Origin of the sequence: Micromonospora sp. NPDC049900 (assembly GCF_044461025.1) — a bacterium.
Lineage (GTDB): Bacteria > Actinomycetota > Actinomycetes > Mycobacteriales > Micromonosporaceae > Micromonospora.
Window position 1 is genome coordinate 1 of record NZ_JBITKM010000007.1, and the last position, 55,406, is coordinate 55,406.

Consider the following 55,406-nt stretch of genomic DNA (forward strand, 5'->3'; position numbering starts at 1 on the left):
CGTCCAGCGGTTGGGGCACGGTCGAACAGATCACCGACCCCGAATACGCCACCCTCGCCTTCCTCAAGGGCCTCAAGCAGGTCGACGGCTGGCAGGACATGCCGCTGACCGTCGCCGCGCAGACCGTGCAGGTGTCGGCGTTCCCCGACCACTACGCCCAGTGGGAACAGCAAGCCGCCGACCTCGTCGCCGCACACTGGAACAGCTGACCCCCACCCGAACACGAACACGACGGCCGGCACCCCCAGCCCGGGGGTGCCGGCCGTCAACGACTCCACCGCGTTAGGAAGGGCCCCTGCCATACACCACGCGACAGCAGGGGACCCCTCCTTCCATCAACTCAGGTGGCGCTGATGGTGCCGGTGAGCAGGAGGGCGAACACCAGGGTGCCGACCGCCACCCGGTAGAGCACGAAGACGTACAGGGTGTGGTGCGCGACGAAGCGCAGCAGCCAGGCGATGGCCGCGTACCCGACGGCGAAGGCGATCAGCGTGGCGACCACCATCTGCGCCACGGTCGGCGCCGAGGTGCCCGGGGCCGCTGGCTCGAAGACGTCCCCGAGGCTGAAGATCCCGGACATCACCACGGCCGGGATGGCCAGCAGGAACGAGTAGCGGGCCGCCGTCTCCCGGGTCAGGTTGAGGAAGAGACCGAAGGTCAACGTCGCACCCGACCGGGACACGCCGGGGATCAGCGCCATCGCCTGGGCGAAGCCCATCACCACGCCGTCGCGCATCCGGAAGTCCTTCAACGTCCGGGTCTGCCGACCCCAGTACTCGGCGAAGGCGAGCACGAAGGCGAACACGATCAGGGTGGTGGCCACCACCCACAGGTTCCGGGCGGTTTCCCGGATCTGGTCCTTGAACAGGAAACCGAGCGCCCCGATCGGGATCGAGCCGACGATCACGTACCAGCCCATCCGGTAGTCGAGGCTGGAGCGTACGGAGGAGTCCCAGATGCCGACCGTCCAGGTGCGGCCGATGCGCCAGATGTCCTTGGCGAAGTAGAGCAGCACGGCCGCTTCGGTGCCGAGCTGGGTGACCGCGGTGAACGACGCCCCGGCGTCACGGTCGAAGAAGATCGCCGAGGTGATTCGCAGGTGCCCCGACGAGCTGACCGGGAGGAACTCGGTCAGACCCTGGACGATGCCCAGGACGATGGCTTCGATCCAGGTCACTCCCCGACTCCCGAGAGTTCCAGTGCCTCGGCCACGGTACGCAGGGTCTGCACCCCGGTGTCCCGGTCGCCGGCGAAGAGGGTGACCGACAGGGTGGTGACGCCGGACTCGGCGTACTGGCGCATCCGCTCGGCGATCCGTTCCTTGGGACCGAGCAGCGAGGTCCGGTCGATGAACTCCAGCGGCACCGCCGCCGCCGCGTCGCGCTGCCGCTTGGCAAGGTAGAGGTCCTGCACCTCGCGGGCGGCGTCGCCGTATCCCATCCGGGTCGCCAACTGGTTGTAGAAGTTCTGCTGCCGGCTGCCCATCCCACCCACGTAGAGGGCGGCGTACCAGCGCACCAACTGCGCGCACGAGTCGACGTCGTCGCCGACCACGACCGGCACGGACGGCACCACGTCGAAGCCGGCCAGTTCCTTGCCGACCTTGGCCCGGCCGGCGCCTACCGCCGCGAGCTGTTCCTGCGCGAACTCGGGGGCGTAGAAGACGGCCAACCAGCCGTCGGCGATCTCGCCGGCCAGCTCCAGGTTCTTGGGACCGACCGCGGCGAGGTAGATCGGGATGTGCTCACGCGGCGGGTGGAAACCCAGCCGCAGCGCCTTGCCGGGACCGTCGGGCAGCGGCAACCGGTAGAACTCGCCGTCGTAGGCGACCTCCTTGCGGGCCACCGCCAGCTTCACGATGTCCACGTACTCCCGTGTGCGGGCCAGCGGCTTGCCGAACCGTACGCCGTGCCAGCCCTCGGAGACCTGTGGGCCGGAGACGCCCAGGCCGAGCCGGAACCGGCCGCCGGAGAGCGCGTCGAGGGTCGCCGCGGTCATCGCGGTCATCGCGGGCGTACGGGCCGGGATCTGCATCACCGCGCTGCCGATGTCGATCCGCTCGGTCTGCCCGGCCATCCAGGAGAGCATGCTGGGTGAGTCGGAGCCGTATGCCTCCGCCGCCCACACCACCGAGTAGCCGAGTCGGTCCGCCTCCTGAGCCATGGCCAGATGATCCGCCGGCGTGCTCCAGGCTGTCTGGTATCCGAGGTTTAGCCCGAGTCGCACAGAGTCCTCCCCCATCCGCAGTCGCATCAGGTTACGCAATGCCGCCGAGAGCGAGGATCACCGGCTCACCCGAACCGCCGTGCGTCTGGGCAGACTCGACGGGAGCGAGGATATCGGTTCGGCCCTCGTTCGAAATAAGGTTCACCCATGCAACAGCGACCGCTCGGCCGAAGCGGGCTGGCGGTTTCCCGGCTCGCGCTCGGCACCATGACCTGGGGCCGGGACACCGACGCCGACGACGCCGCTGCGCAACTGAAGAGCTACCTGGACGCGGGTGGCAACCTGATCGACACCGCCGACGTGTACGGCGACGGTGACGCCGAGTCGGTGATCGGCTCGCTGCTGGGCACGCTGGTGCCCCGCGACGACCTGCTCATCGCCACGAAGGCGGGGTTGCGCCCGGGTGGCCCCCGCCGCCGTGACGGCTCTCGGGGACACCTGCTGCGTACGCTCGACGCCTCGCTGCGACGCCTGGGAACCGACCATGTCGACCTGTTCCAGGTACACGGCTACGATCCGGTCACGCCGCTGGAGGAGACCCTGGCCGCGCTGGACCACGCGGTGGCCAGTGGGCGGGTCCGCTACGTCGGCGTGTCGAACTTCTCCGGCTGGCAGACCGCCCGGGCGGCGGCCTGGCAGGCGGCCTGGCCCGGACGCGCCCCGGTGGTCGCCGCCCAGGTGGAGTACTCCCTGCTGGAACGGGGTGTCGAACGTGAGGTGCTGCCGGCCTGCGAGGCGCTCGGGCTGGGCGTGCTGCCCTGGTCGCCGCTGGGTCGGGGGGTACTCACCGGCAAGTACCGGCACGGGCGCCCGGCGGACTCCCGGGCGGTGTCGCCCCATTTCGAACGCTTCGTCGCCACCTACCTGGAGCCGCGCTGCTCCAGCATCGTGGAGGCGGTCGCCACCGCCGCCGGTGGCCTCGGGGTCTCCCCGCTGGAGGTGGCGCTGGCCTGGATCCGGGACCGGCCCGGCGTGACCGCGCCGATCCTCGGCGCGCGGACCTCCGGGCAACTGCTCGGCGCCCTACAGGTGGAGCGGATGACGCTGCCGGAGGAGATCACCACGGCGCTGGACGACGTCTCGGCCCTGGAGGTCGGATACCCCGAACGCGACGGGTGAGGTGCCCGACTTCCGCCGAGGGTGGCGCGCGGCGGCTCCGAATGGGCAGCATAGGGCTCATGGACTACGAGTACGCGCCGCTGCGGTTACCGCCGAACGTCGACCGGTTGACCGCCGCCGCGCAACTGGCGATCCAGGCCGAGTTCAGCGGGTGGGAGTTGGCCCGGGTACGGCTGTTCCGTGACGGCACCCGTCAGGTGGTGCTGCGCCGCCGCCTGGCCAACGGCTCCCCGCAGCCCGGCCTGTCCTACTGACGGGACGCGGCCAGGCCCACCCGGCGGTGGGTAGATCTGTCGCTGCTCCGGCGACGACAGACGTACCCACCACCGAAGGACACGTGGGGTCAGTGCACGTGGTCGTGCTCGTCGTCGAGCTCCATGAACGGGTGCTCGTCGAGTCGGCCGACCAGCCGGTCGTCCGCCGCCGGCTGGAACGGGCCCACCGGGTCGTCGTCGTCGAACGACTCCAGGTCGACCGGGGTGCCGACCTCGCTGACCATCACCACGCCGTCGAGCGGCTCCAGCTCCGGCACGTCGAGCGCGCCGAGCGAACCGTCGCCGCTCTGCAGCAACTCCAGCACCGCCTCGCCGACGCCCTCCACCGGCGGCACCTGGTCCTCGCCGGGGGCGCCCTCGCGGCGGGCCGCCTCGGCGACGCGGATCAGCGCGGAGACGCTGGGTACGCGGTAGTCGCGGCGCTGGCGTACCGAGATCACCTGCGGGTGCGGGTCGGTCGGCTCCACGCCCTCGGCGCCGCCGAAACGCTGGTCGGCCTCGTTCGGGTCGATCGACTCGACGTCCCACGGAGTCACCTCACCGAAGGCGTCCATGAGTTGCTCGTCGTAGGCGAACGACGCGTTGTTCAACGCGACGTACGCCTGCCAGACGTCGTCGTCGTCGATCCGGCCCTCGGCGGCGCGGACGGCGGCCAGGTGGTGGCGGGCCGCTTCGATCACGCGCTCGAGTGCGGCTTCCAGCTCACCGTGCTGGTCGGTCATGAGGTGTCCCTCTCACTTACTAACAGGTGCGCAGGAACCGGTCGAGAACCCGCACGCCGAACTGTAGTCCGTCCACCGGTACCCGCTCGTCGATGCCATGGAACAGCGCGGAGAAGTTCAGGTCGGCCGGCAGCCGCAGCGGCGCGAAGCCGAAACACCGTACGCCGATGTGGGCGAACGCCTTCGCGTCGGTGCCGCCGGAGAGCATGTACGGCACCGGCCGGGCGCCCGGATCCTCGGCGACCAGCGCGGCGGACATCGCCGCGACCAGATCGCCGTCGAAGGTGGTCTCCAGGGCGGGCTGGCGCTGGACGTACTCGATGGCGATGTCCGGGCCGACCAGCTCGCGTAACTGCCGTTCCAGCAGCTCGGACTGGCCGGGCAGGCTGCGGCAGTCGATGGTGGCGCTGGCCCGGCCGGGGATCACGTTGTCCTTGTAGCCGGCGGCGAGCCGGGTGGGGTTGGCGGTGTTGCGGATGGTGGCGCCGATGATGTTGGCGATCGGGCCGAGCTTGGCGATGGCGGTCTCCGGGTCCTCCGGGTCCAGCTCGATGCCGAGCACCTCGGAGACCTCCTCCAGGAAGGCCCGTACGGTGTCGGTGACCACCACCGGGAAGCGGTGCCGGCCGATCCGGGCCACCGCCTCGGCCAGCGCGGTGACCGCGTTGTCGTCGTGCACCATCGAGCCGTGCCCGGGCCGACCCTTGGCGTGCAGCCGCAGCCAGTCGATGCCCTTCTGCGCGGTCTCGATCAGGTAGAGCCGCCGCGACTCGTCCACCGTGTACGAGAAGCCGCCGACCTCGCCGATGCCCTCGGTGCACCCGTCGAACAGCTCCCGGTGCCGGGTGACCAGGTAGTGCGCACCGTACTCGCTGCCGGCCTCCTCGTCGGCGGTGTACGCGAGCACGATGTCGCGCGGCGGACGGACGCCGGTGCGCTGCCAGTGGCGCACCACGGCGAGCACCATCGCGTCGAAGTCCTTCATGTCGATGGCGCCCCGGCCCCACAGGTAGCCGTCGCGCAACTCGCCGGAGAACGGGTGCACCGACCACTCGTCGGCGTCGGCGGGCACCACGTCCAGGTGGCCGTGCACCAGCAGCGCGCCCCGGCTCGGGTCGGCGCCGGGGATCCGGGCGATCACGTTGGCCCGCCCGGGGGCGGACTCGTGGATCTGCGGGGTGATGCCGACCTCGGCCAGCTTCTCGGCGACGTACTCGGCGGCGAGGCGCTCGCCGACGCTGGTGGCGTTGTCGCCGGTGTTGGTGGTGTCGATGCGCAGCAGGTCCCGGCAGAGGTCGACGACCTCGTCGGTCGGCGCGGGGAAGGCGGGGTGCGCGTCGCTCGTCATCGCCCCTTCATACCAGCCTGCCGTTTCGGCCCGGGTGAGTGCGGGTACTGCGCGCGCGTCCGAATGCCATATCATCGTCGCTCCGCCCGCCCAGCCGAGGAGGGACCGTGTCCGTCCACCTGCCGCCGCTGCCACCGTCGACCGGCGACGGTTATCAGCCCGCCGGGCAGAGCATCGCCGCCACCATCGCCGAGGAGCACCAGCAGTTGCTGAGCCTGACCCGGCGGCTGGTCGAGCCCGGCCCGGATCCGGCGCACGGTCGGGAGATCCTGGTCGCGGCGCTGTCCCGACACCTGGCGGCCGAGGAGCAGTGCCTGCTGCCCGCCATCCGGCAGGCACTGGAGGATGCCGACCAGCCGGTCGCCGACGTCCTGGCCGGCGACGCCGCGCTGCTGATGGCGCTGCACGGGCTCGACGACGACCGGCTGCCCATGGTCGCCAACCTGCTCGACGCGCACGTGGTGGCCGTGGACGCCCTGGTCGAGCGGCTCTGCGCGGCGGCCACCGAGGAGGAGCTGATCCGGCTCGGCAACCGGTTGGAGATCGCCGAGGAGGCCGCGCCGACCCGGCCGCACCCGGGGATCCCGCACACTCCGCCGTGGAACCGGATCGTCGAGCCGGCGGTGGCGCTGGTCGACAAGTTCCGGGACGCGGTCACCGGCCGGCACACCCAACTGAGCGAGGTCGCGGAGCCGCCGCAACGCTGAGTCACCGCCGACATGTTCATGGTCGTTGATCCGTCCGGGCCCTTCCGCCGGATGCTCCGTGGCCCTACCGTCACGCTATGAATCTGGAGTTGCGGCACCTGCGGGTGGTCTGCGCCATCGCCGAGACGGGCAGCGTGACGAAGGCGGCCTCCACGCTCGGCCTGGCGCAGCCGGCGCTGACCGCCCAGCTCCAGCGCATCGAACGAACCCTGGGCGGTCCGCTGTTCGAACGGGACCGGCGCGGCGCCCGGCCGACCGCTCTGGGCGAGCTGGTGCTCGCCCGGGCGCGGGTGCTGCTGCCGGCGATGAAGGGACTCCAGGACGAGGCGGCCCGGCTGGCCGGGGCCGGCGACGCCCCCCGCCGCTACCGCTTCGGCGGGGTGAACAGCCCGATCCTGGGTCGGCTGGTGCACCGGCTGGCCGCCGAGCAACCCCAGGCGCAGATCACCACGTACGCGTCCTGGTCGGTCGACGAGTTGGCGCAACTGGTCGCCGGTGGGCGGCTGGACTACGCGTTGACCGGGGTGTGCGGGGACTCCACCCCGTCGGCGGACTACGGGTTGAGCTGGCGGGAGGTGGCCGTCGACCCGGTGATGGTGCTGCTGCCGGAGACCCATCCGCTGGCCGGGCGCAGCGAGGTGGCGTTGGCCGAGCTGCGGCACGAGCAGTGGGTGGCGGCCCCGGGAGACGGCTGCTTCGGTGACTGTTTCGCCGCCGCCTGCGCCCGGGCCGGCTTCACCCCGCGCAAGCTGTACGAGGCCGACGTGCGCGGCTGCATCGACCTGGTGGACGCCGGGGAGGCGGTGGCGTTGTGCCAGGCCACCTTCCGGCCGGTGGCGGGCCTGGTGACCCGGCGGCTGGCCGGCAGCCCGCTGCGCTGGCGGCTGATGCTGGGCTGGCACCCGGAATCCCCTGCCGCCCGAATGGCCGATCTGGTGCTGGACACGGCGCTGGTGGCGTACACCGACGCGTTGGCGCCGCATCCGGCGTACCTGGCCTGGCTGCTCGGCAATCCGGCCTTCGGGGTGCGCCGGCCGGCGGCGACGGCGGACCGGGGGCTGCGAAGCGCCTGACGGGTGCGAACCGGCCGACGGCGGGTATGCGGCGCGACATGACCGACCTCTATCCCGCCGCCGACGACCGTGAGGTGCTGCGCCGGGCCGCCGCCGCGCACACCGCCGCCGTCCGGGAGGTGGAAGCGTTCCTGCGCCGGGTGCCGGAGGTGCCCGACCCGGCGGACCTGGCCGAGTACGCCAACCTGATCACCAGGGAGGAGCAGACCCGCGCCGAGCGGCAGGCCGCCGGGGAGGCCGTCGGCCTGACCATCGGCAGCCTGGAGAGCGAGTAGCGCCCGGCCGCGCAGGTGTGAAAGGAGGGATCCCCTGCTAACGCCTCCGGTATAGCATGGGACCCCTCCTTTTCACCACGCGCACCCCGCGCGAACCGGCGTCAGCGTTCGACGAGGACGTCGTGTCCGAGGTCGAGCAGTGCGTGCCGCCACTCGTCGTCGGCGTTGCCCCGGCGCGGCTTGTCCGCGGCCAGCGACCGGATCCGCTCCACCGCCTCCCGCATCACCTCGACGTCGTCGGGTGTCAGGTCCACCTTGCGTTTGCGCAGCACGGCGAGGATCTGCCGACCGGGCTCGGGCAGGTTCAGATCCGGGTCCGGGCCGAACGCCTCCTCGCCGGACCCCCGGGTCAGCAGCCACTGCCGTAGCTGTTCGGAGGGCACGTTGACCTCGGCGTGGAAGTCCTCCCAGAGCACCTCCACCTCCGGGTCGAGCCGCTGCTCGCGTGCCATCACGCCTCCTCTCCGGGTGGCGACCCGGCGTCGTCCGGGTGCCCCTCGTCGGTCTGCCCGCCCAGCCCCTCCGCCGGCACCTGCACGCGGGCCGGGTTGGCGGTCGGCGGCGCCAGGATCGGGTCGCTGCGTTCGTCGTCCCGGGCCTCGTCCGGTTCCGTCATCGCCTAGCCCCTCCGATCGTCGGTTCCCGGCCGGTCAGCGGGGGTGGGTGGTGCCGGCCGTGGCGTGCCCGCGCGCGCCGGCCGCCACGTCGAAGGCGAGCCGGCCGTCCCGGGCGTCCACGGTGACCTTCTGACCGGGCGAGAGCTGCTGCTCCAACAGCATCCGGGACAGGTGGTTGTCCACCTCCCGCTGGATCACCCGGCGCAGCGGCCGGGCACCGAACTCCGGCTGGTAGCCGTGTTCGGCCAGCCAGTCCACCCCGGCGGTGGTGAAGTCCACCTCGATGTCCTGGGCGTGCAACCGACGTCGGGTCTCCTCCAGCAGCAGTCCGGTGATCTGCCGCAACTGCTCGGCCTCCAGCCGACGGAAGATGATCACCTCGTCGATGCGGTTGAGGAACTCCGGCCGGAAGTTCTCCTGGAGCCGACGCATCAGCCGCTCCCGCAGCTCGTCGCTCTCCTGTTCGCTACCGGGCTCGCCGGTGCCGAAGCCGACCGCGCGTTGACTGCCGGTGATCAGCTCCGACCCCAGGTTGCTCGTCATGATCAGTACGGTGTTCTTGAAGTTGACCGTCCGCCCCTGGCTGTCGGTGAGCCGCCCGTCGTCGAGCACCTGCAACAGGATGTTGAAGACGTCGGGGTGGGCCTTCTCGATCTCGTCCAGCAGCACCACCGCGTACGGGCGGCGGCGCACCGCCTCGGTGAGCTGACCGGCCTCCTCGTACCCGACGTAGCCGGGCGGGGCGCCGACCAGCCGACTGACGGTGTGCCGTTCCTGGAACTCGCTCATGTCCACCCGGACCATCCGGTCGGCCTCACCGAACAACGCCTCGGCCAGGGCCCGGCCCAGTTCGGTCTTGCCCACCCCGGTGGGGCCGAGGAACAGGAAGCTGCCCATCGGCCGGTTCGGGTCGGCCAGGCCGGTCCGGGAACGGCGGACCGCCTCGGCGACCGCCTCGACCGCGTCGTCCTGCCCGACGACCTTCTCGTGCAGGTGCCCCTCCAGGCGCAGCAGCCGGTCCCGTTCCTCCTCGGTGAGCTGGCTGGCCGGGATGCCGGTGGCCCGGGAGACCACCTCGGCGATCTCGTCCGGCCCCACCTCGGGCACCTGGCTGTCGTTGCCGTCCTCACCCCGGGCGCGCTGCACCTGCCGTTCCAGCTCGGAGACCCGGTCGCGCAGCGTGGAGGCGCGCTCGTACTGCTCGTCGGCGACCGCCTGTTCCTTGTCCCGGCGTACCTCCTCAAGCTGCTGCTCCAGGTCGCGTACGTCGGCGGCGGGCGTCCGTGTCCGCAGCCGGACCCGCGCGCCGGCCTGGTCGATCAGGTCGATCGCCTTGTCTGGCAGGAAGCGGTCGGTGACGTACCGGTCGGACAGCTCGGCGGCGGTGACCAACGCCTCGTCGGTGAACCGCACCTGATGGTGGGCCTCGTAGCGGTCGCGCAGGCCGCGCAGGATGGAGACGGTGTCCTCGACGGTGGGCTCCGGCACGAAGACCGGCTGGAACCGTCGGGCCAGCGCGGCGTCCTTCTCGATGCTGCGGCGGTACTCGTCCAGCGTGGTCGCACCGATCACCCGCAACTCGCCCCGCGCGAGCGCGGGCTTGAGCATGTTGGACGCGTCCATCCCACCCTCGCTGCCGGCGCCGCCCGCGCCGACCAGGGTGTGGATCTCGTCCAGGAAGATGATCAGCTCGTCGCGGTGCGCGCGGATCTCGTCGATCACCTTCTTCAGGCGTTCCTCGAAGTCGCCCCGGTAGCGGGTGCCGGCGACCAGCCCGGCCAGGTCGAGCTGGACGACCCGCTTGCCGAGCAGGGTCTGCGGCACGTCGCCGTCGCAGATCCGCTCGGCCAGTCCCTCCACGATCGCGGTCTTGCCGACGCCCGCCTCGCCGATCAGGACCGGGTTGTTCTTCGTCCGTCGGGACAGGATCTCCACCGCCTGCTCGATCTCGTCCGCGCGCCCGATCACCGGGTCGATCTGGTCGTTGCGGGCCAGGTCGGTGAGGTCCTGGCCGTACTGGTCCAGGGTGGGCGTGCCCCGGTCCGGGCGCGGGTTGGTCATCGGGCCGCGTTCGGCGTTGGCGGCCTGCAACGACTCCGGCTGGATCCGGCCGGCGGCGAGCATCCGACCGGCCGGCGACTCCGGGTTGAGCGGCAACGCCATCAGGATGTGCTCGGGACCGATGTAGTTCGCCCCCATCGCCCGGGAGAGCTGGTGGGCGTCGAGCAGCGCCCGCTTGGCCGCCGGGGTGAGCGACAGGTTGGGCGGCACGTCGCCCTGCGGGGCGCCGTCGGCCCGCCCGCCCAACGCGTTGAGCAGCGTGTCCGGGTCGGCACCGGCCCGGCGTACCAGGTCACGCAGCGGCTCGCGTTGCAACGCCGCCCACAGCAGGTGGTCGGTGTCCAGGTCGCTGCTCTGCTTCTGGGCGGCCCGGCGTGCCGCGTCGGCCAGCATCTCCCGGGCGTCGGCGGTCATCAACCGGGTGATGTCGACCCGGTGCGCGGGGCGTCGCCCACCCTCGCCCCGGCCGAAGTACCGCGCCAGGAACTCGTCCCACGGGTCGGAGCCGAAGTCGCCGGGTCCCATCATCTCTGTCCTCCGCGGTCGGCGCGAGACGGTCGGCACGGGCTACCCGGCCCCAGGCCGGACAAACGCCACCGGCGGGCACCGGCGGGACGGCCACGGGTGGCGGCACGGGACGTCGCCGGGCGGCGGGACCACGCGAAACGCCGACCGGGCGTGCCGGCGGGCGGGGCGACCGCCCGAATGGCAGGGTGAGCGGATGGAGACGACGACCCCGCTGCTGATCGTGGACGCCGCCAACGTCGTCGGGTCCCGCCCGGACGGCTGGTGGCGGGACCGGGCCGGGGCCACCGCCCGACTACGGGACACGCTGACCCCGGTGGGCGGGCGCGGCGTACCGCCGGAGCTGTCCCCGCCGGTCGAGGTGGTGCTGGTGGTGGAGGGCGCCGCGCGGGGCGTACCCGGCGTCGACGGGGTCCGGGTGGTCGCGGCCGACGCCTCCGGTGACGACGCCGTGGTCGAGCTGGTCGCCGAGGCCGGCGACCGACGGCGCCTGGTGGTCACCGCCGACCGGGCGCTGCGGGAGCGGGTCACCGCGCTCGGCGCGGAGGTGTACGGGCCCCGCTGGCTGCGCGGCTGACCGGGCGGGCACGGCCCGGGACGATCGCCCTGCGTGATCGTCCGACCCCGGGTCCCACGAATCGGACTCGCCGCGCCTGCGGTCGACAACCGGTCAGTAGGGCAGCAACACTGACAGGGTATGTTCGTCCCCCGACCGGCATAGGCTCTAATGGAGTCCTCCCCGCCCCCAGGAGGTTCCGCGTGGCGAGCGTCGCCGAGCTCAAGGCAGCCATCGATGTCGCGCTCCAGCAGATCGGTGACGGCCAGAGCGCCGTGCAGGCCGCCGGCGAGAAACTGGCCGAGGCGCAACAGACGCTGGCGGGCGCGCTGGAGGGCAGCGGACACACCACCGTCGAGGCGGCTCAGGCGTCGTTGACGCAGGCCAGCCAGGAGTTGGAGGAGTGCCTCGCCGCGACGCTCGTCGCGGTCGAGCAGGCCCAGCAGTACGTCGCGACGCTGTAGGGGCGGGCGTGTCCATCGTCGAGGACGTCGGCGCGCAGGTCCGGGCCGCCGCCGAGGATCTTCCGCTCGGCCTGCTGGGGCAGGCGCTGGAGAAGTTCGGGCTGGCCTCCGAGCGGCTGCGCTGGGTACGCCAGGAGTCGGCCAACCCGATGGGCGTACCGGAGTTGTCCGCCGCCACCGAGCACGCCGAGACCGCCGGGTACGCGCTGCGCGTCGCCCAGGAGCAGCTCACCGCGTACCTGGCCGCGATCGGGCTGGCTCCCGACGGGGCCGCGCCGCCGCCGGTCGGTGACCAGGAGCGGCGCCCGGCGCACGACGCCCCCCGGAGCGCCGAGCCGGTGGCCGACGCGCCGGAGGCGCCCGGTGAGGTCCGGCTGCGCCGCTGGTGGTCGGTGCGGGTGGCGGAGCTGACCGGCGGGCGGGAGGGCCCGGCCGAGGGTCCCGACGAACGCATCTCCGACTCCCAGGAGCTGCTGCGCCGGGTGGTCCGCGGAGTCCGGTCCGGTGACCGCGACGGGCTGCACCGCGACCTGCGCGGCGCGCACGCCGACGTCGGACTGGGGTTGGCCGCGGTGGCTCCGCCGCTGCTGCGTGACCTCGCCGCCGAACTGCTCGGCCATCCGCCGCGCAGCGACGATCTGTCCCGGCTGCGCCGCGAGCTGGACGGCCGGGTCCGGGACCTGCTCCCCGGCCTGCCCACCCCGGTGCTGGACACGCTGCTGACCCGGGTCTGCCGGATGCCTCCGCCGCGTCGGGGCGAGGACGAGCAGCCGCACGCCGCCGACCCGGCGGTCACCGCCGGGGTGCTCACCGGCGTCCTGCTCGACCGCCTCGGGCGCGACCTGCCCGCCGACGATGGTGAAAGGAAGGGCCCCCTGCTAACGCCTGAGGTAGTAAAGGGGTCCCCTCCTCACACCGGCAGCACAACCCGCACGAGCGCGCCCCGCACGAGCGCGCACGGCGGTTCGGGCGCGGACACACCCGGCGCACGGCCGTTCGGCGGGCCCCCTCCGGGTCGACCGGGACGCGGTGTAGATGGCTGACCGGCGCAGCCAGCTGGTCGCCCGGGTCCGGGAACTGCTCGCCGAGGCCCTCGGCGCGTCCCGCACCCGGTCCGCCACGGCCCAGACGACGCTGGCCACCGCCCGGGACCGCGCGGTGCGGATCCGTCGCGCGGCGGCCGGCGTACCGGAGCGGGTGGGTGCCGAACGGGACAAGCGGCTCGCCGAGATCGACGCCCGGCACGCCTCGCGGCTGGCCACCCTGGCCCGACGGGCCGCCGAGGCGGCGACCCGGGAGGCACCGGGCGCCGGGTCGGCGGACTGGCCGGGTTGGCAACCCACCCCGGCGACCCGTGGCGAGCCACCGGGCGCCACCCGGGTGGGCACCATCCGGCTGCCCGACGCCGAACCGGTGCCGGCGCTGGTGTCGCTGCTCGACGGTGGGCACGTGGCACTCGACGGCGACCCGGACGGCTGTGCCGCCGTGGTGTCGGCCCTGCTGCTGCGCAGCCTCGGTCGGGCCGCGCCCGGCAACGTCCGGGTGGTCGGCTACGACCCGGACCAGCTCGGCGGCGGGCTCGCCGGGTTCGCCCCGCTGGGCACCGCCGGGCTGCTCACCTTCGTCGGCCCGGGTGGCCTGGGCCGCCTGCTGGACGATCTGGTGGAGCAGATCCGCCGGATCAACGAGACGGTGCTCGCCGGTGAGCACGCCTCGCTGCGCGAGCTGGCCGCCGCGACCGGCCGCCGGCCGGAGCCGTGGCGGGTGGCGGTGCTGCTCGGCGGCGACGAGTTGTCCCGGCACGAACGCGGCCAGCTCGACCGGGTGGTCCGCGCCGGGGTGGCGTGCGGCGTCCATCTGATCGTGCGCGGCGTGCCGCTGCCCGACGACGCGGCGCTGACCCGGATCGCGGTCACCGCCGACGGCGCCCGGGTCGGCACCCTGCCGGTACGCCTCGACCCGCAGCCACCGGCCACCCTGGTCACCGAGACCTGCCGGCAGATCGCCTCGGTGGTCAGCGCCGGTCCGGCCCCCACCCCCTTCACCGACCTGCTGCCGTCACCGGAGCAGATGTGGCAGGAGGACTCGGCGACCGGGTTGACCGCCCCGATCGGCGAGGGCCCACAGGGTCGGCCGGTGCTGCTGACCCTCGGCGACTATCCGCCGCACGCGTTGATCGGTGGCCCGTCCGGCACCGGCAAGACCAATCTGATCTTCGCCTGGATCGGCGCGCTCGCCGCCCGCTACTCCCCTGCCGAGCTGGAGTTCTACCTCCTGGACTTCAAGGAGGGGGTGTCCTTCGCCCGGTTCGCCAAGGGGCGGCGGGACCCGAGCTGGCTGCCGCACATGCGGCTGGTCGGCATCAACGTCAACACCGACCGGGAGTTCGGCCTGGCGTTGCTGCGCTTCCTCGCCGAGGAGTTGCGCCGTCGCGCCGACGCGGCGAAGAAGCACGAGGTCACCAAGCTGGCCGAGTTGCGCGCGGTGGACCCGACCGGGCACTGGCCGCGGATCGTCGCGGTGGTCGACGAGTTCCAGATGCTGCTGGCGGGCCGGGACGCGGTGGCCCGGGAGGCGGCCGACCTGCTGGAGGACCTGGCGCGCCGGGGCCGCTCGCAGGGCATCCACCTGGTGCTGGCGTCGCAGGACGTACGCGGCATCGAGGCGCTGTGGGGTCGTCCGGCGCTGGTCGCCCAGTTCACCCTGCGCATCGCGCTGCCCAAGGCGCTGCGCATCCTCGCCGAACGCAACGACGCCGCACAGTCGCTGCCGAAGTTCCACGCGGTGGTCAACGCCGAGTCGGGGCTGCCGGAGGGCAACGAGGTGGCCCGGATCCCGTCGGCCAGCGAGTGGGAGACCTGGAGCGAGTTGCAGCACCGGCTGTGGCGGATGCGCCCGGCCGAGGCGGCGCCGGCCCGCCTCTTCGACGGCGACGCGATCCCCCGGTTGGCCGAGGCGCCGGACTTCCGGGCACTGACCCCGCCGGAGGTCGGTACGCCACGCGGCCCGGTCGCGCTGCTCGGCGAGATCATCGACGTGCAGGCCCGGTCGGCGGCGCTGCGGCTGCCCCGCGCCCCCGGACGCAACCTGGCGGTGCTGGGTACCCGGATCGACGAGGCGTGTGCGGTGCTGGACGCGGCGGCCCGGTCGCTGGCCCGGCAGCACCGGCCCGGCACCGCCCGGTTCTCCATCGCCTGCCTCGACCCGGACGCCGACCCGGCGGCCCGGGCGCTCTACGAGGACCTCGCCGACGACGCCGCCTGGTACGACGAGGAGACGGTGGCCGAGCTGATGGCCGAGACCGCCGAGGGCATCGGTGGACCGGGCACCGGCAGCGTCCCGCACTACCTGCTGCTGTTCGCCGTCGACGCGGCGTCGGGCGCGCTCGCGGCGCGGGCCGGCAGGTCCACCGGTCTGGAGCACCTGCGCCGGATCCTGCACGACGGCCCGGAGCGGCGTACCCACGTGCTGGCCTGGTGGCGGGGGGTGGCGCGGATGAAGGCCGACCTGGGCGGCACCGGCGCCCGCACCGACCAGATCGGCGCCTGGGTCGCTCTGGACACCCACGGCGGGGACCTCAGCGGGCCGTTGTACCCGGGCAGCGGCGGGCCGGACTGGTATCCCCGACCGTGGCGGGGACTCTTCTTCGACCGGGCGGTGCACCGCACCGGGCAGACCATCATCCCCTACGGACCGGCCCGATGAACGAACCGGTGACCAGTGAGACCTATGCGGCCCAGCTCCGGCGGCTCGCCGAACTGACCGCCCGCGTGCAGGAACAGCGGGCCGAGGCGAACGCCTGGTACGACCAGCAGTGCGCGGCGGCGGACCGGGCGGTGGCCGAGTCGGCCGACGAGGTCAACCGGGCCGAACGGGAACTGGCCGCGGCCCGCGAGTCGCAGGAGTTGGTGGACGCCGAGTCGGCGGCGCTGTGGCAGGAGCTGAACAGCCGGCTCGGCGGTGGCGGGCGGCGGGCGGGCACCCCACCGGCACCGGCCCTGGACGCCACCGGCGATCCGATGCCGCTGCTGGACGCGGCGCGGGACCTGCTGCGCCGCACCCGCCAGCCGGGCGAGTTGCCGAGCAGCGTGAACCCCCTGCTGGCGCTCTGCGGGGTGGGCGGCGCGGTGCTCGCGTACGCGCTGGGCGCAGCCGCCCGGGCCCTGGGTGGCCGTGCCGACGGTGAGCTGGGCGTGGGCCTGCCGGTGCTGGCGCTGGTGGTGACGCTGCTCGGCCCGGTGATCGGGCTGGTGCCGGCCCGGGTGGTGGCCGACCGGCGGCACGCGGTGCTCAGCCCGCGCCCGGTGATCGTGGTGGTGGTCGCCGGCCTGGTCACCACGCTGCTCCTGCTGATCGTGACCTGACTCGGTCGGTGGCCCCCGCCGCGCCGTGACCGGGCCCGGTGGCCCCGCCGCGCCGTGACCGGCTCGGTGGCCACGGCGTCGACCGGGGCCGGCAGCGTGCGGTGCCGGGCCGGTGCGATCAGGCGGGGACGAGTACGGCCTCGCGCAGCAGGCGGCGGGTGAGGGTGAGGCGGTCGGCGTCGTCGTCGAGGCCGGGCAGGTCACCGACCCGGACGACCGAACCGGCGAGCAGGACCCGCAGCGCCGCCGCGCACTGCGCGGGCAGCGTGACGGTGCGGTCGAACAGCCGCAGCACCACCTGTTCGCCCTGCTCGTCGAGCTGGCGCCGCAGTCCGGGACGGACGGTGACCCGACTGTCGGCGTCCAGCGCGGCGATCGCGGCGGCCTGCGCCAGCGGCCGTAACGGGGCCGGACGCGACGCCGGCCAGGCACGCTGCCGCAGCCGGGCCGCGACCTCGGCCGGGTCGGCCCGCAGCAGCCAGTCGCGCAGCGCCTCCACGGTCTCGGTCAGCTCCGGCTCGATGGCGTCCGGGTCGGCCAGGTCGGTGCCGAGCGGCAGGGTGGCCCGCAGCCGTCGGTCCTCGGCGGCCAGCGCGAGCAACTCCTCGACCATGGCGTACCGGGTCAGCGCGCGGATGCCGACGGTCAGGTGCAGGGAGCTGGAGTCCTGGGCCTGGGCGCTGTGCAGCCAGCCCCGGGGCAGATAGAGCGCGTCACCCGGTTCGAGCACCACGTCCAGCGCGGGCTCGCCCTGCGCGGTGGCGGTGACCTCGTCGGCCCGGCCGCCCCACTGCTGGCGTTCCAACGGGTCGGGCAGCACCGGCGGATGGATGCGCCAGTGCTTGCGGCCGTCGACCTGGAGCACGAACACGTCGTGGGTGTCGTAGTGGGTGGCGAACCCCTGGTTGCCGGCCGGCGTCAGGTAGGCGTTGACCTGCATCGGCTGGCCGACGGCCAGGCTGAGGTCACGGGTGAAGTCGATCAGCGCCGGCCAGGTGCGGTGCAGGCCCTGGAGGACGAGGGTGGCCCCGTCGGCGTACAACCGCATGACCTTCTCGTCGAGGACCTGGTCGCCGATCTCGGCGCCGGCACCGCCGCCGCCGGTGTAGCGCGCCGCCGGCAGCACCTGGCCGTCCTTGGCGACCCGCAGGAAGGGGGTACGCAGGCCGCGTCGACTGAGCAGCTCGTCGGCGTCGGCGGGGCTGAGCAGGTCGGTGAAGCCCGCCGGGTTGGGCAGCTCGGCGGCGCGGGACAGCAGCGGGGTCTGGCCCCAGTGCGCGGCGGCGAACTTGGCCGGCTCCACGCTGACGCAGCGGGCCAACGCCGCCTCGGCGGTCGACGCCGATCCGCTGCCGGGGGCCGCCGCCTCGGCGACGCCGTGCGGGGCCGCAGTGTCGCGGGGTGCCGCGTCCGGGGGTACGGACGGGACCGCCGGGCGGCCGTGGCCGCCCGGCGGGTCGAGTCGCGTCATCGCCTATCGCGCGGCGCCGTCGGCGCCGCCGTCGTGCTGGCCCGGAGTCGCTCCGCCGTCGGCGGGACCCTCGGCGCTGCCGTCCGCGCCACCGTCGTGCTGGCCCGGAGTGGCCCCACCGTCGGCGGGACCCTCGGCGCTGCCGTCCGCGCCACCGTCGTGCTGGCCCGGAGTGGCCCCACCGTCGGCCGGTCCCTCGGCGCTGCCGTCCGCGCCACCGTCGTGCTGGCCCGGGGTCGCTCCGCCGTCGGCCGGACCTTCGAGCCCGCCGCCGCTGGTGGTCTGCATGTCATCGTCGTTGAGTGGCATCGTGCTCCCTCGGATCAACCCGCCCCCGCCGTTGGTCGGGTGCGTCGTGCGGCGGGTGTTACCCCGCGCCCGATCTTCTCTAACCACACTGCACCCCACCGTAGACGCCGGAACCGGTCCACACGTGCCGTTCCTGGGTGCGGCGGGTGGCAGGATGGACGGACCCGACCGGATGGAGGTGCCGATGGACACGCCGTTGAGCCCGGTGACCGAGGACTGGCAGCGGGCGCTGGCGATCGTGGCGCACCCGGACGACCTGGAGTTCGGCGCCGCCGCCGCGATCGCCCGCTGGACCGGCCAGGGCAAGCAGGTGGTGTACTGCCTGGTGACCAGCGGCGAGGCGGGCATCGACGGGATGGCACCGGAGCAGGCCCGCACGGTACGCGAGCAGGAGCAGCGCGCCTCGGCGGAGCTGGTCGGCGTGGACGTCGTCGAGTTCCTCGGCCTGCCCGACGGGATCCTGGAGTACGGCGTACCGCTGCGCCGGGAGCTGGCGGCCGTGGTGCGCCGGCACCGCCCGGAGATCGTCATCACGAACAACTTCCGGGAGACCTGGGACGGCGCGGTCACCCTCAACCAGGCCGATCACATCGCGGTGGGTCGGGCCACGCTGGACGCGGTCCGCGACGCCGGCAACCGGTGGATCTTCCCGGAGCAGCTCACCGACGAGGTCGAGCCGTGGGGTGGCGTCCGTCAGGTGTGGGCGGCCTCGTCGCCGCGCTCCGAGCACGGGGTGGACACCACCGAGACGTTCGCCCAGGGGGTGGCGTCGCTCCAGGCGCACGAGGCGTACCTGACCGGGCTGGGTGACGGCAGCTTCGACGCCGAGGAGTTCCTGGAGGGCGGGGCGCGGCCGGTGGGGAGCCGGTTGGGCGTACGCTACGGCACCTCGTTCGAGGTGTTCCACTTCGACCTCTGGTAGCCGACCGGCCCGACCTCTGGTAGCCGACCGGCCCGACCTCTGGTGGCCGACCGGCCCGCTCCACGCGTGGTGGGGCGGGCCGGTGTCGCCGGTGCACGGGTCAGGGCATGATCCGGGCGAGGTCGTCGGGCATGGTGTCCTTCACCTCGTCCCACTCGCCCTGGGTGACGTGCCGACGCAGGGTGTCCAGCACCACCTGGACCACCCGCTCCGGGCCGCCCTGCACGTCGTACGGGAAGCCCTGGCGGACCTCGTAGAGGAAGTCGTCCCGGTTCAGTTTGATCGGCACGTCGGACGGCTGCCAGCCCTCGAAGTAGATGCCGCGAACCACCATCGGCAACTGGGCGGAGAACTCCACGCTCTCCTGGACCGGCATCCGGTCCCGCAGCAGGTGCAGCACGGTGCGCAGCGCCGCGTACGACTGGTTGCGCTGCTCCTTGGGCCACCCGTACGCCCGCTCGATGTCCTTGAGGATCAGGATGGTCTTGTCCATCGAGGACTCGACCGCCGACTCGAACCGCTCAGACATCAGTCCACCCCCGTAGATCGGTCTCCCACCGTCGGTCGTCGTGCCGTCGCGGCGGCCCCACCGGGCCGCCCCGGGGTCGTACCGGGCTGCTCCCGGCTCGTGGCGCCCGCCGGGTCCGGCCGGACGCGCCGACGACCCGCAGCACCACGCCCTGTCGTCGCTGCCCTACCACCCCAGCCGTCATCGCCCACCACCCCCCGTTCACCACCTTCGGTACCTACCCCCCCACCCTCCCCACCCCCCGGGTGACCCACCCTCACCCCCACCGGATGACCCCCACCCCCGGCCCCCTGCCCCCGCCCCCCGGCCCCCCTCGCTGAGTTGATCAAGAAGTTTTGGCGCTGCTTTCGCACTCGGCAGGTCCCAAACTTCTTGATCAACAGGGCGGGGGCGGGGTGGGGGTGGGGTGGGAGGGCGGGGCGGCGGGTCAGGGGGTGAGGAGGGACTGGAGGTGTTGGGCGTTGGTCTGGGCGTAGTCCCGGAAGCAGTTGTTGAGCAGGACGTGGGTCTGTCGGGTGTCGGCGGCGAGGTCGCGTAGGCGAGGAGCCCAGTCGCGCAGTTCGCGGTCGGAGTAGCGGTAGCCGAACTTCTCGTGGATGTCCCTGCTGGTCCACTTGTCGCTGTGCCCGTGGAAGCGGACCACGGCCAGGTCGGCGGTGGCCGCGAGCACCGGCGGGACCGACGAGCGGTGCCCCTGGGGCATGTCCACGGCGACGTAGGCCAGGTCGTGCTTCCGCAGGAAGTCCAGGGTCTCCTCGGCGTTGTCGCCGTCGAACCAGGAGGCGTGCCGGAACTCGAAGACCGGCCGCAGCGGCGCGCAGCGCCGGTCGACCTCCCGCAGGTACTCCTTGTTGTCCCGCCGGATGGTGAACCAGGGTGGGAACTGGAACAGCAGCGCACCGAGCTTGTCCGCGCGCACCAGCGGGTCGAGGGCGCTGAGGAATCGGGTCCACACCTCCTCGTACGCCTGCCGGGGCAGGTCGTCCGGATAGAGGTGGCGTTTGTCGGTGTCCGGCCGCAGGTCCTTGTAGAGCGCGCTGGGCCGGGTGGGATGGCCGGTGAGCATGCTGAACGCCTTCACGTTGAAGGTGAAGCCGTCCGGCGTGCGGTCGGCCCACAGCCGGGCGGTCCGCTCGGCCGGTGGCGAATAGTACGTGGCGTCGACCTCGACCAGCGGGAACTGCCGGGCGTAGTAGGCCAGCCGTCTCTCCGGCGTGTCGGCGGTCTGCGGATACCAACCGGAGTCCAACAGGGTCCGGTCGGTCCAGGAGGCGGTACCCACCTTGATCTCGCCCATGGGTGGGGTCCCCGCCGCGTCCCGGACCGACCGGTCGCCGACGGCTCAGGCAGCCCGACGCTCGCGGGTCTGCTTGCAGGTCACACAGGTGGTCGCCGACGGGAAGATCTCCAGTCGCTCCACCGGGATCGGCGAGGTGCAGCCCTCGCAGAAGCCGTACGTGCCCTCGGCGAGGCGCGTCAGCGCGTGCTCGAACTGGGCGCGCCGGTCGAGGATGGTCCGCAGCAGTGACTGCGCGGTGTCCCGCTCGGCGGTCTTGGTGCCACTGTCGGCCTGGTCGTCACCGGCGGTGTCGCCCACCTCGACCAGCCGCAGCACGTGGCTCTGCTGCACCGCCTGCTCGTACTCCGCGGACAGCTCGTCGTGGCGGGCCTGCAGGGAGAGTCGGATCTGGTCGATCTCCGCCTGGGATCGGCCCGTGCCGACCGTGTCGTGGACGAGCATCGCTGCCTGCCTTTCCTGAGCCTCGTCATCATCGCGGACGGGACGGTCCCCATCCGGTCATACCGCCCAGGCGAGGACTCCCGGGCGCCGTGAGCCCCGCGAGTACCCATCGCTTCCGCAGGTCAAACCGAGTCGCCGTCGGATTCCACGATCGCGGGCCGGCGCGGGTCGTCAGCGCGTACCACCAGGTCGGCGAAGGCGGCGGGGGTGACCTCCTCGGCGTACCGGGCGAACGCGGGCAGCGTCCAGGCCAGGTCGGGGTCGGTCCGGCGGCGCAGCGCGCCGGGTGACAGTTCCAGGTGGACGACGACGTCGAAGGGTAGTCCGCCGCCGACCAGGAACGTGCCGCTGACCAGCACCACACCGCCGGGCGGCAGGGTGACGTAGTCGGCGCGGCTGGCCCGGTCGGTCCCGGCGTCCCAGAGTGCGGGTAGCAGCCGCCCGGTGCCGTCCGGCCCGGCCGGGTCGAGCACCTCGCGGCGCAGTCCGGCCTCGTCGACCCAGCCCTCGTAGTAGGCGTCCGGATTGGTCCGTCCGCGCTCCAGGCGTACCGAGGCGGGGCGGAGGAAGTCCTCGGCCCGGATGTGCAGCACCGGGCGGCCGAGGGCGCGCAGCGGGTCGATGAGGGCGGTGGCCAGTTCGTCGGGGCGAGCGGCGGGGGCGCCGTCCACGGCCACCCGCAGCCGTCGAATCGGCGAGGCGGAGGCGAACCGCTCGGCCAGTTCGGCGACGAGCAGGTCGGGTGAGACCGGACGTACACGCATCCGACCATCGTGCCCGGTCGCCACCGGGTGCTCGGCACGACCCGGCCGAGCCGGGTCGGGGCACGATGGGCGCGTCGGGGTCTCGGCGGAAGGGCAGTCGAGGTCCGGGCAGGGACCGCGGTCCGGACGGGTCAGGCGGTGCGGTCGAGGGTGACGCGGGCGTCGTCGGCGAGCCGGTAGCCGACGCCGTAGACGGTAGTGACCAGGGGTACGTCGACGCCGACCTTGCCGCGTAGGCGGCGGACGTGCACGTCCACCGTGCGGACCCCCGCGTGTTCGTAGCCCCAGACCGCGTTGAGCAGTTGGAGCCGGGTGAACACCCGGCGGGGGTGCGCGACCAGGTGCAGCAACAGGTCGAATTCGAGCCGGGTCAACGGCAGCGGCTCGCCGTCGCGCAGCACCGAGCGGGACGAGGCGAGGATGTGCAGGTTCGGGATGGTCGGGGTGATCTGCCGCGCGGGGGCGCGTCCGGTGGGGAGACTCTCGGTACGCCGCTCCGGCACCACCGGCGGGCTGGCCACGATCGTGCCCTCGCCGCGTTCCAGCAGTTCCCGGGCCGCGTCGAGCAGCCGCCGGGCGGCCGGTGTCAAGGACTCCTCGCAGACCAGCGGGATCGACAGGGTGACGGTGAGGACGGGTGTGGTGGAGTTGGCCGGACGTCGCTGACCGCCGGGTGGGCGACCGGGAACCGCGGGTTGGGACGTATGCCATCCGGCGCGCGACGATGCGGGGCTGACCGACATGGTCCTCCTTGGCTGGTCCGGGTTTTCCCCACGGCCCCGGGACGCCGCCTTATCGATGCTTCCCGGCGCCCGTGCGAGGGTCAAGGGGCGACCGCGTTGCATGAATGTGACAATTGACCGACACATCGGAGCCGACCGCTCGCTCTGCGTACGAGGCCAGTTGATTACAGCAGAGTCGCAAACTTGACCTGATACGGGGGTCGCTGTCGGGTTTCGGGTTCCCCCGATGGTGTGACGCGCAGTCCACGCGACGGGCGAGGAGCATGCCAGCGTCACGCGTACGGGACAGAACGGTGCGGCGCATCCCGTGACAGGACACGCCGCACCGATCGGTCGGACTCACCGCTGGACGCTCACCCGGGCGTCGTCGGCGAGGCGGTACCCCACTCCGTGGACGGTGGTCAGCAACGGCGTGTCGACGCCCAGCTTGGCCCGCAGCCGACGGACGTGCACGTCGACGGTGCGGGCCACCGCGTGGTCGTAGCCCCAGACCGAGTTGAGCAACTGGAGGCGGGTGAACACCCGACGCGGCCGTTCGGCGAGGAAGAGCAGCAGGTCGTACTCGATGCGGGTCAGCGGGACGTCCCGGTCGCCCAGACGCACCCGGCGCGGCCCGGTGAGGATCTGCACGGTCCGTGGGTCCTCGACGATGGTGGGCCGCTCGACGCCGCCGTCGCCCGACACCCGCCCCTCGCCCGACTCGGCGAGTTCACCCAGCAACTCCAGCAGGCGGTTCAGGCGGGGGCTCGCGGCGGCCGAGGCGAGGTCGACGGTGATGGTCAGGGTCGGCCCGGTGCGCTGCCGCAGCAGCCGGGCGCGGTTCGTACGGCCGGGCGGGGCTTGGCGCGGGCTGATCGCGACGACGGACATGGTGGCCTCCTGGGACTACCGCCACGCCGGGTGGGCGTGGGTGTTCAGTGGGACGCCCGGCCGGCGGTCGCCGGGGACGCGGGGATGGACGGTCTGGCGGGCGGGGTGGGACCGAGCACGGGCAGTCCGACGATCCGCCAGGCGGCGAACCCGCCGATCACGTCGGTCGCCCGGTGCAGGCCGATGTCCTGCAGCGCGGCGGCGGCCAGCGACGAGGTGTAACCCTCCTGGCAGATGACGACCACCGGCACGTCGTACCCGACGGCCTGGGGCAGCCGGGCGGCGCAGCGGGGGTCGAAACGCCACTCCAGCACGTTGCGCTCGACGATCAGCGAGCCCGGCACGGTGCCGTGCGCGGCGCGCTGGGCGGCCGGGCGGATGTCGACCAGCAGGGCACCGGTGCGGTGCGCCACGTGGGCCTGCTCGGGGTCGAGCCGGTCGAGGCGGGTGCGGGCGGCGGCCAGGATCTCGTCGATGCCCCGGGAGCCCGGGGGCGGCACCGACGCCGGACAGCGGGCGGCGACGGAACGGTTCTGCGACATCATCGGTTCCTTCCAAGGGGTACGCGGCCGGGCGCTCGGTCGGGTGGCGACGCGGCGTGGGAGATCACCATGCCACGCCGGCCTCGGCCACCTCGGCGACGAGCAGCCGGCCCTGCGCGAGGCGGTAACGGGTCATCCGGCGCAGCGCCGGGCGGTAGACGTGGACGCTGACCGCGGGTTCGGCGTGCCGGTTGGTCACCACGTGCACGTGCCGTGGCCCGAAGCGGCGGCCGGAGCCGGCGGCGAGCAGGTGCGGGCGCAGCCGCCCGCCGCTGACCGTCTCCTCGGTGAGGACGCCCGCGGCGACCAGGAAGGCACCGGAGGAGCCGCCGTGGTCGTGCAGGTCGGTGCCCTGCCCGGGCAACCAGCTCAGCGCCCACACCTCGTGGTGGTCGTCGGCGTCGAGCCGGGCGTACCACCGGGTCGTCGGGTCGAAGTGCAGCGGCACGGGCCAGTTCGCGGTGTCGGCGGCCCACCGCCGGGCGACGGCGAGCAGGTCCGGCTCGGTGACGGGCAGGGCAGACATGGGGCCTCGCAACGGTCAGCGGTGCGGATACCGGACCAGTCTAGACGGCAAACCCTATAGGTTTAGTAGGTAATCCTACATGCTGGGAAGCGAGTACCGACCGCGCCGAGCGACGTCGTACCGCCACCACTAGCCTGTACCGGTGAGCGAGGAACTCGACGCCGAGACCCTGGAGTTCGCGCACCGGATGTTCGACCTGGCGCGCGACGGCGCGACCACCGAACTCGCCGGTTACGTCGACGCGGGGCTGCCGGTCAACCTGACCAACGAGCGGGGCGACAGCCTGCTGATCCTGGCGGCGTACCACGCCCACCCGGAGACCGTCGCCGCCCTGATCGACCGCGGCGCCGACCACTCGCGTACCAACGACCGGGGTCAGACCGCCCTGGCCGCGGCGGTCTTCCGCAAGAACGCCACGGCGGTCCGCGCGCTGCTCGACGCCGGGGCGGACCCGGACGGAGGCAACCCGTCCGCCGTCCAGACGGCGCAGTTCTTCGACCTGCCGGAGATGCTCACGCTGCTGCGCCCCACGACCTGAGACCGACGGGTCAGCCCGCCGGACGGGCCGCCTCGACGAGGAAGCGCCGGGCGTACGCGACGAACGGCCCCTCGGCCTCGATACGCGCGTGCAGTCGGGCCAGCGCCGGCCGGTGCGCCGCCACGGTGAAGCCGGGTACGGTCCAGACCACCTTGCGCAGGAACCAGACCACCGCGCCGATGTCGTGGAAGACCGTCCGCAGCGTCGCCTCGCGCAGATCCACCACGGTCAGACCGGCGGCACGGGCCTGCGCGACCGCCTGTTCCGGATGCCGGTACGCCGGTGGTGGCAACGGCCCCAGGACGGCCTCGCTGAGTTCGCGGACCGTGCCCGGCCCGATCTGCTGCGACAGGAACGTGCCGCCCGGCCGCAGCACCCGCGCCACCTCCGGCCAGTCGGTCCGCACCGGATGCCGACTGACCACCAGGTCGAAGCAGCCGTCGGCGAAGGGCAGCGGCGCGTCCGGGGACACCGCCACCACGGTCGCGCCGAGCGGGCGCAGGTTCTCCCGGGCCACCGGCACGTTCGGCGGCCACGCCTCGGTCGCCACCAGCCGTCGGGGCGGGCGCGGCACCTCGGCGAGCACCTCTCCCCCGCCGGTGTCGATGTCCAGCGCCGCGTCGACCGTCGCCATCCGCGCCGCCACCAGGCGGGCGTACCCCCAGGGTGGACGGTCCTCGGTGGCCCGACCGGTCAGCCAGTCGAAGCCCCACCCGTCGACCGGGGCGGCCGTCCCCTCGGCGATCAGTTCCTCGAAGCGCGCTGCGGTTGTCGGCATCGGGCCAGCGTCCACGCGCGGCGATGACCCGGCAACCGGATTGCGTGAAAGGAAGGGTCCCCTGCTATCGCCTGGCGTATAGCAGGGGACCCTTCCTTTCATCTCAGTACGGGCGGGGACGGACCACCTCGACGGTGGGGGCGTCCACGCCGCGCAGGGCGTCGAAGCCGGGTGCCGTGGCACCGGCCGACTCGAAGTGGCGCATCAGCCGCGAGCCGAGGTACACCCCGACGCCACCGATCGCCAGCGCGACCACCTCGACCACCAGCAGCGCGGGGGCCGCGCCCCGGTTCGGCGCATCGGCCCGCACCAGGCAGGAGAGCAGGAACAGCCCGGCCATACCGGCGTTGACCAGGTTGAAGGTGATCGCGGTACGGCGGACCCGGTCCGGCGGCACGTCCCACAGGTCGACCATCCCGGCGATCGCGGTCAACGCCGCCGCCACCAGCGCGGCCACCGCCGTCCAGTAGCCGACCTCGCCGAGGAAGACCGGGCCACCGGCCACGTCGGCGAGGTCGAAGATCGTCGCGCAGACGAAGAGCCCGTACGGGAACGTCACCAGCATCGGTTGGATGGGGTGCCCCTGCACCCGCAGCCGGCTCTGCATCGATTCCCCCCTGGGTCGGATCAGCCGTCAGTCCAGGGTGCTACCCGGACGCCGGCCGGGCGAAACGACGCTCAGTTGTCGCGAGGGCGGGAGACCGTGCTGACCAGCCGCTCAGCGACCTCCCGCAACGGGATGGACAGCGACGAGGCGGCGCTGCGCAGCACCTCGAGGGCGTCCTCGGCCGGGCAGCCGCGCTGCGTCATGATCACTCCCACGGCGTGACCGATCACACCCTCGGCGAGCAGCGTGGCGTCCTGCTCACCGACCAGCGCGGCTCGCCGTTCCCGCTCGCGTACGGCGGCCAGCAGCAGACCGGCGTGCTCGGCGAGCAGCATCGCGGTCAACTGGTGGCCGGTGGAGAGCACATCGGACTCCCCCGCGTACAGGTTGACCGCCCCGATCACCTGCTCGTCGATGTCGACCGGTGCGGAGATCACGCCGTGCACTCCGAGTTCCCGGGCACGGGGGGTCCAGTCCGCCCACCGGGACTCGGCGTCGAGGTTCTCGGCACCGACCATCTCCCGGCGGCGGATCGCCTCCATCGCCGGGGTGTCCGGACCGAAGCTCAGGTCGTCCAGCCCGGCGAGCGAAGCGTCGGAGGCGGCCACCCCGGCGGGCTCGCCGGCACGCAGCGCGGTGAAGCCGCACCACCGTACCCCGGCCAGGGCGTCGCGGGTGATGCGTACCAGCGCGGTGAGCGCGGCGTCGAAGTCCTCCACCGCGATCAGTCCGGCGGTGAGTTCCCGCAGTAGGGCTGCCGTCTCCAGCACGCCGAGGCTCTCGGCCAGCGGAGGGCTGGTCTCCAGGTTCACCGGCAGCCCGCCCCGGTACCCGCGGCCAGCGTCGTCACCTGAATCCTCCTCGGTCTGCGCCTCGACCCGACGGCGGCTCCGGTAGCACGGACCCGCCCTACTACCCAGCGATACATGGGTCGAAACGGCGCAAACCGGGGCCCCTCCCAGGGTACGACGACCACCGGGAGGGGCGTGGCCGGGTCAGCGGGAACCGGCTCCGGACAGACGACGGCCGACCGAGGCGATCAGTCGGTCCAGCTCGGAGCCGAACGGGTTGTCGTGCACCAGGTAGGTCCAGGTGGCACTGGGCCGCGACAGCTCGGACTCGTCCGGCTCCCAGTCCTCGTCGAACTCGGTCTCCTCGAAGGTGGCCAGCGTGCGGGCCTCGATCTCGGGCACCAGGTTGGTGAAGGCGGGCACGGCGGCCCGATGGAACTCGTCCAGCGGGTCGAGCCGACCCAGGGCGCGCAGGTGCACACCTTCGCGTACCTCGGAGAGCTCGGCCAGGTGCGCGGCCCAGAGCCGGTCCAGGTGATAGAGCGCGATCGACCGGGCGGCCCGGGCGAGCAGGTCCTCGTCCATCTCGCCGGCCTTGTCGGGCATCTTGTCCAACAGCATCAGCGCCGCGACGTCGCTGGTCAGCAGCCGTTCCCGGCGCTCGGCGAGCGCCTTGCGCTGCTGCTCGATGACCACGCTGTAGCGCCAGGTGTTGCGGTGGATCTCGTGGTTGACGCCCTCCGCGACCCGCTGCGCGTGCTCCACGGCGTAGTCCACCTGCGCGTCGGTGACCAGGCCGTCCGCGTTCATCCGGGGCGAGGCCGGCACGGTGTCGCCGGCGTGCCGGACCACCAGGTCGTCCTCCAGGCTGACGAAGAAGACCGACCCGCCCGGGTCGCCCTGCCGCCCGGCCCGGCCACGGAGCTGGTCGTCGACCCGGCGGCTGTCGTGCCGGCCGCTGCCGATCACGTAGAGGCCACCCAGCTCGGCGACCTGGTCCCGGTCGGCCTGGTCGCTGCCGCCGAGGCGGATGTCGACGCCCCGGCCCGCCATCTGGGTGGAGACGGTCACCGTGCCGTGGGCGCCGGCCTCGGCGATGATCGCCGCCTCCTCGTCGTCGTTCTTGGCGTTGAGCACCACGCAGGGCACACCGGCCGCGTGCAGACCGGCGGCGAGCTGCTCGGACTCCTTGACGTCGAGCGTGCCGACCAGCACCGGGCGCCCGTCGGCGTGGCAGCGCCGGATCTCGTCGATCAGCGCCTCCTCCTTCTCGGCCCGGGTGGCGTAGATGCGGTCCGGCTCGTCCACCCGCACGCACGGGGTGTTCGGCGGGATCACCGCGACCTCCAGGCCGAAGAACTCCCGGAGCTGGTCGCCGACCAGCACCGCGGTCGCGGTCATGCCGCACACCTTCGGGTAGAGGCCGATGTACGCCTGCACGGCGATGGTGCCCAGCACCTCGCCCTCGGCCGTGGCGTCCAACCCCTCCTTGGCCTCGACCGCGGCCTGGAGCCCGTCGGGCCAGCGCCGCCGCTGGGCGACCCGCCCGCGCATCTCGTCGATCAACTCGACCGTGCCGTCCCGGACGATGTAGTCCACGTCCCGGTGCAGCAGGGCGTGCGCGTGCAGCGCCACGTTCACCGCGGAGAGCTGCTCGACGTTCTCCTCGTCGTACAGGTCGATGCCGAGCTTCGCCTCGACGGCGGCCAGGCCGGCGGAGGTGAAGGCGGCGCTGCGGCCGTCCTCGGCGACGGTGTAGTGCTTGCCCTTGCGCAGGCCGCGCACCAGCCCGGCGGCGGTGTGCACCGGGTCCTGCTCGCCCGGCACCGAACCGGCGAGCACCATCGGCACCCGGGCCTCGTCGATCAGGATCGAGTCCGCCTCGTCGACGATGGCGGTGCGCAGCGGCGGCTGGACCCGGTCGGCGATGTCGGTGACGAGCTGGTCGCGCAGGAAGTCGAAGCCCGCCTCGCTGACCGAGACGTAGGTCACGTCGCAGGCGTACGCGGCCCGGCGCTCGATCGGGGTGGACGCCTCGTTGACCCAGCCGACGGTGAGCCCGAGCAGCGTGTAGACCGGCTCCATCCACTGGGCGTCGCGACGGGCCAGGTAGTCGTTGACGGTGAGCACGTGCACCGGGCCGTTGCCGAGCCGGACGTGCCCGTACGCGGCGATCGCGGCGGTCAGCGTCTTGCCCTCACCGGTGGCCATCTCGGCGACCTTGCCGGAGAGCAGCGACATCGCGCCGAGGAGCTGGACGTCGTACGGCCGTTGGTCGAGACCTCGGCGGGCGGCCTCGCGGCCGAGCGCACAGATCTCCTCGTAGCTCGACGCGGCGTCGGCGGCCTCGGTGAGTTCGGCGTCGTCGAACGCCGAGACCTTCTCCTCGCGGGCCTCGATGGCCGGCAGCAGCTTCTCCAGCGGGGCCAGATCGACCGTGGTCCCCGGGCGCTGGAGGAACCGGCGGAACCTGGTCTTCAACCGTTGCGACACACCCATGAGCCGCAACGGTACGCGACCGGAGGCCGGTTGTGACGGCCCGACCGGCGTGCCGTCGCGCGAACCGACCCCCTAGCCCGCTCCCCCGACCCTTCGGCGACGATGACTGCGCAGGTCAGCGAGGACTCGGGCGGCATCGGGTCCCGAACGGGTTCCGCGTCGGGTACGTGCCCGGAGCGCCCGCAATCAAACGTTCATCCGGCGGGAACGTGGCCGGCGCACGGTGGTGATCAAGCTGGGGGATGGATCCGATTAGCGTGCGGGGTGCTGGGAAATCCGACTCCCGGTCTTCCCGCGACGATCAGGGGGTGCCTGTGCGGAACACTGAATCTCTGGTCTCGCCCGTGGTGGAGGCCTGGGCCACGTATCGGACGACCTCGGCGGCCGACTGGCCGACGCGGCGGCTGCTGCGGGCCAAGGGCGACAGCCGGGTCAGCGTGGTGCTGCCGGCGCGCAACGAGGAGGCCACCGTCGGGGCGATCGTGTCGACCATCCGCGAGCACCTGATGGACCGGGTGCCGCTGGTCGACGAGCTGATCGTGGTCGACTCGCGGTCCACCGACCGGACCGCCGAGGTGGCGCGGGCGGCTGGCGCCGAGGTCGTCGGCCAGGACGCGATGACCCAGGGGCTGCCCCGGCTGACCGGCAAGGGCGACGCGCTCTGGGCCGGTCTGGCCGCGGCGGAGGGTGACGTGGTGGCGTTCGTCGACGCCGACCTGCGGGAGTTCCGCCCGCACTTCGTCACCGGGCTGATCGGCCCGCTGCTCACCGACCCCTCGGTCGACTTCGTCAAGGGCTTCTACCACCGGCCTCTGATCAACACCAGCGGGGTGGAGGCCGACGGCGGCGGCCGGGTGACCGAGCTGATGGCCCGTCCGATGCTCAACCTCTTCTGGCCGGAGCTGGCCGGTTTCGTGCAGCCGCTGGCCGGTGAGTACGCCGGGCGTCGTGAGGTGCTGGCCCGGGTGCCCTTCGTCTCCGGCTACGGCGTGGAGACCGCGATGCTGATCGACCTGCTGGAACTCGTCGGGCTGGACGCGTTGGCGCAGGTCGACCTGGGCGAGCGCAAGCACCGGCACCAGGACACCGCCGCGCTGGGCCGGATGTCCGCGCAGATCATGCTCACCGCCTGGTCGCGGTTGCAGCGCCGGGGCTGGGCCAGCCCGGACGTGCTGCCCACCGCGCTGCTCACCCAGTTCCGGCGGGGCGGCTCCGACGCGCTGCCGAACCTGGACCGGGAGATCGTGGTCAGCGACGTGTCGGTCCAGGAGCGTCCGCCGCTGGCGGAGCTTCGACACCGGGTGCCGAGGCGGCGGGTGGTCGCCGCCTCGTAGCGCCGCTCGCCGCGGTAGCGCTCCCACGTCCCCGGTGGTACACGGGGACGGGTCGGCGCTGCCCGGCGCGGTTTCGTCGGGCCATCGGCCGGGTAGTTGGCAGGCCTTGCGGCGGGCGAGACAAGTCGAGGGCGGAGATGGCGAGTCGGATCATCTGTGAGGTAGACGACGGAGCAGCGGTCACCGTCGTCCGGCTCGCCGGCACTCTCGACCTGACCACCACGCGGATGGCCTACGGGGTGCTGGACCGCTGTCTGTCCGACCAGCCGGACGCGCTGGTGGTGGATCTGTCCGGGCTGCGGGTGGAGGACCCGTTGGCGGTGTCGGTCTTCGCCGCCGCCGCCCGTCGGGCCGCCGGTTGGCCGGTGGTGCCGATGGTGCTCTGCGCGCCGGGCGCGACGGCGACCACGCTGACCGACTCGACGGTCTGCCGGGTGGTGCCGATGCGGCGCTCCTGTGACGAGGCGACCCGGGTGGCCGGCGCGTCGGCCGTACCCCGGCTGCGGGTGCGTCTGGAGCCGGTGGCGGCGGCCTGCCGACGGGCCCGGGAGCTGGTCGTCGACGCCTGCGGGCGGTGGAACCTGCCGGAGGCGGTCGGCCCGGCCTCGGTGGTGCTCAGCGAGCTGGTCGGCAACGTGGTCCGGCACGCCGGTACGCCGATGCAGGTGACCGTGACGCTGCGGCGGCCGTGGCTGCACCTGGCGGTGGTCGACGGGAGCAGCGCGCCGGCCCAGCCGGGCCGGTCCGGGCACCGCGACGAGGGCGGCCGGGGCCTGCTGCTGGTGCGCGAGCTGACCGAGCGCTGGGGCAGCGCGCCGGCCGGCGACGGAAAGGCCGTTTGGGCCACGCTGCCGGCTAATTGACCGAAATTACCCCTCTCGCCTGGTTACATGGTCGACGGGGCGGGTAGCCACGCCCGTCCTTTTGCGTCGTCAGCGGGGTGAGAGCGCATGCCCAAGCGGGTAACCACCGAACCCGGACAGGACCGAGGGCCGGCCATCCTGGCACCGGCCCGGTTCGGCGGCTATCCGGGCCCGCTGCGCAAGCCGTTGCCGGGCGCGAAGCTGGTCAGGTTCCTGGCCACCACCGACCACAAGCAGATCGGGCTGCTCTATCTGCTCACCTCGTTCGGCTTCTTCGTGCTGGCCGGGATCGAGGCGATGCTGATCCGCGCCGAGCTGGCCCGCCCGGGTCTGCAGTTCCTCTCGCCGGAGCAGTACAACCAGTTGTTCACCTCGCACGGCGCGGTGATGTTGCTGCTGTTCGCCACGCCCGCCGCGTTCGGGTTCGGCAACTACATCGTGCCGATCCAGATCGGCGCGCCGGACGTGTCGTTCCCCCGGCTCAACGCGCTGGCGTACTGGCTGTACCTGTTCGGCGGGCTGATGGTGATCGGCGGCTTCCTCACCCCGCAGGGCTCGGCCGACTTCGGGTGGACCGCGTACACGCCGTTGAGCACCGTGGAGCACTCCCCCGGCGTCGGCGCGAACATGTGGGTGGTCGGACTGGTGGTGTCGGGTCTGGGCACCATCCTCGGCGCGGTCAACCTGATCACCACGATCCTGACGCTGCGCGCGCCCGGCATGACCATGTTCCGGCTGCCGATCTTCACCTGGAACATGCTGTTCACCAGCGTGCTGGTGATCCTGGTCTTCCCGCTGCTCGCCGCCGCGCTGCTGGCGTTGACCGCCGACCGGCTGCTCGACGCGCAGGTGTTCAACCCGGACACCGGCGGGCCGATGTTGTGGCAGCACCTGTTCTGGTTCTTCGGGCACCCCGAGGTCTACATCATCGCGCTGCCGTTCTTCGGCATCATCACCGAGGTCATCCCGGTCTTCTCCCGTAAGCCGATCTTCGGTTACACCGGCCTGGTGCTGGCCACCATCGCGATCACCGTGCTGTCGATGACGGTGTGGGCGCACCACATGTTCGCCACCGGCCAGGTGCTGCTGCCGTTCTTCAGCATCCTCAGTTATCTGATCGCGGTGCCGACCGGGGTGAAGTTCTTCAACTGGATCGGCACGATGTGGAAGGGACAGCTCACCTTCGAGACGCCGATGCTCTTCTCCATCGGTTTCCTGGTGACCTTCCTGCTCGGCGGCCTCACCGGCGTCCTGTTGGCGAGCCCGCCGGCCGACTTCCACACCCACGACACCTACTTCGTGGTGGCGCACTTCCACTACGTGGTCTTCGGCACGGTGGTCTTCGCGCTCTTCGCCGGCTTCTACTTCTGGTGGCCCAAGATGACCGGGCGGCTGCTCGACGAGCGGCTCGGCAAGATCCATTTCTGGACCATGTTCGTCGGCTTCCACGGCACCTTCCTGGTGCACCACTGGCTGGGCAACGAGGGCATGCCCCGCCGGTACGCCGACTATCTGCCCACCGACGGCTTCACCACGCTCAACACCATCTCCAGCGTCTTCTCGTTCGTGCTGGGCGCGTCCACGTTGTTCTTCATCTGGAACGCCTGGAAGTCCTGGCGGTTCGGCGCCCAGGTGACGGTGGACGACCCGTGGGGTTTCGGCAACTCCCTGGAGTGGGCCACCACCTGCCCGCCGCCGCTGCGCAACTTCGACCGGATGCCGCGGATCCGCTCCGAGCGTCCGGCCTTCGACGCCAAGTACGGCGAACTCGTCTCCGACCTGGGTCGCGACCTTCCGCAGCGGACGGTCAAGCCGCCGCAGGACTTCCGCGACGAACTGCACCGCGAGACGCATCCGCCCGAGTCGCCGGCCGCCGGGGGCGCGCACGGCGCGCCGGAGGCCGAGGCGTACCAGCCCGCGCCGCAGTCCGGGGCCCGGCCGGTGCAGGTGCCGACGCCGGAGGAGGTACGCCGGCCCAGCTTCGCCGACACCGACGAGCCGGAGGACGACCCGCTGGGCGCGGAGCGTCGGGAGCAGAACGACCGCTGGCGGCATCCGCGCGGACGCGGCGACGGCACCGAGAACTGAGTCGGCTCGCACGTGTGACCGGTCCGGGGGACGCGCGGGGCAAAGCGTTAGGAGGGGTCCCCTGCTAGGCACGAGGCGTGAGCAGGGGACCCCTCCTTACCGAACCGTCGTCCGCGCCGTCTTCGTGGTCGCCTCGGACTCGGCCGGACCGTTCTGCCACGGCGGCGGCGCGTCGGCGAGCATCGCCTGACGCAGCCAGGTCAGCGCCCGGGACAGCAGTCGGGACACGTGCATCTGGGAGATGCCGAAGCGGGCGGCGATCTCGGCCTGGGTCTGGTTGCCGTAGAAGCGCATCGCCAGGATCCGTCGTTCCCGCCAGGGCAGCCGGTGCAGCAGCCCGCTGACCGTCACCCGGTCGTCGACCGACTCCAGCGCGATGTCCGACTCGCCGACCAGGTCACCGAACTCGGCCGAGCTCTCCCCGCCGACCGGCGCGTTCAGCGAGGCCGGGCTGTAGCCGGCCGCCGACTCCAGCGCGGCGAGGATCTCCTCCTCCGGCGTCTCCAGTCGCTTGGACAGCTCCGCGACCGTGGGCGCCCGGGACAGTTCGCTGGTCAGGGCCGCCGTCGCCTGCCCGACCTCCAGGATCAGGTCGCGCAGCCGTCGGGGCACGTGCACACCCCAGGTGCGATCCCGGAAATGCCGCTTGATCTCGCCCACGATGGTGATCGCGGCGTACGCGGTGAAGGAGCCGCGTTCCGGGTCGTACCGGTCGACGGCGTTGACGAGTCCCAGACGGGCCACCTGCTCCAGGTCCTCCAGCGGTTCCCCGCGTCCCCGGTAGCGGCGGGCCAGCCGACCCGCGAACGGCAACGCGAAGCGGACCAGGTCGTCCCGTGCCTCCTGGCGTCGCTCGGGCGGCAGTCCCTCGATCCGGGCCGCGTACGCGAGCGCCGCGGCGTCGAGATCCTCCAGCCCCCGGTCCGTCGGTGGTGGTGTGGTGGTGGTCTGTCCGAACATCCGCGCCTCCCTCAGGAAGGACCCCGCCCGGATTGGTGGACACCGGGCACGCGCGTGGACACGCACGGGCCGAAGAGTGGTTTGGTGATTGGGATGCCAGCGGGCGACGCCACGCCGCGGCACGGTGATCAGCCTGTCGCAGCCGGCGGTGTTCCCGCTCCGTAGGTACTCAATCACGGCGGCGCGGGTTCGCGAGGATGTTTCGTCAGCCCCGCCTCAACGGATGAGCAGGCCGTGGGCGGTGCCGCCGGCGCGCAGCGCGGCCAGCGCGTCGGGCACCGTCAGCGGCGGCGGGGCGGGCAGGTCGTACGGCTGGGCGCGGAGCACCTCGGTGGCCCGGCGGGTGGGCACGGAGGTGACCGGGTACCCGCGGGCGGTGGCCCGGTCCAGGGCCCGACGTCGACGGCCGAACCCGGCGACGGCCAACCACTGCGGCAGCCCGGCCAGCGCCGGTGAGCGCACCCCGGGCGGCTCGGGGAGTACGTCCACCGAGGCGAACGGCTCACTGCCGGCCAGCCACCACTCGGCCTGCTCGACGCTGCGTCGGGTCGCGTTCTCGCACCAGTACGGCACCATCCCCGCCCGCACCACCTGCCACGGGTCGAGCAGTCGACCGCATTCCACCACCAACCGGTCACCGGTCTTGCCGGCGGCGCGCAGCCAGCGACGGTACAGGTCGGCGACGGCGGCGCTGAGCACTTCCGGCCCCGGGAACAGCAGCCGGTGCACCGGATGCCCGGCGCGGGCGGTCCACTGCCGGACGGCGCGGTCCAGACCGGGCTCCACGCCGTGCTCGGCGGCGGCCGGCGGAGCGGAGATCTCCGGCGGCTCCCAGTTCACGCCGTCTCCCCCGGCGGAGCGCAGCACCTGCCGCAGCGCGTGGCTGTCCGGGTGGAAGTCGACCGGTTCCAGCCCGCTGGCCGGGCAGCCGACCTGGAAGCTGTGCCCGTCGGCGGCGTCGTGCACCGGCCAGGTCCGTGCGTCGCTGAGCACCAGCACCGGAGCGCCCGGCGTCAACCGGTCGGTCAGGAACCGGCGGTACGCCGCCGGCAGCGTCCGCCACCGGGCGGTCAACGCGACCGTCACACCGGCCAGCGAGCCCCGGCTGGCCGGGCAGTGCACCTGACGGACGTGCAGGTCGGGGTTACCGGCCAGCAGCCGCCCGGCGAGGGCGGCGCCGTGGTCCAGGGCGGCGCGGGGGCGGTCCACCGCGCCGCGCGGCCAGTGCGCGGTCATCTCGAAGCCGGCGGGCAGCCACGGTATCCGCAGCGCGGTCGCCAGGTGGGCGGCGGCACCGTGCGGCGAGCCCAGCAGCACGCCGGGATACCGGCCGCGCGGGTACTGGTCGACGAACCACCCGGCCACCCGGGCGGCGTCGACCTCGGCGGCCTGCCCGGCGGTCAGGGCCACTCGACCGGCGGTGCGGGCGGCGGCGGCCCGGCGGATCGGGTCCGGGGTGCCGGCGAACCGGGACACCGGGCCGACGTGTCCGATGTCGGCGCAGTCGGTACCGCGGAGCGCGCGGGCGATGGCGGCGACCAGGATCCGGGCGGTGCTACCCACCGCGACGACCCGGTCGCCGGTCAGCCCCGCACCCGCTGCCGTGAGTCCCGGGCGCGATCCTCGCGCCGGCCCCACCGTGCCCCGTTCGCTCACGCGGCCCGGCTTCCCGCCCGGATGCGGCTTAAACAGGGCATCCCTTCCCCGAGCGGGATCAATCAGGTGATCTTCCACCGTCCACCCCGACGGTGCGCAACACCCCGGCGAGGCCCACGCCGACCGGACCGACCACCAGTTCCAGCAGGCAGGGCCGGTCCGCGCCGAACGCCTCCGCCGAGGCCGCGCCGACCAGTTCCGGCCGGTCGACACGAACACCCCGCAGACCCAGCAGGCGGGCCCAGCCGGCGTACGGGACGTCGTCGGCGGGCGGACGGGGCGACTGCGCGTACCGGGGGTGCCCGGAGCGGGTGTTCAACACCAGCAGCACCAGGCGCGGATCCGGCCACGCCGTCCGGTGCCGGGCCACGGCGACCAGTTCGGCCAGCCCGGAGGCGCGCATCCCCTCGTCGGCGACGACGGCGAGCACCGGGCGGTCCGGGGCGGCCAGCTTGGCGGCCAGCGCGTACGGCAGGGCGGCGCCGGGCGCACCGTCCGTGCGCAGCAGCTCGACCCCGACCGGTACGCGCAGGTGGCGGGCGTACCCGGCGACGGTGCCGCCGCCGTCCACGGTCACCGCGCCGCCCGGCGGCAGCCGGGTGACCAGTTCGTCGAGAACCTGCCCCGGATCGACGGCCCGACCCTCGTCCCACGGCAGACGGGCGGACGCGTCGGCGGGCAGCACCAGGCAGACCGGGCCGCCGCCGCGCAACGCGCTGCCCAACGCCTCGTCCACCAGTTCCGGCACCCGGGCCGGGTCGGCGGCGTACCGGACGTCCCGACACGTCCCGGCGAAACGGGGGCCGTCGTCGCGGTGCCCGTCGAGCTGCTGCTCGCCGAGCACCGCCAGCACCGGCAGGCCGGCCCGGCGGGCGGCGTCCAGACCGCCGAGCAGGCCCAGCGCGTCCGGCCCGCCGTCGGAGAGGCAGACGCCGACCCCACCGGCGAACCGGGCGTGGCCGGCGGCCATCGACGCGGCGCTCTCGGCGTGCCGGACCGGGACGAACTCCGGGTCGTCGCCGGCCGCCTGCAACGCCTCGACCAGTGGCGCGGTCGCCCGGCCCGGCGCGCCGTAGACCCGCGCGACCCGCCAGGCCAGCAACCGCGCGACGACCGCGTCCGCGACGGACTGGTCAGCCACCGCCCCGTCCCGGGGTGACCGGGTCGACGTAACGCAGCACCGCGCCGACGCCCTCCACCAGCTCCGGAGCCTCGTCCGGGCCCAGCACGGTCAACTCGGCGTCGGTGCCGACCAGGGCCCGCACCAGTGCCGCGTCGGCGCGTACCCGGGCCGGATCGGCCACGGTGGGGAGTTGACCCGGGTCGGTGGCGATGTCGGTGGCCGCCGGGCCGATCCAGAGCTGCCCGTCGGCGGACGGGTCGTCCACCAGCAGCATCGTGTCCACCTGGTTGCGTTGCAGCGCGGCGACCACGGCGTCGAGTCCGGCGCCGACGTCCTCCTGCGTGCCGAAGCGGTCCAGCGCGGCGGTGACCCGCTGGTCGGCCACCTCGGCGATGGTCTGCACGGTCAGGTCGTCCAGCATGCTCTGGTCGGCCCCCTCGGCCCGGGACCCGGCGTCGGTGCGGACCACCATGTCCTGCCAGCGCGCCGGCATCTGGGCGGCGATCATGCCGGTGGCCCGGATGTCGCCGGCCACCACGACCACCTCGGCGCCGACCCGTTCGGCCAGCTCCACGGTGGCGGCGGTGACGTCGCCCGCGTTGTGGTGCCACGCCTCCATGGCGGCGCGCTGGTAGCGCGACTGGGACCAGCCGCCGGGCTTGACCCGGCGCAACGGGAAACTCTCCCGACCGGTGACGTGCGCCCGTCGGGGCACCCCACCGGCGCTGACCGACATCGCGTCGGCGCCGGTCCGGTCGGCCAGCACCCGCACCCACGCGACCTGCTCACCCCGCTGGGCGAGCAACGGCATCACGTGCGGCAGCGGCGCGTACGCGGCCAGGTCCCGCCGGGGCGGCGCGGAGAGGTACTCGGAGAGCACCACCCGCCCCTGGGCGCCGAAGACGGCGAGCCCGTAGTCCCCGGGCAGCGGGTCGTGTCCGCGTACCACCCGGTCGATGGCGGCGATGGTCGGTTCGTCGGCGCCCTGCTCGGCGAGCTGCTGTTGCAGCCCGCGCCAACGCAGGTCGAGTGCGGCGTGGGCGTCCTCGGTGTCCATCGAGGCGTCCAGGTAGACCGAGCACCACGGACCCGGGCGCTGGTAGAGCGGGCGCAGGAAGGACAGCTGCATGCTCGACCCCTTTCCGGCTCGACCCCGCGCTTACCCGCACCACCCGCGTTGTCACCTGCCGGCCACCGCGTGACCGATTTTCATTCACGTCGTTCAACCCCGAGGATCGATACGATCTGTAGGCGAAAGCGGACTCTGGGTGGTGGACATGGACACGACGTCGTACTCCCGACGCAGCCTGCATCCGACCGGTCGGATCCTCACCGCGCAGATCGTGCGGCTGATGGACGGCTACCCCCGGGAGGTACGCGTGGGGCAGCCGGTGCTGGTGGTGGTGGTCGCCGCCGCCGGTCTGATCGGCCTGCTGGCCAAGCTGGTCCGGGCCGCGCTCAGCGCCGGTTCGGGCACCGGCCGGCGCAGCTTCAAGGAGCTGAAGAAGGGGCCGGAGTACCTGGTCACCCCGGTCCGCCTGCGCGACTCGAACGGCAAACTGTACGAGGTGGAGCTGCACGGGCACCTGCCGCAGAGCGCGCTGCACCCGGCCGACCACGTCCAGCTCACCCTGCGCGACCAGGGCGACCCGGACCTGGCGCCGAAGATCGAACGGATCGTCAACCTGACCACCGGTCAACTGCTGCGACCGCGCACCGCCACCATGTGGTCGCACCTCGGCCCGCCGCTGCTGCTCCAGGCCACACTGGGGCTGCTGCTCCTGGCCGGGCTGGCCGCCTGCACCGCGCTGACCTGAGCGTCAGCCGACCGGGGCGGGCTCCCGCTGCGGCGCGGGAGTGGTGTCGAGCATGCCGCGTCGGCGGGCCCAGCGCTCGAAGACGAGGGTGGCGAACGGCGGCACCGCGCAGGCCAGCGCCACCACGGTGGCCGTCAGGCTCCACCGGTGCACCCGGGCCACGGCCAGCACGAGCAGCCCGTACACCACGAAGAGCGCGCCGTGGATCGGGCCGAACACCTTGACCCCCAGCTCGTTGTCGGGCGGGCCGTACTTCGCCGCCATCCCGGCCAGCAGGCCGGCCCAGGAGATCGCCTCCGCGATCGCCGCCACCACGAACAGCCGAGTCACCTTCTCTCGCACGTCAGCCATGGTATGCGGCACCGGAACCGGAGACCGCACGCGGTCGGGCCCTCCGCCCGGATGCATGGACGTGTCACGTCGGGGGTACCAGGGGTGACAGGGTGGTGACCATGGGCGAGGAAGTCGGCGCACAGACCTTCAGCCGCCAGGATCGGGCTCGCTACCGGGACAAGGTCCGGCGCTGTCTCGACGTCTTCGCCGAGATGCTCCGGGAGTCCCGGTTCGACGTCGACCGGCCGATGACCGGCCTGGAGATCGAGCTGAACCTGGTCGACGACGACTGGCTGCCCACCATGCGCAACGCCGACGTGTTGCGGGCGGTGGCCGACCCGAGTTTCCAGACCGAACTCGGGCAGTTCAACGTCGAGATCAACGTCGCGCCCCGGCGGCTGGCCGGCACCGGCCTGCACGAGTTCGAGCAGAGCGTACGGGCCAGCCTGAACGCCGCCGACCAGCGGGCCCGGACGGTCGGCGCGCACCTGGTGATGATCGGCATCCTGCCGACCGTGCGCCCCGAGCACCTGACCGCCGAGACGTTGTCGAACAATCCCCGCTACGCGCTGCTCAACGAGCAGATCTTCGCTGCCCGGGGCGAGGACCTGCGGATCACGGTCAACGGGGTGGAGCGGCTGTCGGTGACCGCCGACACCATCACCCCGGAGGCGGCCTGCACCAGCACCCAGTTCCACCTCCAGGTCTCCCCGGCGCAGTTCGCCGACTACTGGAACGCCGCCCAGGCCGTCGCCGGGATCCAGGTGGCGCTCGGCGCGAACTCGCCGCTGTTCTTCGGCCGGGAACTGTGGCGCGAGACCCGCATCCCGCTGTTCCAGCAGGCCACCGACACCCGCCCCGAGGAGATCAAGACGCAGGGCGTACGGCCCCGGGTGTGGTTCGGGGAACGCTGGATCACCTCGGTCTTCGACCTGTTCGAGGAGAACGTCCGCTACTTCCCGGCGCTGCTGCCCGTCTGCGACGACGAGGACCCGTCGGAGACGCTGGCCGCCGGGGGCGTACCGAACCTGGCCGAGCTGCGGCTGCACAACGGCACCGTCTACCGCTGGAACCGGCCCGTCTACGACGTGCTGCGGGGCCGGCCGCACCTGCGCGTGGAGAACCGGGTGCTGCCGGCCGGGCCGACCGTGCTGGACACCGTCGCCAACGGCGCGTTCTACTTCGGACTCGTCCGGGCGCTGGCCGAGGCGGACCGGCCACTGTGGTCGCAGATGTCGTTCAGCGCCGCCGAGGAGAACTTCAACACCTGCGCCCGGCACGGCATCGACGCGCACGTCTTCTGGCCCGGCCTGGGCTACCTGCCGGTCACCGAGCTGGTGCTGCGCCGCCTGCTGCCGCTGGCCCAGCAGGGACTGGACCGGTGGGGCGTGGACCCGGACGAGCGGGACCGCCTGCTCGGCATCATCGAGCAGCGCTGTCTCACCGGGCGCAACGGCGCGAGCTGGCAGGTGGCCACGTTGCACCGGCTGGAGTCGACCGACCAGCTCGACCGCCCGGAGGCGCTGCGCGAGGTGGTGCGGCACTACGTGGAGCTGATGCACAGCAACCGTCCGGTCCACGAGTGGCCGATCCCCTGACGACCTCCCGACACAGAGAGTGATCGAACGGAGACGGGCATTACCGTGGGTGCGACGTCCTTCCGCCGGGTCGAGAGGATCCGCCGATGCCTCCGTCACACCGTCACTCCGTCACCCGTCTCGCCGTACCATTCCTCGCGCTCGCCCTCGTCGGCGGTGCCGTCCATCCGCTGCCCGCCACCGCCGCACCGCGCACCGCCACCACCGGCGAGCTGCGCACCAGCGTGCGCGACGCCGCCACCGGCGCCGACGCGCGCGGGTGCCTGCACCTGGTCCCGGTCGACCGCGACCCGCTCACCGTCGTCGCCATCGGCGAGGAACAGGTCGGGCGGCTCGCCGGCTGCACCGGCACCGAGGGCGGCACGGTGGTCGCCACCGACGTTCCACCCGGCCGGTACCGCCTGCTGGCCCGTCCCTACGAACCCCACCACGGACTGCAGTGGGTCGGCGCACACGGCGGCACGGGACAGCGGGAGCGGGCGGCGGTCGTCACGGTGCGTGCCGGCCGGACCGTGACCGCACCCACGGTCCGCTTCGACCCGCCGGGCGCCGTGACCGGCCGGCTGACCAGGACGGACGGTACGCCGGTGGCCTCTTCCGGGTACGTCTCGACGGTGCCGGACGTCCCGGACCCCAAGTACGGCGGCCGGGGTGCCGTCACCGACGACGACGGCCGCTACACGCTGACCGGCCTCGGGCCGTACCACTGGCCGTTGTACTTCAGCGCAACCCGTATGGCGAGCCAGTGGTCCGGCGGCACCGCCGACTGGCGCGAGGCCCGCACGGTCCGGGTCCGCGCCGGTCGAACCGCCAGCCTCGACCAGACGCTCAGTCCCGGCACCGTGGTCAGCGGCACCATCACCGCCCCGGACATCTCCTACTACGCCCAGGTGATCGCCTTCCACTCCCGCACCGGTGACGTCGTGGGCGTGGCGGACGCGGCCTCCGAGTACACGCTGCGGCTACTGCCGGGGCAGTCGGTGGTGCTGCGCTGCGACTGCGCGTACACGCCGAGCCGCTGGTATCCGAACGCCGGGCAGATCGGCGGCGCCCAGCCCCTGCGGGTACGCGGCACCCCGTTGACCGCGCACTTCGACTTCACCCGTGTCGCCGTGCCGTGAGCGGGCGCTGCCGGTGACCCGGCGAACGGATCAGCCGCCCGCCTGCCACACCTTCCACAGGCCGTAGAGGGCCGAGACGCCGAGCGCCACCGCGCCCAGCAGGACCGCCTGGCGGCGCTGCGCGCTCGGACGGACCTGGGCGACGACGGTGGCCGCATAGAGCACCGCCACGATGATCGTCCAGGCCCACGCGGTGGAGATCCGTTCGTCGACCCGGCAACCGGCCGGCGCGGGGTGGATCGCCGGGCACACGTCGACGCGTGGCACGGCCAGATACCAGAAGCCGGCCCAGGCGAGGATCGCGACGGCGCTCGCCACGGCGACCGTCAGCCAGGGTCGGAACGCTGCGGACACGGCCACCTCCTTCGGGACACCCGGGAGCGTCGAGCGTGCGGGACACCCCGGGGGCGGCCAGCGTACCGGTCGCGGATCTGCACGCGGAGACGGCACCGCCCGCCGTCGACGGTGGGTGACCGTCGACGGCGGGCGGGTGAGCCTGGTCGGAGCCCCGGCGGTCAGTCGACGCCGAACTCCATGGCGGCGCGGTCCAGGGCCGCGTCCTCGGTCGAGGAGACGCCCCGGGAGGCGATGGCCTCCGCGCCGCCCTCCGGCATCGCGCCGATCAGTCCGGTCGAGGCGGCCTGCGCGGCACCCACCACCCGCTGCGGCGCGCCGCCGACCATGCCCAGGTTGGCGTACTGCTCCAGCTTCGCCCGGGAGTCGGCGATGTCCAGGTTGCGCATGGTGAGCTGGCCGATCCGGTCCGCCGGGCCGAAGGCCGAGTCCGCGGTCCGCTCCATCGACAGCTTGTCCGGGTGGTAGCTGAAGGCCGGGCCGGTGGTGTCCAGGATCGAGTAGTCCTCGCCCCGCCGCAGTCGCAGCGTCACCTCGCCGCTGACCGCCGTACCGACCCAGCGTTGCAGCGACTCGCGCAGCATCAGCGCCTGCGGGTCCAGCCAACGCCCCTCGTACATCAGGCGGCCGAGACGGCGACCCTCGTTGTGGTAGTTCGCCAGGGTGTCCTCGTTGTGGATGGCGTTGACCAGCCGCTCGTAGGCGGCGTGCAGCAACGCCATGCCGGGCGCCTCGTAGATGCCCCGGCTCTTGGCCTCGATGATCCGGTTCTCGATCTGGTCGGACATGCCCAGGCCGTGCCGGCCGCCGATGGCGTTGGCCTCCAGCACCAGGTCCACCGCGCTGCCGAACTCCTTGCCGTTGATCGTGACCGGACGGCCCTGGTCGAAGCCGATCGTCACGTCCTCGGTGGGGATCTCCACCGCCGGGTCCCAGAACCGGACGCCCATGATCGGGTTGACCGTCTCGATGCCGGCGTCCAGGTGTTCGAGGGTCTTCGCCTCGTGCGTGGCGCCCCAGATGTTGGCGTCCGTGGAGTACGCCTTCTCGGTGCTGTCCCGGTAGGGCAGGTCCCGCTCCTGCAGCCACTCGGACATCTCCTTGCGGCCACCCAGCTCGGTGACGAAGCTGCTGTCCAGCCACGGCTTGTAGATCCGCAACTGCGGGTTGGCCAGCAGGCCGTACCGGTAGAAGCGCTCGATGTCGTTGCCCTTGAAGGTCGACCCGTCGCCCCAGATCTGTACGTCGTCGGCGACCATCGCCCGCACCAGCAGCGTCCCGGTGACCGCGCGCCCCAGCGGCGTGGTGTTGAAGTACGCCCGCCCGCCCGAGCGGATGTGGAAGGCGCCGCAGGTCAGCGCCGCCAGCCCCTCCTCGACCAGGGCGGCACGGCAGTCGACCAGGCGGGCCAGCTCGGCGCCGTAGCTGAGCGCGCGACCGGGCACCGAGGCGATGTCGGGCTCGTCGTACTGGCCGATGTCGGCGGTGTAGGCGCAGGGCACCGCACCCTTGTCGCGCATCCACGCGACCGCGACCGAGGTGTCGAGGCCGCCGGAGAAGGCGATGCCGACACGTTCACCCGTGGGCAGGGAGGTAAGAACCTTGGACACAAGGAAGAGTATGCACCACCCCGCATACCCATGCAAGTTGTAGCCGACGAGCCACCCGTGCGCGGGAAATCAGGCAGACCTACGCCACCATAAATTCATTACCATCGAAGCCGTCACCCTCCGTGAGACGAGGAGCGCGCTGTGACTCAGGCTGACCGACGCACCCGCCGCCCGCACGCCGCCGACCAGATCGAGCTGCCGCCCGAGCCCCGCGCCACCTCCGTGTTCGTCACCGGGCACGCACCACGCCGACGCGGCGTGATCATCCTGCTCAGCGTGCTCGCCGGCTTCCTGCTCACCGTCGTCTGGTCGGCGGAGTTCGTCGACCAGACGATCGGCGACAACATCGCCAACGCCATGCTGGGCCACGACGCCAAGGAAACCCCGCTCAGCGGAGTCCTGGCCGGTGTGCTCTTCGCGTTCGTCTCCGGAGTCGCCGGCACCTTCACCGCCTGCAACGTCGCCGCCTTCGGTGCCCTCGCCCCCTTGGCCGGTACGCCCGACAGCCGGCTGGGCCGCTTCCTGGCGCCGCTGCGCCCGCTGGGCTGGATGGCGGTCGGCATGGTCACGGTCTCCGCCGCATACGGTGCGATCGTCGGCCTGGTCGGCACGTCGATGCCCCAGTTCTCCGTCGCGCCGAACACCCCTGGATCGCTGTCACCACGCAGCATCCAGTCCATGGTGGTCTTCGGCCTGATCGGGCTGATCATGATCTACCTGGGGCTGGCAGCGCTGCGGGTGGTGCCGGACCCCTTCGCCCGGATCTCACGCCGGTACCCCAACGCCCCACTGGTCTTCATGGGCGTGCTCATCGCCGGCTTCCTGATCGGGCGACCGTTCCCGCTGTTCCGTCAGATGTTCCGCGACGCCGCGGAGAGCGGCAACCCGTTGTACGGTGCGGCGGCCTTCACCCTCCAGTCGATCGGCAACATCGTCATCATGGCGGTGCTCTTCCTGTTGCTGGCATGGTTCGCCGGCAGTCGGTTGCAGAGCTGGTTCGCCGCGCGCCCGGCCCGACTCGCGGCGACCATCGCGGTGGCGTTCCTCGTCGCGGGCGTGTTCACCTTCCTCTACTGGGACGTCCGGCTGCTCGCCCGTCGGGAGATCATCCCCTGGTACCCGACCGCTCCCTGGGCATGATGTCGGCCGCCTCGCGGAGGGCGGTGATCGTGGTGCGTACGGCGGGGGTGTCCGCGACGGCGTCGTGCACCACCACGTGGATCGAGCGGATCGGGGTCGGCCGGACCACCCGGACCGGCCGCACCCCGTCGGGCAGGTGTGCGGCGCCGAGCGCGGGCAGCACCGTGAGGCCGATACCGGCGGCGACGAAGGCGAGCGCCGTACGGTAGTCGTGCGCCTCGACCCGGAACGCCGGGCTGAATCCGGCGGCGGTGCAGGCTTCGAGGAGTTTGGCGCGGCACCAGCCCCGGGCGAAGTCGTTGTCGACCCAGCGCTCCTCGGCGAGGTCGGCCAGGTCCACCTCGTCGTGGCCGGCGAGGGGGTGTCCGGCGGGCAGGACGGCCACGTACGGGTCGTCGAGGATGTGCTGGGCGGTGAAGCCCGAGCCCGGGTCGAAGCCGGGGTCGGCCACGACCACCTGGACGTCGGCGCGTTCCTCCCGGCTGTCCGGGATGTGCTCCCGTAGTTGCAGGTCCAGCCGGACGCCGGGGAGTTCGGTGAGGATGTGCCGCACCACGAGCGGCATCCACGCCTCCCCCACCGACGCGAAGTACGCGATGGACAGCGAGCCGGTGCGGCCGGTACGCAGGTCCGCGATCAGCGACTCGGCCGCGCCGACCCGGGCGAGCACCCGATCCGCCTCGGCGGCGAGGGCGTGGCCGGCGGCGGTGGGCCGCAGACCCCGACCGGCGCGGGCGAGGAGGGTGAGGCCGGTCTCGCGTTGCAGCGCGGTGAGGTGCTGGCTGACGGCGGAGGGGGTGTAGCCGAGGTTGACGGCGGCGGCGGCGACGGAGCCGGACGCGACGACGGAACGGAAGACCCGGAGGCGGTGAACGTCGAGCACCCCACAACCATAAAGCAGAACTTAACGGTCGTGAAGAAACAGTCGCTGGTGCTGAATCGTCGGGCGTTCGAGAATCGATCCATGACGCTCACCGAAGCCCCCGGCAGGGCCACCACCGACGGCTCCCGCGCCACGGCGTACCCGCCATCTGCGGCACCGCGTCGGACCTGGCCGATCGTGGCCGCCGCCGCGACCACGGTGGTGCTGTGGGCCTCGGCGTTCGTCGGCATCCGCTTCGCCGGGCACGACTACTCGCCGGGCGCGATGGCGCTGGGCCGCATGCTGGCCGCGTCCGCCGCGCTGACCCTGTTCGTCGTGGTCACCCGACGGATCCGGGCGCCGTACGCCGCACCGAGTCCCCACCGGGTCGCCGTGCCCCGGGGCGGCACGCTGGGGTTGATCGCGCTGTGGGGCGTGGCCTGGTTCGGCGGGTACAACGTGGCGCTCAACGCCGCCGAGCGGCTGGTCGACGCCGGGACTGCCGCGCTGCTGGTGGCGGTCGCGCCCATCCTCGTGGCGATCGCGGCGACGCTCGTACTCGGCGAACGGCTCACCGGCCGCCTCGGCGTCGGGGTGACGATCGCCTTCGTGGGCGTGGCCCTGATCGCGGTCGGCGGCTTCACCGGCCACGCCGACCCGGTGGGCGTCGCGCTGGCGGTCCTCTCCGCCGTGCTCTATGCCTTCGGCGTCCTGCTCCAGAAGCGTCTCCTGGCGCGGGTGGACGCGGTGACGGTGACCTGGCTCGGCGCGCTGGCCGGGACGGCGGCCCTGCTGCCGTTCGCGCCCACGCTGCTCACGGAGTTCACCGCGGCCCCGCTCCCGGCGACCCTCGGCGTACTGTTCCTCGGCGTGTTCCCGACCGCAATCGGCTTCCTCACCTGGGGCTACGTCCTGTCCCACTGGACCGCGGGCCGCACCACCGCCGCGACCTACCTGGTCCCGCCGGTGACGGTCCTGCTGTCCTGGACGCTGCTGGGTGAGGTGCCCGCGCCACTCGCCCTGCTCGGCGGCGTGCTCTGCCTGGCCGGCGTGATCTTCGCGACGCGCCGCTGACAGCCGAACGACGGCACGGCCGCACCACACGGGGCCCCGCTCGCGCCTCGCGGCACGGCGCGTGGCCCCGCTCGCGCCTCGCGGTGTGGCGCTCGGCCCCTGTCGAGCGATGGTTGCCCCGCGACGGTGGGCGCCCGGTGCCATCGGTGAGCCACGGGCAGCAACAGGGGCAGCAGCAGCGGCGGGCCGGCCGTAGACTCGCCTGGCCGCGCCGCAGCCGGGCGCACCGACGCGGGAGGAAGGCCGTGGCGAGCGACGCGTACGAACCGGTCGAGGTCTCGATGGCCTCCGATGCCGGGGCACCTCCGGCAGGCAGCCGCAGACGTCGGATCCTGCCCCTGGTCGCCGTGACGACCGTGGTGGCGGTGGCAGTGGGCCTGGCCGTCTGGTTCGCCCGACCCGCGCCGGAGCCGGACCCGGTGACCGGCCAACCTCGTTCGGCACCCGTCGAGTTCGCTCCCGACCAGCAGATGTTCTACCCCGGTCATCTGCCTGGCCCGGTCCGTGCCGCCAGTTACGTGACCGAGCCGGACATCCACACCATCACGATGTCCGGGTACCTCGATTCTGCTGGGGACAGCGGTCGCTCTGACGACGACGAGGACTGGCGTGTCGAGATCCTGATGGCGGCGCGGGGCGCCGACGTCCACCGCTTCGACCGGGAGTACGACGAAGAAGGCGAACTGAAGGTCCCGGGCGATCCGGTCGCGCCGGTGCACGGCCGTCCCGCCTTCCAGACCGAGTGGGAAACCAGCCGGATCCTGGTCTGGGAGTACGCGCCGGATGCCTGGATCCGGATGACGGTGACCAGTGTCGACCGCCCTGGCGAGACCACGCGCCGCGTGGCCGAGGGCATTCGCTGGGTGACCACACCACTGCCCCTGCCCTTCGAGGTGACGGGCCTGCCCGACGGCGCTGTGCTCGAACGTACGACTCTGCAGTGGAGCCAGGACGGGCCGACGAGTTCCTCCGCCGAGTACCTGATGACGCAGATCGAGGGCGCTCACGAACGTCCGTTCGCCCACACCGTCACGGTCGGTCTGAGCACCGAGAGTCTGGCGAGTCGCAGAGACAACGAGACCGAGGACGTCACCGTGGCAGGCCGGGCCGCCACCGCACACGTCTTCAAGAACAAGGGCAGCGCGGGGACGTACCGGGTGGGTCAGCTCCCCGGTGGGTGCGCATCATGTGTCGCGGAGTTGCACATCCCGACCCGACCTGCCAGCACCGGGGTGGGCGACCGGGACGACGCGCTGAAGCTGGCGGCCTCGATCCGGCTGGTGGAGGGTCGTGAGGATCCCGCCGAGTGGCGCTTCTGGTAGCCGGCGACCCGCCCCGGTGGCCGAGGACGACCGGCCGGTCAGAGTGCCACGATCGCTGCCGTCTCCGCCGGTAGCTCGATGCGGTCGCGTTGCACGGTGACGCCCTCCCCCGTGGCCAGCAGCACCCGGCGGGCCACCCCGGGCAGCGTCACCCGCTGCGGCTTGTCCGCCAGGTTCGCCGCCACCAGGCAGCCACCACGCCGCATCACCAGGAACCGGTCGCCGTGGCGGACGTCGATGGCGAACAGGTGCGGGTCGGACAGTTCGGGGCGGGACTTGCGCAGCGCGATCAGGCGGCGGTGGAACTCGTACATCTGCCGGTGTTCGGGTTTGTCCAGCTCGGACCAGTCGAGCCGGGAGCGGACGAAGGTCTGCCGGTCCTGCGGGTCGGGCACGTCGCCGGGGGGCCAGCCGTGGGCGGCGAACTCGCTGCGGCGGCCGGTCACCACGGCAGCCGCCAACTCGGGCTCCGGGTGCGACGTGAAGTACTGCCACGGCGTCGACGCCGCCCACTCCTCCCCCATGAACAGCATCGGCGTGAAGGGGGCGGTCATCAGGAGCGTCGCGCCGACGCGCAGCAGCGCCGGGGAGAGCGTCGCGGAGAGGCGGTCGCCGGTGGCGCGGTTGCCGATCTGGTCGTGGTTCTGCAGGTACGCGACGAAGCGGTGGCCGGGGGTACGCGGGTCGACCGGGCGGCCGTGCTGGCGGTGGCGGAAGCTGGACCAGGTGCCGGTGTGGAAGAACGCGCCGGTGAGCACCTCGGCGAGGCACTCCATGGTGCCGAAGTCGCCGTAGTAGCCCTGCCGTTCGCCGGTGAGCAGGGTGTGCAGGGCGTGGTGGGCGTCGTCGTTCCACTGGGCGTGCAGGCCGTAGCCGCCGGCCTCCCGGGGGCTGATCAGCCGGGGGTCGTTGAGGTCGGACTCGGCGATCAGGGACAGCGGGCGGCCCAGGTGCACGGAGAGCGACTCGACCTCGACGGCGATCTCCTCCAGCAGGTGCACCGCGCGGGAGTCGGGCATCGCGTGGACGGCGTCCAGCCGCAGGCCGTCGACGTGGTAGTCGCGCAGCCACATCAGGACACTGTCGGTGACGAAGCGGCGTACGCCGTCGGAGTGCCGGCCGTCCAGGTTGACCGCCTGGCCCCAGGGGGTCTCCCGCTCGCTGAGGTACGGCGCGAACATCGGCGCGTAGGCCCCGGAGGGCCCGAAATGGTTGTAGACGACGTCGAGGATCACCCCCAACCCCTTGGCGTGGGCGGCGTCGACGAGGCGTTTGAGTCCGTCCGGGCCGCCGTACGGTTCGTGCGGGGCGAACCAGCAGACGCCGTCGTACCCCCAGTTGTGCTCGCCGTTGAAGGCGTTGACCGGCAGCAGTTCGATCATGTCGACGCCGAGGTCGACCAGGTGGTCGAGCTTGCCGATCGCGGCGTCGAAGGTGCCTTCCGGGGTGAACGTGCCGACGTGCAGTTCGTAGAGGACGCTGCCGGGCAGTTGCCGCCCGGTCCAGGCGGTGTCGGTCCAGTCGAAGGCCGCGTGGTCGTAGCGGCGGCTCGGGCCGTGCACCCCGGCGGGCTGCCACCGCGAGCGGGGGTCGGGCAGCGCCCGGTCGTCGTCGTCGAGCAGGAACGCGTAGTCGTCACCGGCGTCGGGCACCTCGACCCGCCACCAGCCGCCCCGCCCGGCACGCATCTCGTGGTCGGCGGCGCCCGGCAGGCGCAGCCGGACCCGGGACGCCTCCGGTGCCCAGACGGTGAACTCGGTCATGACGCCTTCCCGGTGCCATCGGTGGGGGTGAGCAGCGCGACGGGATAGGTGGCGAGCAGGTCGGCCAGACGGACCTGACCGTCACTGTAGACCCGCCCGGTGAACTGGCACGACATCTCGTCGACAGGCAATGACAGGGTGGTGTCACGCCAGCCGCCGCCCGCCGCCAGGCCGAGCGGAAGCCGGGTGGCGACGGCGAGCGCGCCGCCCCGGTCGAAGGCGACGGCGTGCCGGGCGGCCGGGCCGTGCACGACGACCGGCTGGTAGTCGCCGAACAGCCCCGGGCGGCCCCGACGCAGGCGCAGGGTGCGGGAGACCACGAGCAGCTTGGCCGCGCCGGTCTCGTCCACCGTCGGCTGCCAGCCGGCGTCGAGCCGGGCCAGCAGCTCCCGGCGTACGGCGAAGTCGACCGGGCGGCGGTTGTCCGGGTCGACCAGGGAGTCGTCCCACAGCTCGGTGCCCTGGTAGGTGTCGGGCACTCCGGGCATGGCGAGCTGCACCAGCTTCTGCCCGAGCGAGTTGACCCAGCCGGCCGGGGTGATCTCGGCGGCGAACGCGGCGATCGATGCGTGCACCGCCGGGTCGTCGTACATGGCGTCGACCAGGGCGTGCATCGCCTGCTCGAAGGCCGGGTCGGGGTCGGTCCAACCGGTCGAGGCGGCGGCCTCCCGGGCGGCCTTCTCGGCGTACGCGTGCATCCGCTCGCGCGCGATCGGCCAGGCGCCGACGACGGTCTGCCAGAGCAGGTGGGCCAGCGCGGCGTCCGGCAGTGGGACGGCGGAGGTCCAGGCGGTGACCTGCTCGGCCCAGCGGCGCGGCAGCTCGGCCAGGACGGCCAGGCGGGCGCGGACGTCCTCGCCGCGTTTGGTGTCGTGGGTCGACAGCGTGGTCATGCTCGCCGGCCAGCGTTCGTGCCGGGCGGCGGCGAAGCGGTGGAACCGGCCGGGCAGGGTGCCGAAGTGGGCGGGGCTGCCGCCGACCTCGTTGAGCGCGACGAACCGGGTCCACCGGTAGTAGGCGGTGTCCTCGACGCCTTTGGCCATCACCGCACCGGTGAACTGCGGGAAGCGGCGGGCCAGTTCGTCGTCGGGGTCGCGTAGCCGCCGGGTCACCGTGTCCAGCGCGCCGGTCAGGTCGGTGCGGCGGCGGCCGGCCTCGGCGCGGGCGTTGGCCAGGTGCCGTGCCCCGTCGGGCGGGTAGCCCCGGTAGACCGGGAACGCGGCGGCCAACTCGGCCAGGGCGGCGCGGGCCGCGTCCGGCTCCACGTCGGGCGCGAGTGCGGCGAGGCGGGTCAACTCGGTGGCGAGCAGCCGGGTGGCGGCACCGAGCTTCGTGTCGTGGGTCAGGTCGGCCCAGGAGGTGGCCCGACCGACCAGCCGGGTGTCCAGGGCGGTGAAATCGGCCTCGGCGTCGCTGTCGACGAAGAGTCCACCGACGGCGTTGAGGGCGTCGTAGCCGGTGGTGCCGTCCACCGGCCAGGAGGGCAGTTCCTCGCCGTACTCCAGGATCTTCTCCACCACCAGCCAGGCGTCCGGGGCGGCCTCGCGCAGCCGGGCCAGGTAGCCGCCGGGGTCGCGCAGCCCGTCGGGGTGGTCGACCCGGATGCCGTCGACCTCACCGGCCGCCGCCCAGGCCAGGATCAGCTCGTGGGTGGCGGCGAACACCTCCGGGTCCTCCACCCGCAGCCCGGCCAGGGCGGCGATCGAGAAGAACCGGCGGTACGACAGCTCGGTGTCGCCGCGTCGCCAGGAGACCAGTTCGTAGTGCTGCCGGTCGTGCACCTCGCCGGGGCTGCCGTCGCCGGTGCCGTCGGCGATCGGGAAGCGGTGCTCGTGGTAGCGCAGCTCACCGTCGGCGATCTTGAGGTCGGCGAGCGCGTCGGGGTCGTCGGCGAGCACCGGCAGCAGCAGCCGGTCCCGCGTCCAGTCGATGTCGAACCAGCGGGCGTACGCCGAGTCGCGTCCCCGGCGCAGCACGTCCCACCAGGCCGGGTTGGCGGCCGGTACGGCGACTCCGGCGTGGTTGGGCACGATGTCGACGACCAGGCCGAGCCCGGCCGTGCGCAGGGCCCGCAGCAGGCGCTGCCGGGCGGGCTCGCCGCCGATCTCCGGGTTGACCTGCCGGTGGTCGACGACGTCGTAGCCGTGCGCGCTGCCCGGTGCGGCGGCCAGCAGCGGCGCGCTGTAGAGGTGGGTGACGCCGAGGGCGGCGAGGTAGCCGGCCAGGTCGGCGGTGGCGTCCAGGTCGAACCCCGGGCTCACCTGCACCCGGTAGGTCGCCCCGACGGGGGTCACGGTCATGGTCAGGCCACCCTCTCCAGCACCACCAGTGAGCGGTCCGGTACGCAGACCGAAGCGCCGGTCTCCACGGTGGTGCTCTTGTCCTGGTCGGGTTCGGCGGTGCTGATCACCAGCTCCCAGCGCTGGCCGAACTCGGCCGGCGGCGGGGTGAAGTCCAGTGGCGCGTCGTGGGCGTTGAAGCAGAGCCAGAACGAGGCGTCGTGGTGGCGTTGGCCGTACTGGCCGCGTTCCCGGATGCCCTCGCCGTTGACGAACAGCGCCACCGAACGGCCGAAGTCGTTGCCCCAGTCCTCGCCGGTCATCTCCCGCCCGTCCGGGGTGTACCAGGCCAGGTCGGGCAGGGGCTCGTCGACCCCGCGACCGTGCACCGGCAGGCCGGTGAAGAAGCGGCGGCGCTGGAACACCTGGTGCTGCCGCCGGAACTCGACCAGCCGGCGGGTGAAGTCGAGCAGCTCGGTGTCGACCGCGTCCCAGTCGACCCAGGCGATCTCGCTGTCCTGGCAGTAGGCGTTGTTGTTGCCCCGTTGGGTGCGGCCCAGTTCGTCGCCGTGGCCGATCATCGGTACCCCCTGGGACAGCAGCAGGGTGGCGATGAAGTTGCGTTGCTGCTTGGCGCGCAGCGCGCGCACGCCCGGGTCGTCGGTGTCGCCCTCGACGCCGCAGTTCCAGGAGCGGTTGTGGCTCTCGCCGTCGCGGTTGTCCTCGCCGTTGGCCTCGTTGTGCTTGTCGTTGTAGGAGACCAGGTCGGCCAGGGTGAAACCGTCGTGGCAGGTGACGAAGTTGATGCTGTGGAAGGGACGGCGGCCGTCGTCCTGGTAGAGGTCGGCGGAGCCGGAGATCCGGGAGGCGAACTCGGCGAGGGTGGCCGGCTCGCCGCGCCAGAAGTCGCGAACCGTGTCGCGGTACTTGCCGTTCCACTCGGTCCACTGCGGCGGGAAGTTGCCGACCTGGTAGCCGCCGGGGCCGACGTCCCACGGCTCGGCGATCAGCTTGACCCGGCTGACCACCGGGTCCTGTTGCACCACCTCGAAGAAGGTGGAGAGCCGGTCGACCTCGTAGAACTCCCGGGCCAGGGTGGCGGCCAGGTCGAACCGGAAGCCGTCCACGTGCATCTCGGTGACCCAGTACCGCAGCGAATCCATGATCAGTTGCAGCGAGTGCGGGTTGCGGACGTTGAGGCTGTTGCCGGTGCCGGTGTAGTCCACGTAGTACTGCCGATTCTCCTCCGACAGGCGGTAGTAGCTGGGGTTGTCGACACCCTTGAAGCTGAGCGCCGGGCCGAGGTGGTTGCCCTCGGCGGTGTGGTTGTAGACCACGTCGAGGATGACCTCGATGCCCGCCGCGTGCAGCGCCTTGACCATGCCCCGGAACTCCTGCACCTGCTGGCCCAGGTGGCCCAGGGCGGAGTAGGCGTGGTGCGGGGCGAAGAAGCCGATGGTGTTGTAGCCCCAGTAGTTGCGCAGCCCCATGTCGGCCAGGCGGTGGTCGTTGACGAACTGGTGCACCGGCATCAGCTCGATGGCGGTGATGCCGAGCCGGGTCAGGTGCTCGATCATCGGTGGTGAGGCGATGCCCGCGTACGTGCCGCGCAGCTCCTCGGGGATGCCGGGCAGCCGCATGGTCAGCCCGCGTACGTGCGCCTCGTAGATCACCGAGTGGTGGTACGGGATGCGCGGCGGGGCGTCGTTACCCCAGTCGAAGTACGGGTTCACCACCACGGACTTGGGCATAAACGGCGCCGAGTCGGTGACGTTCATCCGGTCCGGGTCACCGTGTTCGTAGTCGTAGACCGCCGGGTCCCACCGCACGTCCCCGTCGATCGCCTTGGCGTACGGGTCGATGAGCAGCTTGTGCGGGTTGCAGCGCAGCCCGTTCGCCGGCTCGTACGGGCCGTGCACGCGGTAGCCGTACCGCTGGCCGGGCCCGATCCCCGGGATGTACGCGTGCCAGACGTACGCGTCCACCTCGCGCAGCTCGACCCGACGTTCGTGGCCGACGTCCCACTCGTCGAAGAGGCACAGTTCGATCTTGTCCGCCACCTCGGAGAAGATCGCGAAGTTGGTGCCCATCCCGTCGTACGTGGCCCCGAGGGGGTACCGCTCGCCCGGCCAGACCTGCATGTCGCT

Annotated in this window: 53 protein-coding genes and 1 pseudogene; 22 read left to right on the top strand and 32 right to left on the bottom strand. The window is 72.7% G+C overall.

Annotated features, from left to right (window positions below):
- Positions 1-209, top strand: a pseudogene (locus tag ACIBMZ_RS17270) (hypothetical protein); the annotation flags it as partial.
- A 131-nt stretch (positions 210-340) separates the two neighbouring features.
- Here ACIBMZ_RS17270 and ACIBMZ_RS17275 read toward each other — a convergent pair.
- Positions 341-1,177 carry an undecaprenyl-diphosphate phosphatase gene (locus tag ACIBMZ_RS17275; protein WP_396694815.1) on the bottom strand — a complete coding sequence of 279 codons (837 nt, stop codon included), beginning with the start codon at positions 1,175-1,177 and terminating at the stop codon, positions 341-343.
- On the bottom strand, positions 1,174-2,226 hold the full coding sequence (locus ACIBMZ_RS17280; protein ID WP_396694817.1) for an LLM class F420-dependent oxidoreductase: 1,053 nt from the start codon (positions 2,224-2,226) through the stop codon (positions 1,174-1,176). The genes ACIBMZ_RS17275 and ACIBMZ_RS17280 overlap by 4 nt, the downstream gene beginning before the upstream one ends.
- Positions 2,227-2,373: 147 nt before the next feature.
- Between ACIBMZ_RS17280 and ACIBMZ_RS17285 the strand changes: the two genes are divergently transcribed.
- Both ACIBMZ_RS17285 and ACIBMZ_RS17290 read left to right on the top strand, forming a co-directional pair.
- Positions 2,374-3,345 carry an aldo/keto reductase gene (locus ACIBMZ_RS17285; RefSeq protein WP_396694819.1) on the top strand — a complete coding sequence of 324 codons (972 nt, stop codon included), beginning with the start codon at positions 2,374-2,376 and terminating at the stop codon, positions 3,343-3,345.
- Between the two features lie 59 nt (positions 3,346-3,404).
- The gene (locus ACIBMZ_RS17290; RefSeq protein WP_396694821.1) at positions 3,405-3,599 is read left to right on the top strand and encodes a DUF5703 family protein; all 195 of its coding nucleotides are present in this window, start codon (positions 3,405-3,407) and stop codon (positions 3,597-3,599) included.
- An 89-nt stretch (positions 3,600-3,688) separates the two neighbouring features.
- Here ACIBMZ_RS17290 and ACIBMZ_RS17295 read toward each other — a convergent pair whose 3' ends face one another.
- Both ACIBMZ_RS17295 and ACIBMZ_RS17300 read right to left on the bottom strand, forming a co-directional pair.
- Complete coding sequence (locus tag ACIBMZ_RS17295) at positions 3,689-4,342, bottom strand: hypothetical protein (RefSeq protein ID WP_396694823.1); 654 nt, start codon at positions 4,340-4,342, stop codon at positions 3,689-3,691.
- 19 nt (positions 4,343-4,361) lie between these two features.
- Positions 4,362-5,690 carry a M20/M25/M40 family metallo-hydrolase gene (locus tag ACIBMZ_RS17300; RefSeq protein WP_396694825.1) on the bottom strand — a complete coding sequence of 443 codons (1,329 nt, stop codon included), beginning with the start codon at positions 5,688-5,690 and terminating at the stop codon, positions 4,362-4,364.
- 107 nt (positions 5,691-5,797) lie between these two features.
- On the opposite strand from ACIBMZ_RS17300, the gene ACIBMZ_RS17305 reads away from it, so the two are divergent.
- The 3 genes from ACIBMZ_RS17305 (at position 5,798) to ACIBMZ_RS17315 (ending at position 7,745) form a co-directional block, all read left to right on the top strand.
- Positions 5,798-6,397 (top strand): hemerythrin domain-containing protein, encoded by a 600-nt coding sequence (locus tag ACIBMZ_RS17305; protein ID WP_396694827.1) that lies wholly within the window; start codon positions 5,798-5,800, stop codon positions 6,395-6,397.
- 77 nt (positions 6,398-6,474) lie between these two features.
- On the top strand, positions 6,475-7,470 hold the full coding sequence (locus ACIBMZ_RS17310; RefSeq protein WP_396694829.1) for a LysR substrate-binding domain-containing protein: 996 nt from the start codon (positions 6,475-6,477) through the stop codon (positions 7,468-7,470).
- Positions 7,471-7,508: 38 nt separating this feature from the next.
- Positions 7,509-7,745 (top strand): hypothetical protein, encoded by a 237-nt coding sequence (locus ACIBMZ_RS17315; protein WP_131053341.1) that lies wholly within the window; start codon positions 7,509-7,511, stop codon positions 7,743-7,745.
- Positions 7,746-7,846: 101 nt separating this feature from the next.
- On the opposite strand, the gene ACIBMZ_RS17320 is transcribed toward ACIBMZ_RS17315, so the two are convergent.
- Genes ACIBMZ_RS17320 through ACIBMZ_RS17330 form a run of 3 tightly spaced genes read right to left on the bottom strand, consistent with a single transcriptional unit; the run spans position 7,847 to position 10,951 of the window.
- Positions 7,847-8,197: a DUF3140 domain-containing protein gene (locus ACIBMZ_RS17320; RefSeq protein ID WP_396694831.1), complete on the bottom strand. Its 351-nt coding sequence runs from the start codon at positions 8,195-8,197 to the stop codon at positions 7,847-7,849.
- Positions 8,197-8,361: a hypothetical protein gene (locus tag ACIBMZ_RS17325; RefSeq protein WP_350697378.1), complete on the bottom strand. Its 165-nt coding sequence runs from the start codon at positions 8,359-8,361 to the stop codon at positions 8,197-8,199. The genes ACIBMZ_RS17320 and ACIBMZ_RS17325 overlap by 1 nt, the downstream gene beginning before the upstream one ends.
- Positions 8,362-8,395: 34 nt before the next feature.
- On the bottom strand, positions 8,396-10,951 hold the full coding sequence (locus ACIBMZ_RS17330; protein WP_396694833.1) for an ATP-dependent Clp protease ATP-binding subunit: 2,556 nt from the start codon (positions 10,949-10,951) through the stop codon (positions 8,396-8,398).
- Positions 10,952-11,144: 193 nt separating this feature from the next.
- Between ACIBMZ_RS17330 and ACIBMZ_RS17335 the strand changes: the two genes are divergently transcribed.
- The 5 genes from ACIBMZ_RS17335 to ACIBMZ_RS17355 all read left to right on the top strand — a co-directional run bounded on the left by ACIBMZ_RS17335 (position 11,145) and on the right by ACIBMZ_RS17355 (position 16,332).
- A complete protein-coding gene (locus ACIBMZ_RS17335; protein WP_396694835.1) occupies positions 11,145-11,525 on the top strand; it encodes a hypothetical protein in 381 nt (126 codons plus the stop codon).
- A 182-nt stretch (positions 11,526-11,707) separates the two neighbouring features.
- Positions 11,708-11,968, top strand: coding sequence for a hypothetical protein (locus ACIBMZ_RS17340; RefSeq protein WP_131053345.1), 261 nt, complete (start codon positions 11,708-11,710; stop codon positions 11,966-11,968).
- Between the two features lie 8 nt (positions 11,969-11,976).
- On the top strand, positions 11,977-13,011 hold the full coding sequence (locus ACIBMZ_RS17345) for a hypothetical protein (RefSeq protein ID WP_396694837.1): 1,035 nt from the start codon (positions 11,977-11,979) through the stop codon (positions 13,009-13,011).
- Positions 13,004-15,673, top strand: a complete 2,670-nt coding sequence (locus ACIBMZ_RS17350) for an FtsK/SpoIIIE domain-containing protein (RefSeq protein ID WP_396694839.1) — start codon at positions 13,004-13,006, stop codon at positions 15,671-15,673. Before ACIBMZ_RS17345 ends, ACIBMZ_RS17350 begins: the two co-directional genes overlap by 8 nt.
- Positions 15,670-16,332 carry a hypothetical protein gene (locus tag ACIBMZ_RS17355; protein WP_396694841.1) on the top strand — a complete coding sequence of 221 codons (663 nt, stop codon included), beginning with the start codon at positions 15,670-15,672 and terminating at the stop codon, positions 16,330-16,332. Before ACIBMZ_RS17350 ends, ACIBMZ_RS17355 begins: the two co-directional genes overlap by 4 nt.
- 118 nt (positions 16,333-16,450) lie before the next feature.
- Here ACIBMZ_RS17355 and ACIBMZ_RS17360 read toward each other — a convergent pair whose 3' ends face one another.
- Together ACIBMZ_RS17360 and ACIBMZ_RS17365 are read right to left on the bottom strand one after the other, a co-directional pair.
- On the bottom strand, positions 16,451-17,803 hold the full coding sequence (locus tag ACIBMZ_RS17360) for a cupin domain-containing protein (protein WP_396694843.1): 1,353 nt from the start codon (positions 17,801-17,803) through the stop codon (positions 16,451-16,453).
- A 3-nt stretch (positions 17,804-17,806) separates the two neighbouring features.
- Positions 17,807-18,112, bottom strand: coding sequence for a hypothetical protein (locus tag ACIBMZ_RS17365; RefSeq protein ID WP_176094334.1), 306 nt, complete (start codon positions 18,110-18,112; stop codon positions 17,807-17,809).
- Positions 18,113-18,266: 154 nt separating this feature from the next.
- Between ACIBMZ_RS17365 and ACIBMZ_RS17370 the strand changes: the two genes are divergently transcribed.
- Positions 18,267-19,034 (top strand): PIG-L deacetylase family protein, encoded by a 768-nt coding sequence (locus ACIBMZ_RS17370; RefSeq protein ID WP_396694846.1) that lies wholly within the window; start codon positions 18,267-18,269, stop codon positions 19,032-19,034.
- A gap of 100 nt (positions 19,035-19,134) precedes the next feature.
- Here ACIBMZ_RS17370 and ACIBMZ_RS17375 read toward each other — a convergent pair whose 3' ends face one another.
- From ACIBMZ_RS17375 to ACIBMZ_RS17410, 8 genes are all read right to left on the bottom strand, one after another.
- Positions 19,135-19,563 (bottom strand): DUF2267 domain-containing protein, encoded by a 429-nt coding sequence (locus ACIBMZ_RS17375; protein ID WP_396694848.1) that lies wholly within the window; start codon positions 19,561-19,563, stop codon positions 19,135-19,137.
- A gap of 427 nt (positions 19,564-19,990) precedes the next feature.
- Positions 19,991-20,860, bottom strand: coding sequence for a DUF72 domain-containing protein (locus ACIBMZ_RS17380; RefSeq protein WP_396694850.1), 870 nt, complete (start codon positions 20,858-20,860; stop codon positions 19,991-19,993).
- Between the two features lie 45 nt (positions 20,861-20,905).
- Positions 20,906-21,304, bottom strand: coding sequence for a TraR/DksA C4-type zinc finger protein (locus ACIBMZ_RS17385; protein ID WP_131057494.1), 399 nt, complete (start codon positions 21,302-21,304; stop codon positions 20,906-20,908).
- A gap of 122 nt (positions 21,305-21,426) precedes the next feature.
- A complete protein-coding gene (locus ACIBMZ_RS17390; RefSeq protein ID WP_396694853.1) occupies positions 21,427-22,068 on the bottom strand; it encodes a uridine kinase in 642 nt (213 codons plus the stop codon).
- A gap of 131 nt (positions 22,069-22,199) precedes the next feature.
- Positions 22,200-22,811, bottom strand: coding sequence for a winged helix-turn-helix domain-containing protein (locus ACIBMZ_RS17395; RefSeq protein ID WP_396694855.1), 612 nt, complete (start codon positions 22,809-22,811; stop codon positions 22,200-22,202).
- Between the two features lie 339 nt (positions 22,812-23,150).
- Complete coding sequence (locus tag ACIBMZ_RS17400; RefSeq protein ID WP_396695356.1) at positions 23,151-23,594, bottom strand: winged helix-turn-helix domain-containing protein; 444 nt, start codon at positions 23,592-23,594, stop codon at positions 23,151-23,153.
- A 131-nt stretch (positions 23,595-23,725) separates the two neighbouring features.
- Positions 23,726-24,223: a rhodanese-like domain-containing protein gene (locus ACIBMZ_RS17405; RefSeq protein WP_396694857.1), complete on the bottom strand. Its 498-nt coding sequence runs from the start codon at positions 24,221-24,223 to the stop codon at positions 23,726-23,728.
- 64 nt (positions 24,224-24,287) lie between these two features.
- On the bottom strand, positions 24,288-24,749 hold the full coding sequence (locus tag ACIBMZ_RS17410; RefSeq protein ID WP_396694859.1) for a cysteine dioxygenase: 462 nt from the start codon (positions 24,747-24,749) through the stop codon (positions 24,288-24,290).
- Between the two features lie 142 nt (positions 24,750-24,891).
- Between ACIBMZ_RS17410 and ACIBMZ_RS17415 the strand changes: the two genes are divergently transcribed.
- A complete protein-coding gene (locus ACIBMZ_RS17415; protein WP_396694861.1) occupies positions 24,892-25,287 on the top strand; it encodes an ankyrin repeat domain-containing protein in 396 nt (131 codons plus the stop codon).
- Positions 25,288-25,297: 10 nt separating this feature from the next.
- On the opposite strand, the gene ACIBMZ_RS17420 is transcribed toward ACIBMZ_RS17415, so the two are convergent.
- From ACIBMZ_RS17420 to secA2, 4 genes are all read right to left on the bottom strand, one after another.
- The gene (locus ACIBMZ_RS17420; RefSeq protein ID WP_396694863.1) at positions 25,298-26,065 is read right to left on the bottom strand and encodes a class I SAM-dependent methyltransferase; all 768 of its coding nucleotides are present in this window, start codon (positions 26,063-26,065) and stop codon (positions 25,298-25,300) included.
- Between the two features lie 103 nt (positions 26,066-26,168).
- Positions 26,169-26,672 (bottom strand): DUF2231 domain-containing protein, encoded by a 504-nt coding sequence (locus ACIBMZ_RS17425; RefSeq protein ID WP_396694865.1) that lies wholly within the window; start codon positions 26,670-26,672, stop codon positions 26,169-26,171.
- Between the two features lie 71 nt (positions 26,673-26,743).
- Positions 26,744-27,484, bottom strand: a complete 741-nt coding sequence (locus tag ACIBMZ_RS17430; protein ID WP_396694867.1) for an ANTAR domain-containing protein — start codon at positions 27,482-27,484, stop codon at positions 26,744-26,746.
- 183 nt (positions 27,485-27,667) lie between these two features.
- Positions 27,668-29,962 (bottom strand): accessory Sec system translocase SecA2, encoded by a 2,295-nt coding sequence (gene secA2 / locus ACIBMZ_RS17435; RefSeq protein WP_396694869.1) that lies wholly within the window; start codon positions 29,960-29,962, stop codon positions 27,668-27,670.
- Between the two features lie 347 nt (positions 29,963-30,309).
- Here secA2 and ACIBMZ_RS17440 point away from each other — a divergent pair, with 347 nt between their 5' ends.
- From ACIBMZ_RS17440 to ctaD, 3 genes are all read left to right on the top strand, one after another.
- Positions 30,310-31,296 carry a glucosyl-3-phosphoglycerate synthase gene (locus ACIBMZ_RS17440; RefSeq protein WP_396695358.1) on the top strand — a complete coding sequence of 329 codons (987 nt, stop codon included), beginning with the start codon at positions 30,310-30,312 and terminating at the stop codon, positions 31,294-31,296.
- A gap of 137 nt (positions 31,297-31,433) precedes the next feature.
- On the top strand, positions 31,434-32,159 hold the full coding sequence (locus ACIBMZ_RS17445; RefSeq protein WP_396694871.1) for an ATP-binding protein: 726 nt from the start codon (positions 31,434-31,436) through the stop codon (positions 32,157-32,159).
- A gap of 87 nt (positions 32,160-32,246) precedes the next feature.
- Complete coding sequence (gene ctaD / locus ACIBMZ_RS17450) at positions 32,247-34,247, top strand: cytochrome c oxidase subunit I (protein ID WP_396694873.1); 2,001 nt, start codon at positions 32,247-32,249, stop codon at positions 34,245-34,247.
- 96 nt (positions 34,248-34,343) lie between these two features.
- On the opposite strand, the gene ACIBMZ_RS17455 is transcribed toward ctaD, so the two are convergent.
- From ACIBMZ_RS17455 to ACIBMZ_RS17470, 4 genes are all read right to left on the bottom strand, one after another.
- A complete protein-coding gene (locus tag ACIBMZ_RS17455) occupies positions 34,344-35,207 on the bottom strand; it encodes a SigB/SigF/SigG family RNA polymerase sigma factor (protein WP_396694875.1) in 864 nt (287 codons plus the stop codon).
- 216 nt (positions 35,208-35,423) lie between these two features.
- Positions 35,424-36,845 (bottom strand): hypothetical protein, encoded by a 1,422-nt coding sequence (locus ACIBMZ_RS17460; RefSeq protein ID WP_396695360.1) that lies wholly within the window; start codon positions 36,843-36,845, stop codon positions 35,424-35,426.
- A 76-nt stretch (positions 36,846-36,921) separates the two neighbouring features.
- Complete coding sequence (locus ACIBMZ_RS17465) at positions 36,922-38,004, bottom strand: thiamine pyrophosphate-binding protein (protein ID WP_396694877.1); 1,083 nt, start codon at positions 38,002-38,004, stop codon at positions 36,922-36,924.
- Positions 37,997-39,115: a Vms1/Ankzf1 family peptidyl-tRNA hydrolase gene (locus ACIBMZ_RS17470; RefSeq protein ID WP_396694879.1), complete on the bottom strand. Its 1,119-nt coding sequence runs from the start codon at positions 39,113-39,115 to the stop codon at positions 37,997-37,999. The genes ACIBMZ_RS17465 and ACIBMZ_RS17470 overlap by 8 nt, the downstream gene beginning before the upstream one ends.
- A 148-nt stretch (positions 39,116-39,263) precedes the next feature.
- On the opposite strand from ACIBMZ_RS17470, the gene ACIBMZ_RS17475 reads away from it, so the two are divergent.
- Positions 39,264-39,803, top strand: a complete 540-nt coding sequence (locus ACIBMZ_RS17475) for a hypothetical protein (protein WP_396694881.1) — start codon at positions 39,264-39,266, stop codon at positions 39,801-39,803.
- 3 nt (positions 39,804-39,806) lie between these two features.
- On the opposite strand, the gene ACIBMZ_RS17480 is transcribed toward ACIBMZ_RS17475, so the two are convergent.
- Positions 39,807-40,154, bottom strand: a complete 348-nt coding sequence (locus ACIBMZ_RS17480) for a DUF3817 domain-containing protein (RefSeq protein ID WP_396694883.1) — start codon at positions 40,152-40,154, stop codon at positions 39,807-39,809.
- A 101-nt stretch (positions 40,155-40,255) separates the two neighbouring features.
- Here ACIBMZ_RS17480 and ACIBMZ_RS17485 point away from each other — a divergent pair, with 101 nt between their 5' ends.
- Entirely contained in the window at positions 40,256-41,734 is a 1,479-nt protein-coding gene (locus ACIBMZ_RS17485; protein ID WP_396694885.1) for a glutamate-cysteine ligase family protein, read from the top strand.
- Positions 41,735-41,820: 86 nt separating this feature from the next.
- Entirely contained in the window at positions 41,821-42,855 is a 1,035-nt protein-coding gene (locus ACIBMZ_RS17490; protein WP_396694887.1) for a hypothetical protein, read from the top strand.
- A 30-nt stretch (positions 42,856-42,885) separates the two neighbouring features.
- Here ACIBMZ_RS17490 and ACIBMZ_RS17495 read toward each other — a convergent pair whose 3' ends face one another.
- Positions 42,886-43,209, bottom strand: coding sequence for a hypothetical protein (locus ACIBMZ_RS17495; protein WP_396694889.1), 324 nt, complete (start codon positions 43,207-43,209; stop codon positions 42,886-42,888).
- A gap of 161 nt (positions 43,210-43,370) precedes the next feature.
- Complete coding sequence (argG, locus tag ACIBMZ_RS17500; RefSeq protein WP_396694891.1) at positions 43,371-44,819, bottom strand: argininosuccinate synthase; 1,449 nt, start codon at positions 44,817-44,819, stop codon at positions 43,371-43,373.
- Positions 44,820-44,960: 141 nt separating this feature from the next.
- Between argG and ACIBMZ_RS17505 the strand changes: the two genes are divergently transcribed.
- On the top strand, positions 44,961-45,959 hold the full coding sequence (locus ACIBMZ_RS17505; protein WP_396694893.1) for a hypothetical protein: 999 nt from the start codon (positions 44,961-44,963) through the stop codon (positions 45,957-45,959).
- Here the strand turns inward: ACIBMZ_RS17505 and ACIBMZ_RS17510 are convergent.
- Positions 45,925-46,842, bottom strand: coding sequence for a LysR family transcriptional regulator (locus tag ACIBMZ_RS17510; RefSeq protein ID WP_396694895.1), 918 nt, complete (start codon positions 46,840-46,842; stop codon positions 45,925-45,927). The genes ACIBMZ_RS17505 and ACIBMZ_RS17510 overlap by 35 nt on opposite strands.
- 81 nt (positions 46,843-46,923) lie before the next feature.
- Between ACIBMZ_RS17510 and ACIBMZ_RS17515 the strand changes: the two genes are divergently transcribed.
- Together ACIBMZ_RS17515 and ACIBMZ_RS17520 are read left to right on the top strand one after the other, a co-directional pair.
- Positions 46,924-47,895 (top strand): DMT family transporter, encoded by a 972-nt coding sequence (locus ACIBMZ_RS17515; protein WP_396694897.1) that lies wholly within the window; start codon positions 46,924-46,926, stop codon positions 47,893-47,895.
- Between the two features lie 245 nt (positions 47,896-48,140).
- Positions 48,141-49,217, top strand: coding sequence for a hypothetical protein (locus ACIBMZ_RS17520; RefSeq protein WP_396694899.1), 1,077 nt, complete (start codon positions 48,141-48,143; stop codon positions 49,215-49,217).
- Between the two features lie 38 nt (positions 49,218-49,255).
- Here the strand turns inward: ACIBMZ_RS17520 and treZ are convergent, their stop codons facing one another.
- Genes treZ through glgX form a run of 3 tightly spaced genes read right to left on the bottom strand, consistent with a single transcriptional unit; the run spans position 49,256 to position 55,400 of the window.
- Complete coding sequence (treZ, locus tag ACIBMZ_RS17525) at positions 49,256-50,980, bottom strand: malto-oligosyltrehalose trehalohydrolase (RefSeq protein WP_396694901.1); 1,725 nt, start codon at positions 50,978-50,980, stop codon at positions 49,256-49,258.
- Positions 50,977-53,280 carry a malto-oligosyltrehalose synthase gene (treY, locus tag ACIBMZ_RS17530; protein ID WP_396694902.1) on the bottom strand — a complete coding sequence of 768 codons (2,304 nt, stop codon included), beginning with the start codon at positions 53,278-53,280 and terminating at the stop codon, positions 50,977-50,979. Before treY ends, treZ begins: the two co-directional genes overlap by 4 nt.
- Positions 53,281-53,282: 2 nt before the next feature.
- Positions 53,283-55,400 carry a glycogen debranching protein GlgX gene (gene glgX / locus ACIBMZ_RS17535; RefSeq protein WP_396694904.1) on the bottom strand — a complete coding sequence of 706 codons (2,118 nt, stop codon included), beginning with the start codon at positions 55,398-55,400 and terminating at the stop codon, positions 53,283-53,285.
- Positions 55,401-55,406 lie beyond the last annotated feature (6 nt).

Excerpts from the sequence above, each read along its gene's own strand:
- ACIBMZ_RS17285 (WP_396694819.1), top strand. The coding sequence starts at position 2,374 with ATGCAACAGCGACCGCTCGGCCGAAGCGGGCTGGCGGTTTCCCGGCTC.
- ACIBMZ_RS17290 (WP_396694821.1), top strand. The coding sequence starts at position 3,405 with ATGGACTACGAGTACGCGCCGCTGCGGTTACCGCCGAACGTCGACCGG.
- ACIBMZ_RS17295 (WP_396694823.1), bottom strand. The coding sequence starts at position 4,342 with ATGACCGACCAGCACGGTGAGCTGGAAGCCGCACTCGAGCGCGTGATC.
- ACIBMZ_RS17300 (WP_396694825.1), bottom strand. The coding sequence starts at position 5,690 with ATGACGAGCGACGCGCACCCCGCCTTCCCCGCGCCGACCGACGAGGTC.
- ACIBMZ_RS17310 (WP_396694829.1), top strand. The coding sequence starts at position 6,475 with ATGAATCTGGAGTTGCGGCACCTGCGGGTGGTCTGCGCCATCGCCGAG.
- ACIBMZ_RS17315 (WP_131053341.1), top strand. The coding sequence starts at position 7,509 with ATGACCGACCTCTATCCCGCCGCCGACGACCGTGAGGTGCTGCGCCGG.
- ACIBMZ_RS17320 (WP_396694831.1), bottom strand. The coding sequence starts at position 8,197 with ATGGCACGCGAGCAGCGGCTCGACCCGGAGGTGGAGGTGCTCTGGGAG.
- ACIBMZ_RS17325 (WP_350697378.1), bottom strand. The coding sequence starts at position 8,361 with ATGACGGAACCGGACGAGGCCCGGGACGACGAACGCAGCGACCCGATC.
- ACIBMZ_RS17330 (WP_396694833.1), bottom strand. The coding sequence starts at position 10,951 with ATGATGGGACCCGGCGACTTCGGCTCCGACCCGTGGGACGAGTTCCTG.
- ACIBMZ_RS17335 (WP_396694835.1), top strand. The coding sequence starts at position 11,145 with ATGGAGACGACGACCCCGCTGCTGATCGTGGACGCCGCCAACGTCGTC.
- ACIBMZ_RS17350 (WP_396694839.1), top strand. The coding sequence starts at position 13,004 with ATGGCTGACCGGCGCAGCCAGCTGGTCGCCCGGGTCCGGGAACTGCTC.
- ACIBMZ_RS17355 (WP_396694841.1), top strand. The coding sequence starts at position 15,670 with ATGAACGAACCGGTGACCAGTGAGACCTATGCGGCCCAGCTCCGGCGG.
- ACIBMZ_RS17360 (WP_396694843.1), bottom strand. The coding sequence starts at position 17,803 with ATGACGCGACTCGACCCGCCGGGCGGCCACGGCCGCCCGGCGGTCCCG.
- ACIBMZ_RS17365 (WP_176094334.1), bottom strand. The coding sequence starts at position 18,112 with ATGCCACTCAACGACGATGACATGCAGACCACCAGCGGCGGCGGGCTC.
- ACIBMZ_RS17370 (WP_396694846.1), top strand. The coding sequence starts at position 18,267 with ATGGACGGACCCGACCGGATGGAGGTGCCGATGGACACGCCGTTGAGC.
- ACIBMZ_RS17375 (WP_396694848.1), bottom strand. The coding sequence starts at position 19,563 with ATGTCTGAGCGGTTCGAGTCGGCGGTCGAGTCCTCGATGGACAAGACC.
- ACIBMZ_RS17380 (WP_396694850.1), bottom strand. The coding sequence starts at position 20,860 with ATGGGCGAGATCAAGGTGGGTACCGCCTCCTGGACCGACCGGACCCTG.
- ACIBMZ_RS17385 (WP_131057494.1), bottom strand. The coding sequence starts at position 21,304 with ATGCTCGTCCACGACACGGTCGGCACGGGCCGATCCCAGGCGGAGATC.
- ACIBMZ_RS17390 (WP_396694853.1), bottom strand. The coding sequence starts at position 22,068 with ATGCGTGTACGTCCGGTCTCACCCGACCTGCTCGTCGCCGAACTGGCC.
- ACIBMZ_RS17395 (WP_396694855.1), bottom strand. The coding sequence starts at position 22,811 with ATGTCGGTCAGCCCCGCATCGTCGCGCGCCGGATGGCATACGTCCCAA.
- ACIBMZ_RS17405 (WP_396694857.1), bottom strand. The coding sequence starts at position 24,223 with ATGTCGCAGAACCGTTCCGTCGCCGCCCGCTGTCCGGCGTCGGTGCCG.
- ACIBMZ_RS17410 (WP_396694859.1), bottom strand. The coding sequence starts at position 24,749 with ATGTCTGCCCTGCCCGTCACCGAGCCGGACCTGCTCGCCGTCGCCCGG.
- ACIBMZ_RS17420 (WP_396694863.1), bottom strand. The coding sequence starts at position 26,065 with ATGCCGACAACCGCAGCGCGCTTCGAGGAACTGATCGCCGAGGGGACG.
- ACIBMZ_RS17425 (WP_396694865.1), bottom strand. The coding sequence starts at position 26,672 with ATGCAGAGCCGGCTGCGGGTGCAGGGGCACCCCATCCAACCGATGCTG.
- secA2 (WP_396694869.1), bottom strand. The coding sequence starts at position 29,962 with ATGGGTGTGTCGCAACGGTTGAAGACCAGGTTCCGCCGGTTCCTCCAG.
- ACIBMZ_RS17445 (WP_396694871.1), top strand. The coding sequence starts at position 31,434 with ATGGCGAGTCGGATCATCTGTGAGGTAGACGACGGAGCAGCGGTCACC.
- ctaD (WP_396694873.1), top strand. The coding sequence starts at position 32,247 with ATGCCCAAGCGGGTAACCACCGAACCCGGACAGGACCGAGGGCCGGCC.
- ACIBMZ_RS17455 (WP_396694875.1), bottom strand. The coding sequence starts at position 35,207 with ATGTTCGGACAGACCACCACCACACCACCACCGACGGACCGGGGGCTG.
- ACIBMZ_RS17470 (WP_396694879.1), bottom strand. The coding sequence starts at position 39,115 with ATGCAGCTGTCCTTCCTGCGCCCGCTCTACCAGCGCCCGGGTCCGTGG.
- ACIBMZ_RS17475 (WP_396694881.1), top strand. The coding sequence starts at position 39,264 with ATGGACACGACGTCGTACTCCCGACGCAGCCTGCATCCGACCGGTCGG.
- ACIBMZ_RS17480 (WP_396694883.1), bottom strand. The coding sequence starts at position 40,154 with ATGGCTGACGTGCGAGAGAAGGTGACTCGGCTGTTCGTGGTGGCGGCG.
- ACIBMZ_RS17485 (WP_396694885.1), top strand. The coding sequence starts at position 40,256 with ATGGGCGAGGAAGTCGGCGCACAGACCTTCAGCCGCCAGGATCGGGCT.
- ACIBMZ_RS17490 (WP_396694887.1), top strand. The coding sequence starts at position 41,821 with ATGCCTCCGTCACACCGTCACTCCGTCACCCGTCTCGCCGTACCATTC.
- ACIBMZ_RS17515 (WP_396694897.1), top strand. The coding sequence starts at position 46,924 with ATGACGCTCACCGAAGCCCCCGGCAGGGCCACCACCGACGGCTCCCGC.
- treZ (WP_396694901.1), bottom strand. The coding sequence starts at position 50,980 with ATGACCGAGTTCACCGTCTGGGCACCGGAGGCGTCCCGGGTCCGGCTG.
- treY (WP_396694902.1), bottom strand. The coding sequence starts at position 53,280 with ATGACCGTGACCCCCGTCGGGGCGACCTACCGGGTGCAGGTGAGCCCG.
- glgX (WP_396694904.1), bottom strand. The coding sequence starts at position 55,400 with ATGCAGGTCTGGCCGGGCGAGCGGTACCCCCTCGGGGCCACGTACGAC.